48 protein-coding genes (2 of these 48 cut by a window edge) are annotated in these 57671 nt (G+C 68.3%); 17 read left to right on the top strand and 31 right to left on the bottom strand.

Annotation, left to right across the window (positions count from 1 at the left end):
* From FZ029_RS17030 to FZ029_RS17020, 3 genes are all read left to right on the top strand, one after another.
* On the top strand, positions 1-56 hold the final stretch of the coding sequence (locus FZ029_RS17030; protein WP_247892340.1) for a hypothetical protein. 286 nt of this gene lie to the left of the window's left edge; only the last 56 of its 342 coding nucleotides appear in the window; its start codon lies beyond the left edge, outside the window; its stop codon occupies positions 54-56.
* Positions 57-89: 33 nt separating this feature from the next.
* Positions 90-350, top strand: coding sequence for a hypothetical protein (locus FZ029_RS17025; protein ID WP_109156138.1), 261 nt, complete (start codon positions 90-92; stop codon positions 348-350).
* Positions 351-485: 135 nt separating this feature from the next.
* Positions 486-1121, top strand: a complete 636-nt coding sequence (locus FZ029_RS17020) for a LysE family transporter (RefSeq protein WP_149270338.1) — start codon at positions 486-488, stop codon at positions 1119-1121.
* A 3-nt stretch (positions 1122-1124) separates the two neighbouring features.
* On the opposite strand, the gene FZ029_RS17015 is transcribed toward FZ029_RS17020, so the two are convergent.
* The 5 genes from FZ029_RS17015 to FZ029_RS16995 form a co-directional block, all read right to left on the bottom strand.
* A complete protein-coding gene (locus tag FZ029_RS17015) occupies positions 1125-3467 on the bottom strand; it encodes a Tex family protein (RefSeq protein ID WP_149270336.1) in 2343 nt (780 codons plus the stop codon).
* 373 nt (positions 3468-3840) lie between these two features.
* On the bottom strand, positions 3841-4287 hold the full coding sequence (locus FZ029_RS17010) for a periplasmic heavy metal sensor (protein WP_149201322.1): 447 nt from the start codon (positions 4285-4287) through the stop codon (positions 3841-3843).
* The gene (locus FZ029_RS17005) at positions 4284-4712 is read right to left on the bottom strand and encodes a hypothetical protein (protein WP_149270334.1); all 429 of its coding nucleotides are present in this window, start codon (positions 4710-4712) and stop codon (positions 4284-4286) included. Before FZ029_RS17005 ends, FZ029_RS17010 begins: the two co-directional genes overlap by 4 nt.
* Positions 4709-5284 (bottom strand): sigma-70 family RNA polymerase sigma factor, encoded by a 576-nt coding sequence (locus FZ029_RS17000; protein ID WP_109156133.1) that lies wholly within the window; start codon positions 5282-5284, stop codon positions 4709-4711. The genes FZ029_RS17005 and FZ029_RS17000 overlap by 4 nt, the downstream gene beginning before the upstream one ends.
* Positions 5285-5729: 445 nt before the next feature.
* Entirely contained in the window at positions 5730-6704 is a 975-nt protein-coding gene (locus FZ029_RS16995; protein WP_149270332.1) for a nitronate monooxygenase family protein, read from the bottom strand.
* A 411-nt stretch (positions 6705-7115) separates the two neighbouring features.
* Here FZ029_RS16995 and FZ029_RS16990 point away from each other — a divergent pair, with 411 nt between their 5' ends.
* From FZ029_RS16990 to kdgT, 5 genes are all read left to right on the top strand, one after another.
* Positions 7116-9335 (top strand): ATP-binding protein, encoded by a 2220-nt coding sequence (locus tag FZ029_RS16990; protein ID WP_149270330.1) that lies wholly within the window; start codon positions 7116-7118, stop codon positions 9333-9335.
* Between the two features lie 4 nt (positions 9336-9339).
* Positions 9340-9813 (top strand): response regulator, encoded by a 474-nt coding sequence (locus tag FZ029_RS16985; protein ID WP_109156130.1) that lies wholly within the window; start codon positions 9340-9342, stop codon positions 9811-9813.
* Entirely contained in the window at positions 9813-11345 is a 1533-nt protein-coding gene (locus tag FZ029_RS16980) for an HWE histidine kinase domain-containing protein (RefSeq protein ID WP_149270328.1), read from the top strand. The genes FZ029_RS16985 and FZ029_RS16980 overlap by 1 nt, the downstream gene beginning before the upstream one ends.
* On the top strand, positions 11342-11710 hold the full coding sequence (locus FZ029_RS16975) for a response regulator (protein ID WP_149270326.1): 369 nt from the start codon (positions 11342-11344) through the stop codon (positions 11708-11710). The genes FZ029_RS16980 and FZ029_RS16975 overlap by 4 nt, the downstream gene beginning before the upstream one ends.
* Before the next feature lie 304 nt (positions 11711-12014).
* Positions 12015-13031 carry a 2-keto-3-deoxygluconate transporter gene (kdgT, locus tag FZ029_RS16970; protein WP_149270324.1) on the top strand — a complete coding sequence of 339 codons (1017 nt, stop codon included), beginning with the start codon at positions 12015-12017 and terminating at the stop codon, positions 13029-13031.
* A gap of 63 nt (positions 13032-13094) precedes the next feature.
* On the opposite strand, the gene FZ029_RS16965 is transcribed toward kdgT, so the two are convergent.
* From FZ029_RS16965 to FZ029_RS16930, 8 genes are all read right to left on the bottom strand, one after another.
* Positions 13095-13622 (bottom strand): copper chaperone PCu(A)C, encoded by a 528-nt coding sequence (locus FZ029_RS16965; protein ID WP_149270322.1) that lies wholly within the window; start codon positions 13620-13622, stop codon positions 13095-13097.
* Between the two features lie 183 nt (positions 13623-13805).
* Complete coding sequence (locus FZ029_RS16960) at positions 13806-14204, bottom strand: DUF2946 family protein (protein WP_247892339.1); 399 nt, start codon at positions 14202-14204, stop codon at positions 13806-13808.
* Between the two features lie 155 nt (positions 14205-14359).
* The gene (locus tag FZ029_RS16955) at positions 14360-15037 is read right to left on the bottom strand and encodes an ABC transporter ATP-binding protein (RefSeq protein WP_247892338.1); all 678 of its coding nucleotides are present in this window, start codon (positions 15035-15037) and stop codon (positions 14360-14362) included.
* 34 nt (positions 15038-15071) lie between these two features.
* Complete coding sequence (locus FZ029_RS16950) at positions 15072-15836, bottom strand: ABC transporter permease (protein WP_247892337.1); 765 nt, start codon at positions 15834-15836, stop codon at positions 15072-15074.
* An 18-nt stretch (positions 15837-15854) separates the two neighbouring features.
* On the bottom strand, positions 15855-16850 hold the full coding sequence (locus FZ029_RS16945; protein ID WP_149270319.1) for an ABC transporter substrate-binding protein: 996 nt from the start codon (positions 16848-16850) through the stop codon (positions 15855-15857).
* A gap of 123 nt (positions 16851-16973) precedes the next feature.
* Entirely contained in the window at positions 16974-17678 is a 705-nt protein-coding gene (locus FZ029_RS16940) for an ABC transporter ATP-binding protein (RefSeq protein ID WP_149270316.1), read from the bottom strand.
* A gap of 42 nt (positions 17679-17720) precedes the next feature.
* Positions 17721-18458, bottom strand: coding sequence for a sulfite exporter TauE/SafE family protein (locus FZ029_RS16935; RefSeq protein ID WP_149270314.1), 738 nt, complete (start codon positions 18456-18458; stop codon positions 17721-17723).
* Between the two features lie 4 nt (positions 18459-18462).
* Complete coding sequence (locus FZ029_RS16930; RefSeq protein ID WP_149270312.1) at positions 18463-20088, bottom strand: acyl-CoA synthetase; 1626 nt, start codon at positions 20086-20088, stop codon at positions 18463-18465.
* A gap of 180 nt (positions 20089-20268) precedes the next feature.
* Between FZ029_RS16930 and FZ029_RS16925 the strand changes: the two genes are divergently transcribed.
* The gene (locus FZ029_RS16925; RefSeq protein ID WP_109154987.1) at positions 20269-20778 is read left to right on the top strand and encodes an RT0821/Lpp0805 family surface protein; all 510 of its coding nucleotides are present in this window, start codon (positions 20269-20271) and stop codon (positions 20776-20778) included.
* Positions 20779-20790: 12 nt separating this feature from the next.
* On the opposite strand, the gene pseG is transcribed toward FZ029_RS16925, so the two are convergent.
* The 6 genes from pseG to FZ029_RS16895 form a co-directional block, all read right to left on the bottom strand.
* Positions 20791-21885, bottom strand: coding sequence for a UDP-2,4-diacetamido-2,4,6-trideoxy-beta-L-altropyranose hydrolase (gene pseG / locus FZ029_RS16920; protein ID WP_149270311.1), 1095 nt, complete (start codon positions 21883-21885; stop codon positions 20791-20793).
* 172 nt (positions 21886-22057) lie between these two features.
* On the bottom strand, positions 22058-22783 hold the full coding sequence (locus FZ029_RS16915; RefSeq protein ID WP_149270309.1) for a nucleotidyltransferase family protein: 726 nt from the start codon (positions 22781-22783) through the stop codon (positions 22058-22060).
* Positions 22784-22982: 199 nt separating this feature from the next.
* Positions 22983-27035, bottom strand: a complete 4053-nt coding sequence (locus FZ029_RS16910; protein WP_149270307.1) for a tetratricopeptide repeat protein — start codon at positions 27033-27035, stop codon at positions 22983-22985.
* Positions 27032-29050, bottom strand: coding sequence for a tetratricopeptide repeat protein (locus FZ029_RS16905; RefSeq protein WP_149270305.1), 2019 nt, complete (start codon positions 29048-29050; stop codon positions 27032-27034). Before FZ029_RS16905 ends, FZ029_RS16910 begins: the two co-directional genes overlap by 4 nt.
* 147 nt (positions 29051-29197) lie before the next feature.
* Positions 29198-31507 (bottom strand): NADP-dependent malic enzyme, encoded by a 2310-nt coding sequence (locus tag FZ029_RS16900; protein ID WP_149270303.1) that lies wholly within the window; start codon positions 31505-31507, stop codon positions 29198-29200.
* A gap of 240 nt (positions 31508-31747) precedes the next feature.
* A complete protein-coding gene (locus tag FZ029_RS16895; RefSeq protein ID WP_149270301.1) occupies positions 31748-33064 on the bottom strand; it encodes a dicarboxylate/amino acid:cation symporter in 1317 nt (438 codons plus the stop codon).
* Between the two features lie 271 nt (positions 33065-33335).
* Between FZ029_RS16895 and FZ029_RS16890 the strand changes: the two genes are divergently transcribed.
* Both FZ029_RS16890 and FZ029_RS16885 read left to right on the top strand, forming a co-directional pair.
* The gene (locus FZ029_RS16890; RefSeq protein WP_247892336.1) at positions 33336-35171 is read left to right on the top strand and encodes an ATP-binding protein; all 1836 of its coding nucleotides are present in this window, start codon (positions 33336-33338) and stop codon (positions 35169-35171) included.
* Positions 35168-36523, top strand: a complete 1356-nt coding sequence (locus FZ029_RS16885) for a sigma-54 dependent transcriptional regulator (protein WP_149270299.1) — start codon at positions 35168-35170, stop codon at positions 36521-36523. Before FZ029_RS16890 ends, FZ029_RS16885 begins: the two co-directional genes overlap by 4 nt.
* On the opposite strand, the gene FZ029_RS16880 is transcribed toward FZ029_RS16885, so the two are convergent.
* Positions 36524-36766: a hypothetical protein gene (locus FZ029_RS16880; RefSeq protein ID WP_149270297.1), complete on the bottom strand. Its 243-nt coding sequence runs from the start codon at positions 36764-36766 to the stop codon at positions 36524-36526.
* 465 nt (positions 36767-37231) lie between these two features.
* Here FZ029_RS16880 and FZ029_RS16875 point away from each other — a divergent pair, with 465 nt between their 5' ends.
* From FZ029_RS16875 to treY, 3 genes are all read left to right on the top strand, one after another.
* Positions 37232-37540 carry a hypothetical protein gene (locus FZ029_RS16875; protein WP_085083633.1) on the top strand — a complete coding sequence of 103 codons (309 nt, stop codon included), beginning with the start codon at positions 37232-37234 and terminating at the stop codon, positions 37538-37540.
* Between the two features lie 120 nt (positions 37541-37660).
* Complete coding sequence (gene treZ / locus FZ029_RS16870; protein WP_149270295.1) at positions 37661-43267, top strand: malto-oligosyltrehalose trehalohydrolase; 5607 nt, start codon at positions 37661-37663, stop codon at positions 43265-43267.
* Positions 43268-43306: 39 nt separating this feature from the next.
* A complete protein-coding gene (treY, locus tag FZ029_RS16865) occupies positions 43307-46087 on the top strand; it encodes a malto-oligosyltrehalose synthase (RefSeq protein WP_149270293.1) in 2781 nt (926 codons plus the stop codon).
* Between the two features lie 68 nt (positions 46088-46155).
* Here treY and FZ029_RS16860 read toward each other — a convergent pair whose 3' ends face one another.
* Together FZ029_RS16860 and FZ029_RS16855 are read right to left on the bottom strand one after the other, a co-directional pair.
* On the bottom strand, positions 46156-46602 hold the full coding sequence (locus FZ029_RS16860) for a hypothetical protein (RefSeq protein ID WP_149270291.1): 447 nt from the start codon (positions 46600-46602) through the stop codon (positions 46156-46158).
* 277 nt (positions 46603-46879) lie between these two features.
* Complete coding sequence (locus FZ029_RS16855) at positions 46880-47341, bottom strand: response regulator (protein ID WP_149201298.1); 462 nt, start codon at positions 47339-47341, stop codon at positions 46880-46882.
* Between the two features lie 228 nt (positions 47342-47569).
* Here FZ029_RS16855 and FZ029_RS16850 point away from each other — a divergent pair, with 228 nt between their 5' ends.
* Positions 47570-47788, top strand: a complete 219-nt coding sequence (locus FZ029_RS16850) for a hypothetical protein (RefSeq protein WP_149270289.1) — start codon at positions 47570-47572, stop codon at positions 47786-47788.
* An 8-nt stretch (positions 47789-47796) separates the two neighbouring features.
* Here FZ029_RS16850 and FZ029_RS16845 read toward each other — a convergent pair whose 3' ends face one another.
* The 9 genes from FZ029_RS16845 to FZ029_RS16805 form a co-directional block, all read right to left on the bottom strand.
* Positions 47797-48579, bottom strand: coding sequence for an enoyl-CoA hydratase family protein (locus FZ029_RS16845; RefSeq protein WP_149270288.1), 783 nt, complete (start codon positions 48577-48579; stop codon positions 47797-47799).
* A complete protein-coding gene (locus FZ029_RS16840; protein ID WP_149270286.1) occupies positions 48576-49019 on the bottom strand; it encodes a PaaI family thioesterase in 444 nt (147 codons plus the stop codon). The genes FZ029_RS16845 and FZ029_RS16840 overlap by 4 nt, the downstream gene beginning before the upstream one ends.
* Positions 49019-49741, bottom strand: a complete 723-nt coding sequence (locus FZ029_RS16835) for an ABC transporter ATP-binding protein (protein ID WP_149270284.1) — start codon at positions 49739-49741, stop codon at positions 49019-49021. Before FZ029_RS16835 ends, FZ029_RS16840 begins: the two co-directional genes overlap by 1 nt.
* Complete coding sequence (locus tag FZ029_RS16830; RefSeq protein ID WP_149270282.1) at positions 49738-50463, bottom strand: ABC transporter ATP-binding protein; 726 nt, start codon at positions 50461-50463, stop codon at positions 49738-49740. The genes FZ029_RS16835 and FZ029_RS16830 overlap by 4 nt, the downstream gene beginning before the upstream one ends.
* Complete coding sequence (locus tag FZ029_RS16825) at positions 50450-51421, bottom strand: branched-chain amino acid ABC transporter permease (protein ID WP_149270280.1); 972 nt, start codon at positions 51419-51421, stop codon at positions 50450-50452. Before FZ029_RS16825 ends, FZ029_RS16830 begins: the two co-directional genes overlap by 14 nt.
* Entirely contained in the window at positions 51418-52296 is an 879-nt protein-coding gene (locus FZ029_RS16820) for a branched-chain amino acid ABC transporter permease (protein WP_109156104.1), read from the bottom strand. The genes FZ029_RS16825 and FZ029_RS16820 overlap by 4 nt, the downstream gene beginning before the upstream one ends.
* Positions 52297-52484: 188 nt before the next feature.
* Positions 52485-53663 carry an ABC transporter substrate-binding protein gene (locus FZ029_RS16815; RefSeq protein ID WP_149270278.1) on the bottom strand — a complete coding sequence of 393 codons (1179 nt, stop codon included), beginning with the start codon at positions 53661-53663 and terminating at the stop codon, positions 52485-52487.
* Positions 53664-53728: 65 nt separating this feature from the next.
* Complete coding sequence (locus FZ029_RS16810) at positions 53729-55297, bottom strand: AMP-binding protein (protein ID WP_149270276.1); 1569 nt, start codon at positions 55295-55297, stop codon at positions 53729-53731.
* Positions 55294-56445, bottom strand: coding sequence for an acyl-CoA dehydrogenase family protein (locus FZ029_RS16805; RefSeq protein WP_149270274.1), 1152 nt, complete (start codon positions 56443-56445; stop codon positions 55294-55296). Before FZ029_RS16805 ends, FZ029_RS16810 begins: the two co-directional genes overlap by 4 nt.
* 261 nt (positions 56446-56706) lie before the next feature.
* On the opposite strand from FZ029_RS16805, the gene FZ029_RS16800 reads away from it, so the two are divergent.
* Both FZ029_RS16800 and FZ029_RS16795 read left to right on the top strand, forming a co-directional pair.
* Complete coding sequence (locus tag FZ029_RS16800; RefSeq protein ID WP_149270272.1) at positions 56707-57414, top strand: glutathione binding-like protein; 708 nt, start codon at positions 56707-56709, stop codon at positions 57412-57414.
* 179 nt (positions 57415-57593) lie between these two features.
* Positions 57594-57671: the start of a GNAT family N-acetyltransferase gene (locus tag FZ029_RS16795; protein WP_149270270.1), read on the top strand. 1164 nt of this gene lie beyond the right edge of the window; 78 of the gene's 1242 nt are visible here — the first part of the coding sequence; it begins with the start codon at positions 57594-57596; the stop codon falls past the right edge of the window.

Genomic DNA, 57671 nt, shown 5'->3' with positions numbered 1-57671 from the left:
CCCGGCGGTTGGAAGACTCGGATTTGGAAGACGGCAAGTTCGCCCACGCCGCCTGACCGCAGGCGGCATCAAGGGAAGGATATCATCCCATGACGATAGAAGAGGTCCAGGCGCGTCTGCGCGCCGCTCAAGCCCGTCTCGGGCGTGAGGGCCGCTTCGCCCTCACCCTCAGCCTGGACGGGCGCGAGGAATGCTACATCACCCATTGGTTCCGCCCCGAGCCGCACGCCTTCGAGGACTGCCGCGCGGTCGGTTCCGGAACCCTCAGCGAATGCCTCGACGCGCTGGACCGCTATGTGGCGGTGAACCGGGTGCGCGACGAGGCTCCGGTGCTGATGGCCGCCGAATGACATCCCCGTAACGGCCAAGCCATCGGCCATTGTCCCCTCGTTCCCCCCGCGGGCGAGGGGACTTTTTTTGCCCGCCCCTCGCGCGCCGTCGTGGTTGTGTTATCGTCTTTGCCTTCAAGTGGAAGGGGAGCGATCATGGATCCCGTACTTGCCTTCGCCAGCATCGTCGGCGCGATAGCGGTCGGCGCCGCCAGTCCGGGACCGAGCTTCGTGCTGGTCGCCCGCACCTCCATCGCCGTATCCCGCCGGGCCGGTCTGGCCACCGCGCTCGGCATGGGGATCGGCGGCGTGTTCTTCGCCTCTCTGGCGCTGTTGGGGCTGCATGCGCTGCTGTCGCAGGTCGGCTGGCTCTATGCGGTGCTGAAACTGGTGGGTGGCGCCTATCTGCTCTACCTCGCGATCCGCATCTGGCGCGGAGCCGCGGAGCCTCTCGTGATGGCGGAGGAAGGACAGACGGCACCCGCCGGGCTGATGCGGCCGCTGCTGTTCGGGTTGCTGACGCAACTGAGCAATCCGAAGACGGCGCTGGTCTATGGCAGCATCTTCGCCGCTCTGATGCCGGCCGAACCGCCGCTCTGGCTGTTCGTCTTCCTGCCGCCCGCCATCTTCCTGATCGAAGCCGGCTGGTACGCCATCGTCGCCGCGGCGTTTTCCGCCGGCCGGCCGCGCGCCGCCTACCTGCGGTCCAAGCGCTGGGTCGACCGGGTTGCCGCCGCCGCGATCGGCGGGCTCGGCGTCCGCCTGATGTCGGACGCTCTGCCCCCTCCCTGACCCTTACTTCTTCTTGCCCGACTGCGCCCTGGCGAATGCCTCGGCGAAGGCACTGTTGATCGGCTCCGGCGCCTTGACAGGCTTCGGCGCCACCTTGGCCGCAGGTGCCGCCGGGCGGCGATCCTGCTGCTGCGGCGGACGCGCGGGCCCCCGCTGCTCCTCACGGCGCGCCGGGCGCGGGGCTTCCTCGCCCATGCGCATGGTCAGGGCGATGCGCTTGCGGGGGATGTCCACCTCCAGCACCTTCACCTTCACCACGTCGCCGGCCTTCACCACCGTGTGAGGATCCTTCACGAAGCTGTTGGCAAGCTGGGAAATATGCACCAGACCGTCCTGATGGACGCCGATGTCGACGAAGGCGCCGAAGGCGGTGACGTTGGTAACGACGCCCTCCAGCATCATGCCGGGCTGAAGGTGCTTCAGTTCCTCAACGCCCTCCTTGAAGGTGGCGGTCTTGAACTCCGGACGGGGGTCGCGGCCGGGCTTCTCCAGCTCCTTGATGATGTCCTCGATGGTGGGCAGGCCGAAGCGCTCGTCGGTGAACTCCTCCGCATTCAGCCCGCGCAGGAAACGGGCGTCGCCGATGACGCTGCCGAGGTCGCGGCCGGTGGTCTTCACGATGCGCTGGACCACCGGATAGGCTTCCGGATGGACGGCGGAGCCGTCGAGCGGATTTTCGCCGTCGCGGATGCGCAGGAAGCCGGCGGCCTGCTCGAAGGTCTTCGGACCCAGCCGCGCCACGTCGAGCAACTGCTTGCGCGAGCGGAAGGCGCCGTTGCGGTCGCGATGCTCGACGATGTTGCGGGCGATGGTCTCGTTCAGGCCCGACACGCGGGTCAGCAGCGGGATCGACGCCGTGTTGAGATCGACGCCGACCGCATTCACGCAATCCTCGACCACCGCATCCAGCGAGCGCGCCAGCTTGCCGCCGGCGACATCATGCTGGTACTGGCCGACGCCGATCGACTTCGGCTCGATCTTCACCAGCTCGGCCAGCGGGTCCTGCAGGCGGCGGGCGATGGAGACGGCGCCGCGCAGGCTGACGTCCAGGCCGGGGAACTCGTGCGCCGCGGTTTCCGACGCCGAATAAACCGACGCGCCGGCCTCGCTGACCACCAGCTTGGTCAGGGACAGCTCCGGGTGGCGCTTCATCAGGTCGGCAGCCAGCTTGTCGGTCTCGCGCGAGGCGGTGCCGTTGCCGATGGAGATCAGCTCCACCTTGTGCCGCGCCGCCAGCGCCGCCAGCACTGCGATGGAGCCGTCCCAGTCGTTGCGCGGCGGGTGCGGATAGATGGTCGTCGTCTCCACCAGTTTGCCGGTGGAATCGACGACGGCAACCTTCACGCCGGTGCGGATGCCGGGATCGAGCCCGATGGTGGCGCGCTGGCCGGCCGGAGCAGCCAGCAGCAAATCGTGCAGGTTGCGGGCGAAGACTCGGATCGCCTCGTCCTCTGCCCGTTCACGCAAGGCGCCCATCAGGTCGGTCTCGATATGCGGGCCGATCTTCAGCTTCCAGGTCCAGCGCACCACGTCGGACAGCCACTTGTCGGCCGGGCGGCCCTGGTCGCGGATGCCGGTGTGGACGGCGATGGTCCCCTCCGCCGGATGCGGCTGGCCTTCTTCGATCGGCAGATCCAGGCGGATGTCGAGCACGCCCTGCGCCCGGCCACGGAACAGCGCCAGCGCCCGGTGCGACGGCAGCTTCGACCAGTTCTCCGAGAAGTCGAAATAGTCGGAGAATTTGGCGCCCTCCGCCTTCTTCTCCTCGATCACCTTGGAGGTGACGACGCCCTTGTCCGCCATGGCGGTGCGCAGGCGGCCGACCAGCTCGGCATCCTCGCCGAAGCGTTCCACCAGGATATGGCGGGCGCCATCCAGCGCCGCCTTGACGTCGGCAACCCCCTTGTCGGCGCTGACGAAGGCGGCGGCCTCGGCCTCCGGCTGCTTCTTCGGGTCGGCCAGCAGCGCGTCGGCCAACGGCTTCAGCCCCGCCTCGCGGGCGATCTGGGCCTTGGTGCGGCGCTTCTGCTTGTAGGGGAGGTACAGGTCCTCCAGCCGGGTCTTGGTATCCGCCTGTTTGATCTGCCGTTCCAGCTCGGGCGTCAGCTTGCCCTGCTCCTGGATGGTCGACAGGATGCTGGCGCGACGGTCCTCCAGCTCCCGCAGGTAGCCCAGCCGCTCCTCCAGGGTGCGGAGCTGGGTGTCGTCCAGGCCGCCGGTCGCCTCCTTGCGGTAGCGGGCGATGAAGGGGACGGTCGACCCCTCGTCGAGCATGGCGATGGCGGAAGCGACCTGGGACTCGCGGACCGACAGTTCGTCGGCGATGCGCTGGCTGATGGACAGCATGAGGCAGGGATCCTGCGGACTTGTGACGAACAAAAGGGTGTCTGTCATAGCGCGTCGGGGCGGGGGGACGCCACCCCGGCCTTTCGGCAGAGGGATGGGCAGCCCAAGCGGAAGCGCAACCATTTGCGGTGGTTTTTCGCAAAAAAGTGGTAAGGAGCGTTTTCTTTCCGCCATTCACCGGCCGTTAACCATATCGGCCTTATACCTCTGCGTGCAACTTGGTTGCGTTTCCTCCCGAACCGACTAGGGGGCGGCCCGGCGGTGATACCGTCAGGCCGCCCTTTCTTTTTTCGGCTAAGAAAAAGGGCCGGGACGGACATGCCATCCCGGCCGCACCCCAAAAAGTGTCTGCCACCGGTCGAAACCGAAAGGATCAGGGAAGGCGGCTTTCGGCCAGACGCAGGCGGCCTTCGGGGGAAAGGCGGGACAGGGTGTCGACGACGCGCGCCTCGATCTCGCTGCGCAACGCCGCGTCGTTGGCATGGACGCTGTCGAACAGGGCCTTGAGGCCCGCTGAATCGAAGGGTTGGGCCATCAGGGCCATGCGTAGGCGCGGCGCGAATTCTTCGCGGCTGACATGCATACGGACGAACAGCGGACGGGCATCGTCAATCGCCTTGCGCAGGATCGCGGCGTCGGCCGGCGACAGCCGTTGCGACACGTCGTCGACGAAGCGCTCCAGCAGATGCTCCGGCCCGCCGGGCGGCGGAGGCGGCGGGCGGAAGGCGTGGGCGACGACGAAGCCGCCGGCCAGCATGTTGAGCGCAAGGGACCCGACCAGAAGGAACCAAGGCCAGCGGCGCCGAATGGCCGGCGTCATCTCACGTCTCCCAGATAGCTGACGATCATCACGCCGGACAGGGCGGGCGTGCTCGTCCTTTCGAAGGAAATCAGGCCCTGGCTGTAGCTGAGGAAGCCGACCAGCGCCATGCTGGCCAGGAATCCCGCGAGCGGGGCAGGGCGGAAGGGCGGTCGCGACAGGAACCATGGAATGAATTCCGGCACGATCCGCTGTGCCAGACAGTCGGCGATGCGGTCATAGACCTGCGCCTCGCGCCGGGCGGAGACCAACGGGGTCGAGGCGGCGTCCAGCAGCGCGTCGGTGATGGCGGCGTCGGCCAGCAGGTCGCGGGCTTCGGCGCTGCCGTCCAGCAGGGCCAGCGCATCCACCCTGGCGGAGCGCGGCCAACGGTCCAGATCGGCGCCGTAGGCGGCGGCATTGCGTTTGAACTCTTTGAGCGTCATGACCGTGCACCGTCCTTCTGACGGATCAGGGGTTGAAGCCGGGCCCGCACGACGCGGCGCGCCCGGACCAGCAGACTTTCCATTGCCGAAACAGACACCTGCAATATTTCCGAAGCCTCAGCGCACGTCATCTCCTCATGGTAGCAGAGACTGAGCGCCGCCCTTTGCCGTTCGGGCAAGGCGGCGATCGCGGCATCCACCGCGGCACCGATCCGCATGCCGTCGATCACCGTCTCGGCGCTCCAGGCCGGATCGGCGATCTCGCCGGCATCGTCCAGGGGGGCGAAGCTGCGCCGCCGCTTATAGTCGATGGCGCGGTTCACCACGATCCTGTACAGCCAGGTGGTGAAACGGGTTCCATCGCCACGCCAGCGGTCGGCATTGGCCCAGATCTGCAGGAAGGCGTCCTGCGCAACCTCTTCGGCGTCGGCGGCGTTCCCGACAACACGTTGGGCCAAGGCGATGCTGCGGCGCAGATGACGGCGCGTGAGTGTTCCAAACGCTTTCCGGTCACCGGCTGCGGCGTCCGCCATCAACGCCTCGTCGGTCACCGTTTCCTCGGTAGGCTCCACGCCGTATTCCGCCCGCTCCCGGTTTCTGTCAGCGATTTATACGCGGCAGGAGGTGGAAGTCCTGCGCAGCGAGCGGCAATTTTCCGATCAGGGATTTCCCCAATGCCCGGCCTCTTCGGCCAATTTCTTTCCATAAGAATGCTTATGTGTTTTTTGGTGCCGCTCAGGGGAGGGCTCCATCGGCACGGTGCCCGCTGAACATCTTTGCCCGTCCTGCGGGAACCGCATCGCCGTGGATCGGTTGATCCAAGCATGACCGTGGCGTCACCGGGTTGCCGGCGGCGTCATGAACGAAGCGATTGAAGGACCGACACCATGCTCAAGATTCTCGGCTGGGCCATCCTGATCATCTTCATCATCGGCCTGCTGGTGGTCACCGGAATCCTGAAGCTGATCTTCTGACCGGCTAACCGCATTCCCTGCAAGCATCTCCTGCCCTGCCCGATCATTCCTCCGCCATCGCCAGGGCGCGGCGCAGGTGGGCGCGGCAGTCGGCGACCATGCGACGGATCAGCTCGTCGCAGGTCGGGATGTCGTCGATCAGGCCGATCGCCATGCCGGCCGACACCACCCCATCCTGAACATTGCCGGATTGGAGCGCGGTTCGGCCGCGCTGGCCGGCCACGAGTGGCCGAACCTCTTCGAACTGTGCGCCGCCGGGACGCTTTTCCAGGGCGACGACCTCGTCCGACACGGCGTTCTTGAAGACGCGGGCGGTGTTGCGCATGCTGCGCAGGATCAGGTTGGTGTCGCGTTCGCCTGCGGCGACCAGCGCCTGCTTGATGCTGTCATGCACCGGCGCCTCGCGCGTGCAGAGAAAGCGCGTGCCCATGTTGACGCCCTGGGCGCCGAGGGCCAGCGCGGCGGCCATGCCGCGCCCGTCGGCGATTCCGCCCGAGGCGATCACCGGAATGCGCAAGGCCCGCACCGCGGCCGGGATCAGGATCAGGCCGGGAATGTCGTCCTCTCCCGGATGCCCGGCGCATTCGAACCCGTCGATGCTGATGATGTCCACCCCTGCCCGCTCGGCGCTCAGCGCGTGGCGGACGCTGGTGCATTTGTGCAGGATGCGGATGCCGTGCGCCTTCATCCGCTCGACGAAGGCACGCGGGCTGTTGCCGGCGGTCTCCACGATGGTGATGCCGCTGTCGATGATGACGTCGAGATAGCGCTCGTAGGGCGGTGGTGTCACCGCCGGCAGCATGGTCAGGTTGACGCCGAAGGGACGGTCGGTCATCGCGCGGCAGCGCTCGATCTCGCGCGCCAGATCCTCCGGCGTCGGCTGGGTCAGCGCGGTCAGGATGCCGAGACCGCCGGCATTCGACACGGATGCTGCCAGATCGGCCAGTCCGACCCATTGCATCCCACCCTGTACGATCGGGTAATCGATGCCGAGCAGGCGCGTCACCTCGGTTTTCATGGCGTCCCCTTCCCCACCCGTCTTGTTGGCCGCTGACAGTCCCGGATCTCCTGCGGCATACTCTCTTATAAGCGAATCCAAGCTTGATTTCGGAATATGATCTTCGTCGTATGATAAAAGAGCTGGGTATTGGGAAATCTGAGGACAAGCAGAAAACTTAACCTATGATAATGAAAGTATAGGGTCTAAAGGGACATGCTGTGGCTTCGTTCACCTCAAGGCGGTGCGCGCGGCGGATGCGGGGTTTCTATGCTGCTGATTATGCTGAATACCGCTGAAAGCCATCGGCATATGTCAGTGGAACCCGATTGAAGCAGGTCCGTTTCGGAAAGAGCCCGTCGGACTTGTGACCGAGATGAGCAAAGGACGACCGTGACGCCTGCAACCGGACCTGAACCGTGGCCCCCGACCATGGCGGGCACGCTTGATCTCGACGCCTGCGCGCGCGAACCGATTCACATCCCCGGCAGCATCCAGCCGCACGGCCATCTCCTGGCGGTCGAGGCGGACAGCCTTCGTCTCGTCTGCGCCAGCGCGGAAGCAGGAACGGTGTTGAGCCGTCCGCCCGCCGAATCCTTCGGCCTGCCGGTCGACCAGCTGATCGACGCTGGCTCCCTGGTTTCGCTCGTCCGCGGGCTGCGTGCCGCTCCCGCCGAACCGGTGCAGTTGGACATCCTGCACCTGCGCGGCGGCGGCGATTTCCAGGCGATTGCCCACCGCACCGGCGATCTGGTGATCCTGGAACTGGAGGAACTCGCCCCCACCGGCGTCGGCACGCTGGAGGCCCTGTATCCGCAGATGCGCGAAGGCATCCGCCGCATGCAGGCGGCCCACGACTTCGACGCCCTGCTGGCCATCACCGCGGAGGAGGTGAGGTCGCTGACCGGCTTCGACCGCGTGCTGATCTACCGTTTCGATGAACAATGGAACGGCACCGTCATCGCGGAGGACGGCAACGGCAACCTGCCCTCCTACCGCGGCCTGCGCTTTCCGGCATCCGACATTCCGCAGCAGGCCCGGCGGCTCTATGCGCTGAACCGCCTGCGGCTGATCGCCGACGCCCGTTACCAGCCGGTTCCCATTCTGTCCGACAGACGGGATGCGCCGCCGCTGGACCTCAGTTTTTCCGTGCTGCGCAGCGTGTCGCCGGTTCATCTGGAATATATGCGCAACATGGGCACGCCGGCCTCCATGTCGATCTCGGTCATGGACGGCGACCGGCTGTGGGGCTTGATCTCCTGCCACAATGCCGAGCCGCGACAGGTTTCCTTCGCGGTGCGCACCGCCTGCGATCTGCTGGGGCAGGTGCTTTCCAGCCAGATGATCGCGCTGGAACGGGCGCTGGACGCCGACCACCGCATCCGTTCCAAAAGCACCCAGGCACGGCTGCTCGCCCACATGGCGGCGGCGGAGCACTTCATCGACGGTCTGGGCGAGGACCGCGAGGATCTGCTGGGGTTGGTCAATGCCGATGGCGCCGCGATCCTGTTCGACGGCCATTGCCGGCTGATCGGCCGCACCCCGCCACAGGAGGTGGTCGAGGCCATTGGTGCGGAACTGGCCGGCCAGGGCATCAAGGACCTGTTCGCCAGCCATCAGCTTCCGCTGGAGATTCCGGCCGCCGCCGGGATGGAGCGGACCGCCAGCGGCCTGCTGGCGATCTCCATCTCGCAACTGCACCCCAGCTATCTGCTATGGTTCCGGCCGGAGATCGTGCAGACCATCGACTGGGCCGGCGATCCCAGCAAGCCGCTAGACTCCAGCGGCCGGCTTTCCCCGCGCAACTCCTTCGAAGCGTGGAAGGAGACGGTGCGCGGCCAGTCCCTGCCCTGGCGCCATGGCGAGATCGAGGCGGCCGGCGATTTCCGCAACGCCATCGTCAGCATCGTGTTGCGAAAGGCCGAGGAGATGGCCGCCCTGAACGAGGAGCTTCGCCGCAGCAACGGCGAACTGGCCGCCTTCTCCTATTCGGTCTCGCACGACCTGAGGGCACCCTTCCGCCACGTCACCAGCTATGCGGAGCTTCTGCGCTCCCGCGCCGCCGTGAAGCTGAACGAGCGGGAACGCCATTACCTGGACAGCATCATCGAGGCGGCGAGTTCGGCCGGCCGGCTGGTAGACGGGCTTCTGCATTTCTCGCAGCTGGGCCGCACCGCGCTGGCGCGGGTTGAGGTCGATGTCGGCCGGCTGGTGGAGGAAGTGCGCCACCTGCTGGAGCCGGACCTGCAGGGCCGCGACGTGCGCTGGACCGTGCATCCGCTGCCGGGTGTCAACGGCGACCCGACCATGCTGCGGCTGGTGGTGCAGAACCTGCTGTCCAATGCCATCAAATACACGCGCGACCGCGCCACGCCGGAGATCGAGGTGGGCTGCCGCACAACCGCCGACGCGCACGAATTCTACGTGCGCGATAATGGCCGTGGATTCGATATGGCCTATGCCGGTAAGCTGTTCGGCGTTTTCCAGCGCCTGCATCGCGAGGAGGAGTTCGAGGGCATTGGCATCGGCCTCGCCAATGTCCGCCGCATCGTGGAGCGCCACGGCGGGCGGGTCTGGGCGGAAGGCAGGCTGGACCACGGTGCGACCTTCCATTTCTCCCTGCCGCGGTCATCAGCCGCCGAATCGAGGTAGCCCCATGGCCACGCTGAAACCGATCCTGCTGGTCGAGGACAACCCGAAGGACCTGGAACTGACGCTGGAGGCCTTCGCCGAGGCGCAGCTCGCCAACGACATCGTCGTCGCCCGCGACGGGGCGGAGGCTTTGTCCTACCTGTTCCATGAGGATGGGCAGGCGGTGTCGAAGCCGACCGACCCGAAATACCCGGCCGTCATCATCCTGGACATCAAGCTGCCGAAGGTGGACGGGATCGAGGTGCTGCAGCGTATCAAGGCCAACGACAGCACCCGCGCCATTCCCGTCGTCATGCTGACCTCGTCCAAGGAGGAGCAGGACCTCGTCCGCAGCTACCGCCTGGGGGTCAACGCCTTCGTGGTCAAGCCGGTCGGCTTCAAGGAGTTTTTCGACGCGATCCGCGACATAGGAAGTTTCTGGGCGATCCTGAACGAACCGCCGCCCGGCTGTCATCCCCGGAGGCCGCGCGGCAGCTGATGACGCAGGTGATGGAACCTTCCGCCGGCCATTACGCCGGTTCTCCCTTCGCGGATGGCGGACCGGCCGATCCGGGCCGGCCGATCCCGTGCCGTGTCCTGCTGCTGGAGGACAGCGGCATGGACGCCGATCTGGTGTGCGAACATCTGAAGATGATCGACGACCACGCGTTCGACATCCACCGGGTCGAGACGCGGCAGGCCTTCATCGACGCCATCGCCGACGGGGGTCCCTACGACCTGATCCTGTCGGACTTCGACCTGCCGGATTTCGACGGCATGTCGGCGCTGGCGATCGCGCGCGACCGGCTGCCCCGCGTCCCCTTCATCTTCGTGTCCGGCATGCTGGGCGAGGAGAACGCCATCGAGGCGCTGAAGAAGGGCGCCACCGACTATGTGGTGAAGCTGCGCATGGAGCGCCTGCAGGTCGTGGTCCGCCGCGCCCTGGTGGAGGCGCGCGACCGCAACGAGCTGGCCGACAAGCGGGCAGCCCTGGCCGAGAGCGAGGCGCGTCTGCGCTTCGCGCTGGAGGCCGGGCGGCTGGGCTCCTGGGAGCTGACTTTGGCGACCAACCGGCTGCGTGTCTCGTCGATCTGCGCCGCCAATCTGGGGATTTCCGATCCGGCGGATATCGCCACCTATGACCGGCTGCTGGAGCGCGTCCATCCCGACGACCGCGAAACCCAGCAGGCGATGGTCCGGCAGGCGGTGACCAGCGGTTTGCCGCTGGACATGGAATACCGGACGATCTGGCCCGACGGCAGTGTCCATTGGGTCCAGGTGCGCGGGCGCGCCGTCTATGACAAGGACGGCACGCCGACCGGCCTGGCCGGCGTTTCGCTCAACATCACCGACCGCAAGAGGGCCGAGGAACGGCAGCTCCTGCTGCTGGAGGAACTGAACCACCGGGTCAAGAACACGTTGGCGATGGTGCAGTCGATCGCCAAGCAGACCCTGCGCGCGGCCCCGTCGGTGGAGGCCTTCCCCGATGCCTTCCAGTCGCGGCTGCGCGCCCTGGCCCAGGCGCACGACCTGCTGACCCGCCGCCATTGGCAGGGCGCTTCGCTGAGCGAGATCGCCGCCCTCACCCTGGAGCCGCATGTCGATGCCGGCCGCGTCAGGGTCGGCGGCCCGCCGGTCAACCTGACCACCGGCGTGGCGGTGTCGCTGCATCTCGCCTTCCACGAACTCGCCACCAACGCCGCGAAATACGGCGCCCTGTCGGCGGAGAGCGGCCGCATCGATCTGGATTGGGAGATCACGCCGCCGGCCGTGCCGGCTGCACGGGATGGGGTGGCGAGCCATGCCGGCTCCGGGCATTCCTCCCGCACCGCCGCGGGCGCGCTGGTTCTGCGCTGGCGCGAGAGCGGCGGCCCGCCGGTGGTGCCGCCGACCCGTCGCGGTTTCGGCTCGCGCCTGATCGAGCGCGGTCTGGCGCATGAGTTGGAAGGCGATGTTGCCCTTGCCTTCGACCCCTCCGGCGTGCGATGCCGGCTGGTAATCCCATTGTCGTCGCGAGTGAACCCGCAGTGACCGACGCGAACCTGTCGAACCTGACCGTCCTGATCGTCGAGGACGAACCGTTGATCGCCATGAGCCTGGAGGATGCCCTTCTCGACCAGGGTGTCACCTGTATCGGTCCGGCCGGTTCGGTTTCAGCGGCCCTGGAAATGATCGAGGCGGGCGGCTTCGACATCGCGCTGTTGGACGTCAACCTGCGTGGCGAGCGGGTCGACGCAGTGGCCGACCGACTGGCCGCCGCCGGCATCCCCTTCATCTTCACCACCGGCCATGGGGCCGAGGGGCTTCCTGATGCCCACCGTGAGCGCCCGGTGATCGGAAAGCCGTTCCGCGACCTCGACATCACCGACGCCCTGGCCCGCCACCGCCCGCGCTGACGGGCCGGCAGGTCCAATCCGAACACCCAAGCGCCTCTTCAATCGGCTCCTGCGAAGGAGCCGATCGAGTTTGTGCGTCTTATCGCGGTCCGGAAAGCCGCTCTCTCCCACTCCCTCCCTACTCAAACGCGACAACGTGTCGCGGCTGACAATCAGTCGCTTTGACAGTGGTCGCGTAACTTGTATACTAGTATGCACTTGACGGCGCCTGGCGTGCCGTCCTGACAAAAAGACGGCCGCTGAAGCATGCCCGACGCCAGTGGGGTGCGGCGGCGACGGGATGAATTTCTAAGGAGTGTCGGCCATGAACATCAAATCCCGGATCGACCGCATCCCCGGCGGGATGATGATCCTTCCCCTGTTCCTCGGCGCCTGCCTGAACACGCTCGCTCCCAACACGGGCAAATTCTTCGGCTCCTTCACCAACGGCCTGATCACCGGCACGCTGCCGATCCTGTCGGTGTGGTTCTTCTGCATCGGCGCCAGCATCAGCCTGAAGGCAACGCCGCTGGTCCTGCGCAAGAGCGGCGTGCTGGTGTCGGTCAAGATCCTCACCGCCGCCATGGCGGGCGTCATCGCCTCCTGGTTCATCCCGGCGGAGGGCATCACGTCCGGCTTCTTCTCCGGCCTGTCGGTGCTGGCGATCATCGCGGTGATGAACGACACCAACGGCGGCATGTACATGGCGCTGATGCAGCAGTACGGCACCAAGGAGGAGGCGGGCGCCTTCTGCCTGATGTGCCTGGAATCCGGGCCCTTCATGACCATGGTGACGCTGGGCATCGCCGGGCTGGCGGCCTTCCCCTGGCAGACGATGGTCGGCGCCCTGCTGCCCTTCCTGATCGGCTTCGCGCTGGGCAATCTGGACAAGGACCTGCGTGCGTTCTTCACCCAGGGCGTCTCGGTGATGGTGCCGTTCTTCGCCTTCGCGCTGGGCAACAACCTGAACTTCTCGACGATCCTCAACACCGGGCTGCTTGGCATCGTGCTGGGCTTGGGCGTGATCGTCGTCACCGGCTTCATGCTGGTGATGGCCGACATCCTGCTGGCGAAGGGCAACGGCACGGCCGGCATCGGTGCCGCCTCCACCGCCGGTGCGGCTGTGACGGTGCCGCCGATCATCGCGTCGATCGAGCCGACGTTCGCGCCGGTCGCCCCGTCCGCCACGGCGCTGATCGCCACCAGCGTGGTGGTCACGGCCCTGCTGACGCCGCCGCTGACGGCATGGTGGGCGCGCCGTTTCGGCGTGCTGTCGCCCCGCTATCAGGCAGCCGAAGCCGCCAAGCTCTCCCAGCCGGTGGGGGTCGCTCCCGCCGAGTGACCGGGGCCAATACAACACGGCTAAGAAAGGCCGCCGGCGGTTCCCCGCCGGCGGCCTTTCGCGTCACTCCTTCTTGGCCGGTTCGGCGTTGTGGCCGTGGCCGGCGCCGCCCATGGCGCCCATATGCCCTTCGGTCTGAGGCGCGCCCTGTCCGGCCGCCTCGACGGCGATCTCGACATCGACGGTGCCGGCCTTCTCGAAATGCAGGGTCATGGGGATGCGGGCGCCCTTCTCCAGCGGCTTCTTGAGGCCCAGCAGCATGATGTGCAGCCCGCCGGGCGCCAGCTTCACCTGCTCGCCCGGCGCGACGGGAATGGCCGGAACCTCCCGCATCTTCATCACGCCATTCTCGTTCAGATGGGTGTGCAACTCCGCCTTCTCCGCGGCCGGGGTGGAGGCGGAGACCAGACGGTCTTCCGTGCTGCCGGTGTTGGTCAGCGACAGATAGGCACCGCCGTTCGGAGCCGACGGTGCGGTGGCGCGCGCCCAGGGATGGCCGATCTCGATCGGGCCGGCCTTGTAGCTGTGGGCCAGGGCGGGGACGGCACCGAACAGGGCCAGGGCAGCGGCGATGCCGAGAATGCGCTTCATGGACTCTTCTCCTGGAATGCGGATGTGAACAGCAAGGGGGAGCCGCCGCGGCCGGGTATGCCGCGGGGCGTGAATTGGAAGGTTGCGCGTTGGAATGCGTCGATAGACCGCCAAGCGCACCGATCCGGACGGAGAGCGGGCGTGGCGATGCGCGCGGCTGCTATGGCTGAGCAGCCGCGAAAATCAGGCGAGCGACGGGGGAGCGCGGGCCTGGAGGGTCGACAGGAACCAGCCGGCGGCGATCCGTTCCCCCGGCAGCAAGCGGGAATCGCTGGCCATGGCAAGAGCCGGGCCGACGGTCAGTGGCGGCGGCGGCAAGGCCAGCCCGGCCACCAGCGGGCAGAGCGGGCAGTGGCCGGTGCCGGACGGCGCGTGATCCGGTGATTTGTCAGTGTCGCCGTCATCGGACGCGAGCCCGAACTCGCCGATTCCATAAACGGCGGCATCGACCTGGATGGTGGTCAGGCCGCCGGAGGAACAGATCGGCAGCGAGGCGGTCTCTCCGGCACGGGCGGTTCCCGGAATCATCGGCATCCAGCCCCAGGCGATGACCTGCAGCAACAGCGCGGCCATCCCGGCCATCAGGCCAAGTCGCCGCACCCGCCGCACTGTTGATCGTCCGAAAGCCATCCGGCTCCGCCACCCGCTGCAATCGCCGGACGTACCCGGCAGCGAGGCAAGATACCGCAGCATTTGTAAACGGACGAGCGGCAAATGAACCCACAAGCCGCGAAGGGTCAGGCCAGCAGCCGGAAGGCCGGCTCCGGCCGGGACAGCAGGTCGCGGCGCAACGCCTCGATGGTGGCGTCGTCGCGGGCGGCGCGGGGGACGGTCACCGGCACCTCCGCCACCACCCGGCCGGGCGACGGTGCCAGCAGAAGCAGCCGGTCGGCCAGCGCAAGAGCCTCGCGCAGATTGTGGGTGACCAGCAGGACGGTGGCCGGCCGCCGATCCAGCAACTGTGACAGCAGCGTGCGCAAGCGAAGTGCCGTCGGCTCGTCCAGCGAAACGAAGGGTTCGTCCATCAGCAGCAGGTCCGGCTCCACCAGGAAGGCGCGGGCCAGCGCCACACGCCGCGCCATGCCCAGCGACAGCTGAGTCGGAAATCGGTCGGCGAAGGGCGTCAGCTCCAGCGCGTCGAGCATGGCGTCGACCGCCGGGCCGCGGCGCTGCGCACGCGGCAGGACCAGCGCCAGATTCTGCCGCACGGTTCGCCAGGGCAGCAGGCGCGGCTCCTGAAAGACATAGCCGAGCCGGGCCGGCCCGCCGTCCGGCCGCGCCCCGACCTCCACCACGCCGTCGAAGGCACGGTCCAGCCCGGCGACGATGCCGAGCGCGGTCGTCTTGCCGCAGCCGCTGGGGCCGACCAGCGCCACGACCTCCCCCGCCGCGGCGGACAGGGTCAGGCCGCGCACCGCCTCCACCGCGCCGAAGCGCTTGGAGCGGATCTCAAGCTTCAGCGGGCATCCGCCGCCAGCGCTGGCATCTGCGCTCGACCGGCTGCAGGACGCCGTATTCCAGAAGCTGGACCACGGCCACGAACGCGATGGTGTAAGCCAGGATTCCTGCGACATCGAAGGTCTGAAATAGGAGGTTGATCTGGAATCCGACACCGTCGCTGCGGCCCAGCAGTTCGACCACCAGCACGATCTTCCAGATCAGTGCCAGGCCGGACCGCGCAGCCGCGGCGATGGTGGGGGTGAGTTGCGGCAGCAGCACATGGCGAAGCCGGTCCGCGGGCGACAGGCGGTAGACGCGGGCCATGTCGATCAGCCCCTCGTCGATGGCGCGGGCACCGGCCCGCACCAGAACCACCGTGTTGGGAATCTTGTTGACCGCGACGGCACCGATGGCCGCCGCCTCGGTCAATCCGAACCAGACATAGGCCAGCACGATGACCACCAGCGCCGGCAGGTTCAGGAAGAAGACCAGCCAGGGGCCGAACAGCCGATCGATGAAGGGCGACCGCCCCATCGGCAGGCCGAGCCCGACCCCGATCGACATGGCGAGCGCGAAGGCCGCCAGCACACGCAGCAGCGTGACGCCCATGTGATGGAACAGCGCCCCGCTCTCCGCCTCGCGCAGCAGGGCGTCGGCCACCACCACCGGTCCCGGCAGCAGGCGCCCGCCGACCGTCAGCGCCGCCGCCTGCCAGACGGCCAGCAGCAGCAGGATCGACGCCAACGGCATCAGGGCGGGCATCAGGAGGGGCATCAGGGCACGCCGCACCGCTCAGGCCCCGCCGGTCCAGAAAGTGCCGGGGGCGATGGCGGGCGCGTCGCCGACCAGTTCCCGCCCGCCCAGCCGCGCTAGCAGCGCGTAGAGCTTTGCGGCACCCGCCCGCTCCTCCTCCGTCCAGCGGCGCGGAATGCCGTCGCGGTAGCGGTCGCGCAGGGTGCGGAAAGTGGCGTCGTCCTCCGCCTGCATCAGCGGGGCAAGCCGCTCCCAGGCGGCGTCGGACTCCGCCAGCAGGGTCTTCGCCTTGCTGGTCGCCGCCTGGAAGCCGGCGAGGGCCGCCGGGTTGGCGCGCGCCCAATCCTCGCGGAAGACATAGCCGATGGACGGCACCGTCGCCGGCTGACCCAGCGCCTCCAGCATGTCGGTAACGGTCATGGTCACGCGCATGCCCTTCGCCTCCAGCCGGGCGGCGAAGGGCCAGAAGGTCAGCACGGCATCCAGGTCGCCGTCGGCGATCTTGCTGTTCAGCAGGGGCGCTGCGGCGAAGAAGGGCTGCGCGTCGCGGTCGAGCAACAGCCCATACCGGTCGGCGGCCAAGGCCCTCAGCAACAGCCAGCTCTTGTCGAGCGGGCTGCCGGCGACCCCGATGCGCTTGCCCCGCAGGTCGCCGATCCCGCCGATGGCGGAGCCGGCCGGAACCACCAGTGCGCCGAGGGCGGTCGAATAGGGGATGAAGGACAGCGCCTCGCCCTTGCTGCGCATCCGCGACACCCACAGCCAGTCGGAGACGATGATATCGACCCCGCCGGCCTGGAGCGCCACCTGGGTGGCGGGGTTGCCGGCCAGTTCCACCAGTTGCAGCTCGATGCCGGCCTGCCTGTCGAACCCGTTGGCGCGGACGGTGTCGAGTTCCCAGCTGACCGTGCCGAACTTCAGAATCCCGGCACGGACGACCGGCCGGTCGGCGGCTGCGGCGTGCCGGAGCGTCGCCGACGCCAGCAGTGCGCCGGCCGCCAGCAATGTCGTCCGTCTGGTGCAGCCTGCCGCCATGGTCCCCGCCCAATTATTTCTGGCCGATCATTCTTGGACTGCCAGCTTATGGGGACTGTAGATGGTTCGTATATTCAACGATAGGAGGATAAGGGGGGTATCGCCGGTGGAGCCGTGTCGGATTCACAGCCCCAGATAGGCCTGCTTCACCGCCGGGTCGGCCAGCAGCGCCTCCCCCGTACCCGACAGGACCACGCGGCCATTCTCCAGCACGTAGGCCGTCTGGGCGATGCGCAGAGAGGCGGCGACATTCTGTTCGACCAGGATGATCGTCATGCCGTCGGCCGCCAGGGCCCGGATGATGCGGAACAGTTCCTGCACCAGGGCGGGCGACAGGCCGAGCGACGGCTCGTCGAACATGATGAGGTCCGGCTTGCCCATCAGGCAGCGGCCGATCGCCAGCATCTGCTGCTCGCCGCCGGACAGGGTGCCGGCCGCCTGATCCAGCCGTTCGCGCAGGCGCGGGAACAGGTCCAGCACCCGGTCGTAGGTCTGGCGCGCACCGGCGCGGGCGCGCGGGATGACGGCGCCCATCTCCAGATTCTCCCGCACGCTCAGCGTCGGGAAAATCTGGCGCCCCTCCGCCACCTGCCCGATGCCGAGATCGCAGACGACATGGCTGGGCAGGCCGGCGATCTCGCGGTCCTTGAAGCGGATGCTGCCGCGCGCCGGCTTCAGGATGCCGGAGATGGCGCGGATCAGCGATGTCTTGCCGGCCCCGTTGGCGCCGACGATGGCGGTGGTCTGCCCCGCCGCCACCTGCAGCGTGACGCCGTCGAGCGCCTGGGCGTCGCCATAGTACAGGTCGAGATCGGATACGGTCAGCATGGCGGCAGGTCCAAAAGGCGGGGAGCGCCCTCTATAGCGCGATCATTTCAGGAAGAACACCGCACTCATCACCAGACCGACGGCGATGATTCCGGCCCGCAGGATCGATTTGGGGATCTTCCGCCCCAGACGGGCGCCGACATAGCCGCCGGCGACCGCGGCCACCACCATCAGCAGCGCCTTCGGCCATTCCACCGCCCCGCCCGCTGCGTAGGCCACCACGGCGATGGCGGTCAGCACGGCGGAGAACAGGTTCTTCAGCCCGTTCATCGCGTTGAGGTCGGTCATGCCGAACAGGCTCAGCTGCGCCAGCAGGAGAATGCCGAGCCCGCCGTTGAAATAGCCGCCATAGACCGAGACGACGAACAACGTACCCAGCATCGCCCCGTTGCCGTGCAGTCCCAGGCTGCGCAGCCGCTGCGCCAGCATATTGCCGAAAGCGAACAGCCCCGTGGCCAGCAGCAGGAGCCAGGGCACGATGCCGCGGAACACCGAATCCGGAGTGACCAACAGCAGCCCGGCCCCGGCCAACCCGCCGACCAGACTGACCGCCGACAGCAGCGGCAGGCTGAGCGTGCCGACCGGCGTCAGGTCCTGGCGATAGCCATAGACACCGCTGGCATAACCGGGCAGCAGCGCGACCGTGCCGGTGGCGTTGGCGGCGACCGGCGGCACACCGGCGTAGATCAGGGCCGGCAGGGTCAGGAAACTTCCCCCGCCGGCAACGGCATTCATTGCCCCGGCCAGAAAGGCCGCGGCCAATAAAATCAATTCTGTCATGATACTACGAGCGATTCCTCAACTCCCGGCGAATGATCTTGCCGGTGGTGGTCATGGGCAGGCTTTCAAGAAATTCGATCGATCGCGGATATTCATGGGCAGCCAGCCGCGTCTTGACATGCTCCTGGATCGAGGCGACCAGGGCATCGTCCGGCGTCACCCCCTCCTGCAACACGACGAAGGCCTTGACGATCTCCGTGCGCAACGGGTCGGGCACGCCGACCACCGCCGCCATGCGGACGGCGGGATGGCCGATCAGGCAGTCCTCGATCTCGCCGGGGCCGATGCGGTAACCGGCCGAGGTGATGACGTCGTCGTCCCGCCCGACGAAGCGGATATAGCCGTCCTCGTCCAACTCCCCCTGGTCGCCGGTGACCAGCCAGTCGCCCCCAGGCCCAACGAACTTGGCAGCGGTGGCGTCGGGGTTGTTCCAATAGCCGAGGAACATCACCGGGTCCGGCCGATGGACCGCGATCAGGCCGAGTTGCCCCGGCGGTAGCCGGTTGCCCTGCCCGTCGATCACCGCCACGTCATGGCCGGGGACCGGACGTCCCATGATGCCGGGCTTCGGCGTCATCAGCGTCGCGGCCGAGGAGACGATCATGTTGCATTCGGTCTGGCCGTAGAACTCGTTGATCGTCACGCCGAAGGTCTCGCGCCCCCAGTCGAGCAGCCCGGCGCCCAGCGTCTCGCCACCGCTGGCGACGGATCGCATGTCGATGCGATGGCGCGCCCGCGGGTTCTTCACCGCCCGCATCATCTTCAGCGCCGTCGGCGGCAGGAAGGCGTTCCGCACTTGGAATTCGGCCAGCAAAGCGAAGGCGGCCTCGGCGTCGAACTTCTCGAAGCGGTGGGAAACCACCGTGACCCCGTGGTGCCAGGCCGGCAGCAGCACGTCGAGCAAGCCGCCGATCCACGCCCAGTCGGCCGGCGTCCAGATGCGGTCGCCCGGCTGCGGGAACAGGTCGTGCGACATCTCCACGCCCGGCAGATGGCCCAGCAGCACCCGGTGCGCATGCAGCGCCCCCTTCGGCTGGCCGGTTGTGCCAGAGGTGTAGATGATCAGCGCCGGATCGTCCGGCCCGGTGTCGGCCGGGGTGAAGCTGTCGGACGCCGCGTCGCACAGCCCATGCCAGTCCAGGCAGCCGGGGCCGGACCCGTCGACGCGGAAGACGGCGCGCAGTTCCGGCAGCCGGTCGCGGATCTGGGCGATCTTGGCGGCCCCGGCGGCGTCGGTGACCACGGCACGGGCGCCGCAGTTGGCCAGCCGGTATTCCAGCGCCTCCACCCCGAACAGCGAGAACAGAGGCACCGCGATGCCGCCCAGCTTGTAGACCGCGACATGGCTGATCGCGGTTTCCGGTGCCTGGGGCAACAGGATGCCGACCCGGTCGCCGCGGGCCACGCCTTGCGCCGCCAGCGCATTGGCGAAGCGGTTGGACAAGGCGCGGATGTCGGCGAAGCGGTACTCCTCGATCCCGCCGTCGCGCCGCTTGTGGATCAGGGCGATGCGGCCGGGATCCGCTTCCGCCCAGCGGTCGCAGACGTCGGCACCGATGTTGTAGCGGTCGGGCACGCGCCAGGCAAAGGCGCGGGACACCCCTTCATAGCTGTCCGCGTTGGGCAGCATGTTCGTTCCCTCCCAAGGGTTTGTCGTCGATTCCTTTGTGGAACCTTTGGCCCGATCATAGGGGCAAGCGAGGCACCGCGTCACGCACCGGGAATAAGATGCGGGTCAGCCATGTTGATGGCGTCAGGAACGAACTGTTTCGTGCCGCCCCCAACAGGACCCAACAGGACGAGAGCCACCATGAAAGCCAGCCCCTTCCTCGCCGCCGCGCTGTCCGCCAGCCTGCTTGCGGCCCCGCTTGCCGGCTGCGCCCAGCCCGGCTACGGCGATTCCTATGGCGGCGTCAGCGCCAACAAGCAGACGGCCGGCACCGTGCTGGGCGGCGTGGTCGGTGGTTTGGCCGGTTCGCGCTTCGGCGGCGGCAGCGGCAAGCTGGTAGCGGTTGGCGTCGGCACGCTGCTGGGTGCGGCACTGGGCAATGCGGCCGGCGCCTCGCTCGACCGTGCCGACCAGAATTATGCCCAGCAGGCGGCGGTCAATGCCTACAGCGCGCCGACCGGCAGCACCGTGCGCTGGAACAATCCGGACACCGGCAATTACGGCAGCTACACGCCCGTGCGCGAGGGCACCGGGCCGCAGGGCCAGCTGTGCCGCGAATACCAGACCACCATCGTGGTCCAGGGCCGCACCCAGCAGGGCTTCGGCACCGCCTGCCAGCAGCCGGACGGCACGTGGCGCGTGGTCAGCTGACGGGAGAGGACTTCAGGCCAGCGCCGCCCGCCGCCGGGCGGCGCTGCCGGACTTGGGTGCCGGGCCGGTGAGGGCGCTGGCGATGCGTACCGCCCCGTCGCCGTCCAGCGGCAACGCCGTGGCGGCATCCTGCATCCGCTGCCGTTGCCCGGCGTCGGCCCATAGGGCGAGCGCCCGCCCGGCGATGACCGCCGCCGCCTTGGCGGGATCGCAGCCGCGGGCGTCCACGGCCGCGCACCAGCCGAGTTCGGCGGCGTCGCCGCTGGCCATCGCCTGATTGTCGGCGGTGACCACCAGCAGGGTCGGCACCGCCAGCGCGGCAAGTTCCCCCATGGTGCCGCCGCCGGCCGACACTGCCAGACCGCAGTCGGCCATCAGCGCGCCCATGCGCGGGCAATCGATCTCCACGGAAACGCCATCGGCGGCGAGCGCCGCCACCGCGGCCGCAACCTCGTTTGCTCGCGGGTTGCTGCCGCCGACAACGGCGACGATCCGGCAGCCGTCCGGCCGCTCCTTCGCCAGCGCCTGCAGAACCGGTCCGGTGAGGCCGAGCGGGTCGGAGCCGCCGAAGGTCACCAGCAGCACCGGCCGGTCGGCGATGGTCCGCCGCGGTTCCTGAGCCGCCAGCCGCACCTCCCGCCGCAAGGGGGCGTAGCCGGGGCCGAGCAGCAGGACGGCGCCGGGCGCCATCGCGTCATAGGGAAGGGACGCCGCCTGCGGTGCGGCGTTGACGACGAGGTCGGCGTGCAGCGGCGTGCCGTCGCCAAGGTCGTCCCAGGCCAGCACCCGCGCGCCGGCCGCCTGCAGCCCGACGCGGTAGGCTTCGCCGAAGCGGTAGCCGTCGAGCATCACCGCCATGCCGTGTTCCCGCCGCAAGAGCGAGCGGGTGGCGGCCAGATCCGCCGCCTGCCCCACCGGTCCGGCGATGGAGACATGACGGAAGCCGTCCGCCGACAGCCGGCGGTCGATGGCGGGGGTGGATTCGACGGCGGCGAACAGCGCCTCGTGCCCCTGGTCGCGCAAGGCTTCCGCGACGGCGAGGCAGCGCATGACATGGCCGGTGCCGATGGTCGGCGACGCGTCGGCGCGGATGAGGATGACGGCCATGGCACTGGTCCGGAGAAATCGGCGTGGCGACCCGGCCCCGGCGCAAGCACCCATTGCGCACGATGTCGAGTCGGTGCGCATCTTGGCCCGGCACTTTGCGCGAGTCCAGTGGCAGACGGTCGCGTGGGCGGAGGTAAATTGCGGCCGCCGGGGCTCCCGACCAGCCTCCCCGTCAGGACTCGCGGCCGGCGATGACGCTGGCGGCGGTGGCGAGGCTTTCCGGCGTGCCGATATCGAGGAAGCGGGCCTTGGCGACATGGGCGTTCAGTGTGCCAGACGGCAGCTTTTCCAGCACGTCGCGTTCCAGCGATACCGCACCCGCCGCAATGAAACGGTCGAGGAAGGCGGCCGAGAACAGGTAGACGCCGGCGTTGATGGTGCCGGCCCCCGGCGCCTTGTCCAGGAAGCGGCGGACGCGGCTGTCCGGTCCGATCTCCACCCGCACGAACCGGGAGGCGTCCTCCACCGTCACGCACAGGACCGACGCTTCCGCCCCCGATAACCGGTGCGAGGCGATGAAGGCGCGCAGGTCGGCGTCGAGGAAGGTGTCGCCGTTCACCACCAAAATTGTGCTGCTGCGCAGTTCCTTGCGGACATAGCCGAGCGCGCCCGCGGTGCCGAGCGGGCGCGGTTCGATCTGGCAGACCACGTCGATGGTGCCCGCGGAATCGCCGCGGGCGAGCCATGCGGTCACCCGGTCGGCCAGATGGCCCAGGCACAAAACCACCCGGCGCGATCCGTAGGTCGACAGGTAATCCAGGAGGTGGCCGAGGAAGGCGCGGCCCGCGATCGGGGCCAGGACCTTCGGCGTGTCACCCAGAACGCCCCGGATGCGTGTGCCCAGCCCGCCGGCAAGCACCGCGACGTCTATGTTGGCAAGAGCGTCCTCAGACCGCACCGACCGTCCTTTCCCTTGAACTCCGCCTCGAAACCCCGTCCTGAACCCATCTGTCGCCGTCCGGCAGGAAGCAGCTTACGACGGCGCGGGCGCCGGGTCATCCACCCTGCGCGGCGCGCGGCGCCCAGCGGCCATAGTCGATAAAGGGGGCGCTCGGGAATCGCAATGCGGAATTGCGCGAGCCTCCCCCCTCCGATGGTCATGGGGGCCCGTCGGCGAGACGCTGCAGGCGTTGCGCGACCGCCGCCAGGGTCACGCCGTGGTCACCGGCATGGCCGGTCAGCGCCATGGATGGGAACCAGGGCCGCACCGCCGTCCCCAGGGCCGACCAGTCGCCGGCCCCCGCGATCCGCCAGACCGGGATCCCGAGGGCGGCGGCCAGTTCTCCCACCGCGGTCGGGGCGGAGATCACGAGATCGAGTCCGGATATGAGCGCCGCCACCCCCTCCAGATCCCGGCGCTGGTCCAGATCGGGCCAGTGGTGCAGCACCGTGCCGAAGCAATGCAGGGCGTCCTCGCGCTCCGCCTCGTGCCCGTCATATTGCAGGCTGACGAAGGTCACGCCCGGCACGGCCAGGACCGGTCCCCACTGGTCGATCCGGCTGTATGCGCCGGCCCGGTCGGCCGTCATGCGGCTGCTCCGCCAGCAGATGCCGACCCGCAAGCCGGGGGCGAGGGCCGCCAGCCGGTCGCGCCATTCCGCCGTCAGCCGTGGATCGGCGGTGAAGAGCGGAGCGGTCGAGGGAAAATGCCGCAGGGCAGGCCGCAGCCGCGCGGCGAAGTTGCCCATGGGCGCATGGCAGTCGGCGTCGCGCGGGTCCGCCGTGGGCGCCCGCACCTCCGCCCCCGGCAAGGCGCGGGCGAACAGGCCGGTCAGGCGCGGATCGCATTCGACGATCAGCCGGCCGGATCGGCGGAGCAGGTCGGGCAGCGCCGTGCCGAACATGATCTCGTCGCCCAGCCCCTGTTCCCCCCAAACCAGGATGCGGCGGCCGGCCAGCGGCTCGCCCTGCCATTCCGGGATGGTGAAGCGGCGGGGCACGGCATCGCCGGTGGCGAAGCGGTGGGCGTAGTCGTCCCAGCCGCCGGTCAGGTCGCCCGCGGCCAAGCGCAGCAGGGCGCGGTTCATCCGGGCGTCGGCCCTGCCCGGCATCAGCCGCAGACTACGTTCGGTCCAGTCGCGGGCGTGCCGACGCTCTCCCCGCATCAGCAGCCCGTGGCCATGGTTGACCAGCACCTCCGGCAGGTCGGGAGCGAGCGCTGTCGCGCGCCTGTGGGCGTGCAGGGCGTCGTTCCAGAGACCCAGCCCGGCCAGGGCCATGCCCAGGTTCGACCAACCCTTGGCCGAAGCCGGGGCGATGCGCAATGCACGGCGGCACTGGCGAACAGCCTCGGCGAAACGCCCCAGCCCCTTCGACGCCGCGCCGGCCGTGATCAGCATGCCGCCGAGTGCCGGCGCCAGGACTGCCGCATGGATGCAGGCGGTCTCGGCCTCGGCAAAGCGCCGGGCGGCAAGCAGGGCGGCCGCGAGGTTGCCCCAGCCCTCGGCCAGCAACGGACGCAGCCGGACGACCCGGCGATGCAGTGTCGCGGCCTCTGCCGGGGACCCGCCGGCCTGGAGCGCCACGCCGAGGTTGCCCAGCGCTTCGGGGAATGTCGGGTTTAGCGACACCGCGCGTCGATGCCAGAGGATTGCGGCCTCGACGCGGCCGGTCCGGAGCAGGGTGAGGCCGCCGTTGGTCCAGGCGGCCGGGTGCGTGGGAGAGGCTGCCACGGCCTTGCGGTGGAGGGCTTCGGCGTCCGGCAGGCGGCCTTGCCGATGCAGAGCGACGGCCTGTGCCGCCAACCTCTCCCCCTCCGCGGATACCCTCTCCCCCCCGGGGAGAGGGCTGGGTGAGGGGGTGGCATAGCGTGACGCCGTCGATAATCGGGAGGTGGTGGGATTCTCGGCAGCCGGCCGGAGTGACTTCAGCGCACTTGCCATATCGGCCATCGTCGCCGACAGCGGTTCGCCGGGTCGGGGCTGGAAGAGGCGCATCGACGGGTACCAGGGGCGGACCCCGGCCCCCAGCTGGGTCCAGTCGCGGGTGCCGAAGCGCCAGACCGGGGTACCGAGCGCGCCGGCCAGTTCGCCGACCGACATGGCCGGCGAAATGACGAGGTCCAGCCCGGCGATCAGGGCGGCGACGCCATCGAAATCGTCCTTGCGGTCGAGGTCGTCCCAGCGATGCAGTCGGATGCCGAAGCGCTGCTCGGCCTGCCGGACCTCCTCCTCCACGTCGCCATATTGCAGCACCACCCATTGGACGCCGGGCAGTCCGAACAGCGGTGCCCAGGCGTCCAGCGGCAGATAGGCGACGCTTCGCTCCGCCGTCATCATCTGGCTGCGCCAGCCGATGCCGATGCGCAAGTCCCGGCCGAGCGCAGCCAGACGTTCGCGCCAGCATTCCACCAAACCGGCGTCGGGCACCAGCCAGGAGGAGCGCGGCGGAAAATCGGCCAGCCGGCGGCGCAGGACGCGGGGCAAGGAGCCCATCGGCACATGGCGGTCATAGTCGGGGATCGCCATCGCCTCCCGCCCCTGTGCGTCCAGCGCCTCCGCCCGCACCCGCAGGGTCGGGAAGGAGCGGGCGAACAGCGGCACCAGCCGACGGTCGACCTCCAGGATGGTGGAAACGGCGCGTCCAGCCAGTTCCGGGCAGAGAGCGGAGAACAGGATGGTGTCGCCCACGCCCTGTTCGCCCCAGATCATCAGGCGGCGGCCGGTCAGGTCCTCCCCGCGCCACGCCTGGGTACGCGGCTGACGCCCCTGCCCGACCTGCCCCGATCCGAAGCGCCAGGCGTAACCGGGCCAGCCATGATCGAGATCGCCGGCCTCCAGCCGCAGCAGACCCTTGTTGAAGTGCGACAGCGACAGGTCGGGCCGCAGCGTCAGCGCCCTGTCATAGCAGCGCTCCGCCCCCGTGCCGTCGCCCAACCGCTGGCGGGCCAGCCCCAGGTTGCTCCAGGCCTCGCCATAGGCGGGGTCCAGCGCCAGTGCGCTGCGGTAGCTGTCGGCGGCGCCGCCATGATCGTGCCGGCCCTGGCGCAAATGGCCCAGATTGTTGCGGGCGGGGGCCTCCAGCGGTGCAAGCCGGATGGCGCGACGCTGCGACCGCTCGGCCTCGGCGAAACGCTCGGCGCCGCGCAGGGCGTTGCCCAGGTTGGTGTGGGCCTCCGGCAAGGTGGGATCGAGAGTCATCGCCACATGCCAAGCCCTCCAGGCGTCGGACGTGCGGCCGGCGGCATGACGGGCATTGCCGAGATTGTTCCAGGCGCCGGCGAAGTCGGGCCGGTGGCGGATCGCTTCCCGGTGCAGGGTCTCGGCCTCGGCATGGCGGCCCTGGGCGTTGCGGATGCTGCCGAGATTGTCCAGCGCATCGGCATGGTCGGGCTGGATGGCGGTGGCCGCATCGAAGCAGGCGGCGGCATCATCCAGTTGACCAAGAGCCTTAAGACAGAGACCCAACCCATTGAGGGAAAACGAATCGCGTGGATTGAGGCGCAAGGCGTCAGCGTAGCGCTCCGCCGCGTCCTCCATACGCCCGGCGGATTGGAGCGCAGCGGCGAGTGCGGACAGCGCCGTGGGGTCGGCGATGCCGCCGCCCAGCGTCGCCGCCCTATGCAAGGCATCGGCGGCCTCGCTCTTGCGGCCGAGTTGCTGAAGGCTGACGGCCCGGTTGGTCCAGGGCCGCGGGTCGCCGGGCAGCAGGTCCGCCGCGCGGGCGTGGGCTGCCAATGCCTCTTCCGCCCGGCCGATCCCCTGCAAGGCGGCTCCGAGGTTCAGATGGGCATCGGCCAAATCGGGAGACAGCCGGGCAGCCTCGGCATAATGGGCGGCGGCTTCCGCCAAGCGGTCGAGCGCGGCAAGCACCAGCCCCAGATTGAAATGGGCGCCGACATGGGTGGGATCGCACTCCAGCGCGTGGCGCTGCGCCGCTTCGGCGTCCTTCAGGCGGCCTAGCCGCTGCAGAACGATGCCCTGGTTGGCGCGGTAGTCCGCCACATCTGGTGCAAGCTCGACTGCTCTGTCAATCAGATCAATGGCCTGGGAGTTGTTGTTCCGTTGGTGGTTCAGCACGCCCAGCAGATGCAGAGCGTCGGCGTGACGCGGTTCGGCATCCAAGACACGTCGGTACAGGGGTTCGGCGGCGTCCAGAGCGCCGGCCTGATGATGGCGAAGTGCCTCGGCGAACCAGTCGGAAACGCTCACAGATCACCTGCGGAAAGTTGGATAAGCATCTGTGTTGCCTTTGGAATGGCGCCACCGACGCCCGCCGCTACATCGGGATGGATGCAGCGCATGGTGGGGAACCAGGGACGTACCGCTGTGCCGAGTTGAGTCCAGTCGCGCCGGCCGAGACGCCAGACCGGCACGCCCAGCGCGGCGGCCATTTCTCCGGGGGAAGACGCGACGGTGATCGCCAGATCCAGGTTCGCCATCAGGGCCGCGGTGCCCTCCAGATCAGCGATCTGGTCGAGGTCGGGCCAGCGGTGGATACGCAGGCCCAAGCGTTCCTCGACGGCGGCGATCTCTTCCTCGCGTCCGTCATATTGCAGACTGACGGCCTGAATGCCGGGCAGGCGCAGCAGGGAGGTCCACTCCTCCAGCTCCGTATAGGAATGGCGCCGTTCAGTGGTGATGCGCCGGCTGGTCCAGGCAATGCCGACCGTCAGGCCGGGGCCGAGCGCATCCAGCCGCGACCGCCATGCCGCCACCTGTTCCGGATGCGGTTTCAGCCAGCCGGCGGGTGGGGGTGGAACCGGTGCGGTCTGCCACAGCAGGCGCGGTAGCGAGCCGAAGGGGAGATGGCAGTCGGCATCGGTCGGCCGCCGCGTCGGCGCGCGCACCGTGGTGCCGGGAAAGGAACGCTGGAACAGCGAGACCAGCCTCGGTTCGCATTCGACGATGGCGTCGGGGAAACGCGACAGGGCTTCCGGCAGAAGCGCGCCGAACATGAACTCGTCGCCCAACCCCTGTTCGGCCCACAGCAGCAGGCGTCGTCCGGCAAGCTCGTCCCCCTCCCATTCCGGGATGTTGAAGGGACGTCTCGGTCGCAGGCGGCCGGACTCGAAGCGGACGGTGTAATCCTCCCACCCCTCGGCCAACCGGCCCTGGCGCAGACGCAGGATGGCACGGTTGAAGCGGGCGAGGGCCTGCGCCGGATCGGCGTCCAGAGCGTTGGTGAACTCCCGCTCCGCGCCGGCATCGTCGCCCAGATCCTGAAGGGCGAGCGCCAGATTGGTATGGGCGGCGGCATAGCCGGGGCGCAGGTCGAGTGCGCGGCGTTGCAGCTCGGCGGAGACCGCGGCCTGTCCCTGCAATCGGCGTATGGTGCCGAGATTGGTCATCGCCTCCGCCAGTTGCGGGTCGAGCCGTACGGCGCGGGCGAAGGCATCGGCGGCCGGTCCGATGCGGTCGGCCGCTTGCAGGGCAAGGCCGTAGGCGTTCCAGCCCTCGGCATCCGCCGGCTCCAACATCAGGTAGCGGCGGTAGGCCGGCTCCGCGTCCCCGCAGCGGCGTTGCCGCGATCCGGCCAATGCCAGGGCCGCCGCCGCATGGTCCGGCCGGCGTGCCAGCACGGCACGCAGCGTCGTCTCCCCTTCGTCGTCTTGCCCAAGGTCGAGCAGGGCGAGGCCCAGGGCGGCGCGCGCTTCCGTCAGGGACGGATTGGCGGCGAGCGCGTGGCGCAGCAGTGGTTCGGCCTCCGCCGAGCGGCCGAGGCTCCGGAGCACGGCACCCAGATTGCCTTCCGCCTCCGCATAGTCGGGACGGGCGCGCAGGGCGGCACGATAGGCCTCGGCGGCCTCGGCGGCCTTGCCTTGCGCATTGAGGGCGTTGCCCAGCGTGTTGGCGGCCTCCGGGAACGGACGGCGAAGGCGCAGGGCATTTCGCGCCGCGCGCTCGGCCTCGGCGGAGCGGCCGAGCGCCTGGAAGGCGTAGGCAAGGTTGGCATGGTAGTCGGGTACGTCGCGCTTGGCCGCCACCGCCTGCCCGATCAGGTCGGCGGCCTCTTTGAAACGGCCGGTCTGGCAAGCGATCATGCCAAGCAGGTGAAGGGCGTCCGGCTGGCGCGGCTGAACGGCGATTGCTTGGCGATAGAGAGATTCGGCCTCAAGCAGGCGCCCGGCTTGGTGCAGAGGCACGGCCTGCCCCACCAGCGCCGCGGCGGTGGCGGCTGCGGAGTTGCCGGAATTGCGCTGGCCGGAATTGCGCTGGTTGCTCATGCCCCGTGCCGAATTGGTTGGCTACGGGTAAGGGATAGCACGAATTGGGGGCGGTGGAAGGGGCGGAGACCCGTGCCCCCACCCCGGCCCTCCCCCGCTACGCAGGGGAGGGAGTAAGTGCCTGTGCGGTTGAGGGAATACCCAACCTTACGCCACGCCCGCCGGCGGGGTCGGGGCGGCGTTGACCGGCTCGGCCAGCTGGGCGTCGACGACGGCGACGGCGGTCATGTTGACCAGACCGCGGGTGGTGACCGACGGGGTGACGATGTGGACCGGCCGCTGGACGCCCAGCAGGATCGGGCCGACATTCTGCGCCTCGCCCAGGATCTTCATCATGTTGAAGGCGATGTTGGCGGCGTCCAGCGTCGGCATCACCAGCAGGTTCGCCTCGCCCTTCAGGCGGCTGTCGGGCAGCACCTCCTTTCGGATGGCGGGGGCGAGGGCAGCGTCGGCATGCATCTCGCCGTCGATCTCGACATTCGGCATCTGCTCCGACGCCAGCTCCACCGCCGCGCGCATCTTGCGGGCGGACGGGGTGTCGGCGCTGCCGAAGTTGGAATGGGACAGCAGGGCCACCTTCGGCTCGATGCCGAAGCGCATCACCTCGTCCGCCGCCAGCCGGGCGATCTCGGCCACCTGCTCGGCGGTCGGGTCGGGGTTGACGTAGGTGTCGGTGATGAAGTGGACACCCTTCTGCGAGATCAGCGCGTTCATCGTCGCGGCGACCTTGACGCCGTCACGCAGGCCGATCAGGCCGCAGATGTGCGCCCAATGCTCGTTGAAGCGGCCGGTGGTGCCGCAGACCAGCGCGTCGGCCTCGCCGCGGCGGACCATCAGGGCGCCGAAGACGGTGGGTTGGGTCCGCACCACGTTGGCGGCATGGCTGGGCGACACGCCGCGGCGGCCCATCAGCTTGCGGTAATGTTCGGTGAAGTTGTGATAGCGCGGGTCGCGGATGATCTCGATGACCTCCACGTCCTGGCCGATCTTCAAGCGCAGGCCCATCTCGCCGATCACCCGCTCGATCACCTCGCGGCGGCCGATCAGCACCGGATGCGCGATGCCGTCGTCCACCACCACCTGGGCGCAGCGGATCACGCGCGGGTCCTCGCCCTCGGCATAGACGACGCGCTTGGGCGCGGTCTTGGCCTTGGTGATGACCGGCTTCATGAACAGGCCGGAGCGGATGACGTACTGGTTCAACTGGTCCTGATAGGCGCGGAAATCGGCGATCGGCCGGGTGGCGACTCCGCTGTCCATGGCCGCCTTGGCGACGGCCGACGACACCTCCACGATCAGGCGGGGGTCGAAGGGCTTGGGCAGGATGTAGTCCGGGCCGAAGCGCAGCGATTCACCGACATAGGCCGCCGCCACCACGTCCGACGGTTCGGCACGGGCGAGGTTGGCCATGGCGTGGGTCGCCGCGATCTTCATCTCCTCGTTCACCGTGGTGGCGCCGACGTCCAGCGCGCCGCGGAAGATGAAGGGGAAGCACAGGACGTTGTTGACCTGATTGGGGAAATCGGAGCGGCCGGTGGCGATGATGGCGTCCGGACGGGCTTCGCGGGCCAGATCCGGCATGATCTCCGGCTCCGGGTTGGCGAGCGCCAGGATCAGCGGCTTGTCGGCCATGCGGGCCAGCAGCTCCGGCTTCAGAACCTTGGCGCCGGACAGGCCGAGGAAGATGTCGGCGCCGTCGATGACGTCGGACAGCGTGCGCGCCTCGGTATCGTGCGCGTAGGCCTCCTTGTACTCGTTCATCTCCTCGTTGCGGCCCTTGTGGACCACGCCGATGCGGTCGACCAGCCAGACATTCTCGCGGCGGACACCCAGCGACAGCATCAGGTCGAGGCAGGCGATGCCGGCGGCGCCACCACCGGTGGAGACGACCTTGACCTTGGAGATGTCCTTGCCGACCAGCGCCAGACCGTTCAGCACGGCGGCGCCCACCACGATGGCGGTTCCGTGCTGGTCATCGTGGAACACCGGGATCTTCATGCGCTCGCGGCAGCGGCGCTCGATCTCGAAACAGGCGGGGGCGGCGATGTCTTCCAGGTTGATGGCGCCGAAGGTCGGCTCCAGCCGGACGATGGTATCGACCAGACCATCGACATCCAGCTCGTTCAGCTCGATGTCGAAGCAGTCGATGCCGGCGAACTTCTTGAAGAGGACGGCCTTGCCCTCCATCACCGGCTTGGCGGCCATCGGCCCGATGTTGCCCAACCCCAGCACGGCGGTGCCGTTGGTGACCACGGCCACCAGATTGGCCCGCGCCGTCAGTTCCGCCGCCTTCGACGGATCCTCGGCGATGGCGGTGCAGGCATGGGCAACGCCCGGCGAATATGCCAGCGCCAGATCGCGCTGATTGGCCATGGGCTTGGTCGCGACTACTGCCAGCTTACCGGGCCGCGGGTTGCGGTGATACTCAAGCGCCATCGCCTCAAAATCGCCGGACATCGGGTCTCTTCCTCCGGTTAACGAGATTTCAGTTAATTCTTTGCGTTCACTTCACCTGATTGGCGGTTATAGCCCATTCGGACTGTTGCGCCAACCGCCCCGCGAAACGGAAGGGGGACGATTCGAACCAAATCGAAGCGTCCCCCTTACCTTACAGGATCCTCATGGGGGCCGGATGGATCATCTTTGGAATTTCCAAATCCGGCGCCCGCATGTGTGCCGCGCGTTTGCGGCAGATGGTCAGATCCGGGCCAGCGCCGGCTCCTTGAAGTGCTGCTGGTATTCGGCGACCGCCTTGCTCTCGTCGAACTCGCCTTCCATCTTGGCGACGACGACGGTGGCGACACCGTTGCCGATCAGGTTGGTCAGCGCGCGGGCCTCCGACATGAAGCGGTCGACGCCCAGCAGCAGGGCCAGACCTTCGATCGGCAGGACGCCGGTGGCCGACAGGGTGGCGGCCAGCGTGACGAAGCCGCCGCCGGTGACCGCCGCCGCACCCTTGGAGGTCAGCATCAGAATGACGAGGATGTAGAGCTGCTGCCAGATCGTCAGGTCGACGTTGAAGGCCTGGGCGATGAAGATCGCGGCCATCGACAGGTAGATCGAGGTGCCGTCCAGGTTGAAGGAATAGCCGGTCGGGATCACCAGCCCGACGACATGCTTGGAGCAGCCGAATTTCTGCATCTTCTCCATCATGCGCGGCAGCACGGACTCCGAGGAGGAGGTGCCGAGCACGATCAGCAGTTCCTGGCGGATGTAGCGGATGAAGTTCCAGATGCTGAAGCCATAGGCCTTGGCGATGCCGCCCAGCACGACGAAGATGAAGATCGCCATGGTGATGTAGACCGACGCCATCAGCTGGCCCAGCGCGGTCAGCGACGAGATGCCGTACTTGCCGATGGTGAAGGACATGGCGCCGAACGCACCGACCGGGGCGACGCGCATCAGGATGCCGATCACGCCGAACAGGGCATGGCCGATCTTGTCGAAGATGTCCTCGACCAGCTTGCCCTTCTGGCCCATGGCGGACAGGGCGACGCCGAACACCACGGCGAAGAACAGGATCTGCAGCATGTCGCCCTGGACGAAGGCGCCGACCACGTTGTCGGGCACGATGCCGACGACGAAGTCGATGAAGCCGTGCTCGTGGGCGGTGGTGGCGTATTTCTGCACCGCGTCGGCCTTCAGCTGACCCGGCTGGATGTTCATGCCGGCGCCGGGGCGGACGAGGTTGACGATCAGCAGCCCGATGCCGAGCGCGAAGGTCGTCACCACCTCGAAATACAGCAGGGCCTTGCCGCCGACCTTGCCGACCTTCTTCAGGTTGCCGATCGAGGAGATGCCGGTCACCACCGTCAGGAAGACGATCGGGCCGATCACCATCTTGACCATCTTGATGAACAGGTCACCCAGCGGCTTCATCTGCACGGCGATGGCCGGGTAGAAGTGCCCCAGCAGGATGCCGATGCTGATGGCGGTCAGAACCTGGAAGGTCAGGTTGGTATAGAAGGGCTTCTTCACCGCACCCGGGCGGCCGGCGGTCGCGTCTGCGCTCATGTTGCTCTCCTCGTGGCGTTCCTCAGAACGGCGTTCCTGGCGGGGTGCCCGTTCTTTCGTCCGGCATTTGCACCGGCTGGGCGGGCGGCCCCCAACTGATTGCCTATGAAAGCAAGCGCTGGGCCAATTGCTGAATCCAGCAACATCAAGCATTTGCCCAATGGCCGAGGGCGAGAATCCGCACGACATGGGGTCCGGTGATGTGCGAAAATCCGCACACTTCACAGCGCTGCGGCATCAATGTTGCGGCGCAGCATGATCGGGAAAGACGTTGCTTAGCAATCCGACCGACCCGGCGACAGATTCGACCGCCCTTCCCTCCCCCGCCGTGACCTTCTCGCCGGCGGCGCAGCTGGTTGCCCGGGCGCTGGAACGGCCGCGCCGGCTGTTGATGGTGGCGTTGCTGCTGGGCGTCCCGGCGGCGGCGGCATTGGCGGCGGGCTGGGCCTCGTCCGTAGCGCTGGATGATCTGAAGGACAGCGCACGGGCGCAATTGGCGCTCTACAACGCCAACCTGCGGGCGGAGTTGGAGCGCCATGCCGCCGTTCCCCTGGCGCTGGCGCAGGATGAGGAGGTGCGCGCCCTGCTGGTCAACCCGACTCCGGCGGCGGTCGACCGGCTGAACCGCAAGCTGCAGGGCATTGCCCAGGCGCTGGATGCGCTGGCGCTTTACGTGATGGACGCCAAGGGAACGACGCTGGCGGCCAGCAACTGGCACGGCGCCGCCAGCTTCGTGGGCGAGAATTTCTCCTACCGCCCCTATTTCCGCATGGCGATGGACCAGGGGGAGGGGCACCATTTCGCGCTGGGCACCACCTCGCTGATACCGGGCTATTACACGGCGAACCGGGTGGTGGCGGAAAACCGCACAGTGGGGGCGGTGGTGCTGAAGCTGGGGTTCGACCGGCTGGAGCGGGGCTGGACGCCGGGGCAGGAAAAGCTGCTGGTGACCGACCGCGACGGGGTGGTGTTCATCACCAACATGCCGTCCTGGCGCTATCACGCCTTGCCCCGCCGCCTGCCGATCAGCCTGCCCATCGTGCCGGAGGGCACCAGCGAGGGGCTGGACGTGCTGCCCTGGGCCTTCGGCGGGGCCTCCGACCGCATCGCGCTGGAGGAGAAGGACGGGCAGCGCCGCTATCTGCTGACCTCCGTCGCCATGCCCGGCGGCGATTGGACCCTGCACAGCCTGACCAGCCTGGATCCGGTGACCGCCCGCGCCTGGGTCGCCGGGCTGCTGGCGGCGGCGGCGGTGGCGATGGCGGCACTCACCGCCTATGCCGTGGCGCTGCGCCGGGTGGCTCTGGTCGAGCGGATCGCGCTGCAGGAGGAATCGCGGGCGGAGCTGGAACGCCGGGTCGCCGCCGCCACCGCCGATCTGCGGGCGGCGGAGAACGAACTGACGCAGGCGGCCAAGCTGGCGGCGCTGGGCCAGATGTCGGCGGGCATCGCGCATGAGATCAACCAGCCGCTGGCCGCCATGCGCAGCTTCGCCGACAACGCCGTGGTGCTGCTGGAGCGTGGGCGGATGGACGCGGTGCGCGGCAATCTGGCGGAAATCGCCGAACTGACCGACCGCATGGCCGCGATTACCCGCCAACTGAAGGGCTTCGCCCGCCGGGCTTCCGGCACGCTGGGGCCGGTGTCGGTCCAGGGCGCGGTGACCCAGGCATTGGCCCTGCTGGAATCCAAGCTGCGGCGCGAGGACATCACGGTGGAGGTCGATCTGCCCGACCAGCCGGTCCGGGTGGTGGCGGAGGACGTGCGGCTGCAGCAGGTGCTGGTCAACCTGATCGGCAATGCGGCGGACGCCATGCGCGGCTGTCCGGTGCGCCGCCTGCGCATCGGGTTGGTCACGGCGGAGGGCGAGGCGCTGCTGAGCGTCGCCGACACCGGCGGCGGCATCGCCGAGGCCGATCTGCCCCGGCTGTTCGTCCCCTTCTTCACCACCAAGGAAGCCGGCGAGGGGCTGGGGCTGGGGCTGTCGATCAGCCACGGCATCGTCGAGGATTTCGGCGGCAGCCTGACCGCCGCCAACCGCAATGGGAAACCGGGCCAAGGCGCCGTCTTCACCCTGCGGCTCACCACCACGGAGCAGGGCACATGAGTCAATCCATTCCCGAGGCCGCCGGCGCCGTGCTGTTCGTCGATGACGAGCGCGCGGTACGGCTGGCCGGGCAGCAGGCGCTGGAACTGGCGGGGTTCGAGGTGACGGCCTGCGACGGGGCGGAGCGGGCCTTGCGCCATCTCGGCCGCGATTGGCCGGGCTGCCTCGTCACCGACGTGCGCATGCCGCAGATGGACGGGCTGGCCCTTCTGGCACGGGTGCGGGAGATCGATCCCGACCTGCCCGTCATCCTGATCACCGGCCACGGCGACGTGCCGATGGCGGTGGAAGCGATGCGCAACGGCGCCTACGACTTCCTGGAGAAGCCCTTTCCGTCCGACCGGCTGACCGAGATCGCCCGGCGCGCGGTGGAGAAGCGGCGGCTGGTGCTGGAGAACCGCAGGCTGCGGGCGCAGATCGCCGGCGGAACCGATCCGGCGGGGACCATCGTCGGCCGTACGCCGGGCATCGAGCGGCTGCGCGCCACCATCGCCGCTGTCGCCGACACCGACGCCGACGTTCTGGTGTTCGGCGAGACCGGCACCGGCAAGGAGATGGTCGCCCGTGCGCTGCACGCCGCCAGTCGCCGGCGCAAGAATCCCTTCGTCGCGCTGAACTGCGGCGCCATGCCGGAGACGATCTTCGAGAGCGAACTGTTCGGGCATGAAGCCGGCGCCTTCACCGGTGCCGCCAAGCGCCGCATCGGCCGGATCGAGCATGCCGGCGGCGGCACCCTGTTCCTGGACGAGATCGAAAGCATGCCGCTGGCCTTGCAGGTCAAGCTGCTGCGGGTGATCCAGGAACGGGTGGTCGAACCGCTGGGATCGAACGAGCAGGTGCCGGTCGATCTGCGGGTGGTCGCCGCCACCAAGGCGGATCTTCGGCAGGCGGCGGACGAGGGGAAATTCCGTGCCGACCTCTATTACCGGCTGAATGTGGTGGTGCTGACCATCCCGCCGCTGCGCGAACGCCGGGACGACATCCCGCTGCTGTTCCAGCATTTCGTCGCCCAGGCCGCCGCCCGCTACAACCGCGAGCCGCGCGTCCCGAGCCGTGAGCAAATGCAGCGGCTGATGAGCCAGGATTGGCCCGGCAACGTCCGCGAACTGCGCAACGCCGCCGACCGCTTCGTGCTTGGGTTGGAGGATGTGGCCCCGGCGCCGGTGTCGGCACCGTCGGCGCTGTCGCTGGCCGAGCAGGTGGACCTGTTCGAAAAGGGGCTGATCCAGTCCGAACTCGCCCGCCAACGCGGCAGCGTGAAGGCCGCAATCGAGGCGCTGAACATCCCGCGCAAGACCTTCTACGACAAGCTGAAACGCTATGGGCTGAGCCGGGAGGATTTCATCGAATGACTATCTGAGACTGATCCCAGCCGCGACGGAGGCGAGGATCGCGCCAACGAGCACCGCAAGGACTGTCCACAGGTAACCTTTGCCCGGCTTTTCGGCCAGCTTCTCCAGCAACTCACCCTTTGTCGTGGACAGGTCGGCCTTGGTCGCGAGATGGTTCAGCCGCTCGTCGAGACGCGCCAGCAGCGGCTTCATCTCGTCGAGAAGCCCCTCCATCCGGTCAACACGTCGGGTCAGGTCGTCCATACCAGGAGGATGGCCCCCGCTGCCGTTTCCGTCAATGGGCGCGGGTCCGCTGTCCCGTGTGATCGACTGGCGATCGTCCACGCCGGATGCTCTGTTCGGAAGGGCCATCGGCTTCTTCGTCCTGGACCGTCCGCGGACGCTGTTCGCGCAATCCGCCGCATGTTTGGAATGCGATGGTATTTTTACGAATTTTCTAAACATGTTCCACAACTTTCCGGGAAATGCGCTGGATCGCCACCCCAAACTTCCCCCATTCGTCCAGTTGACGTCCGGTTCCGCTTGCCTGCCGCACGCGCGGATCCCATGTGGCTTCTGGTGTCCGGCAGCGCATTCCAAGTTTCGGGAAACCGGCTTTCGGGCAGCTCGGCCGGGCGGACCTTTCCTTCGTTTCGGCTGTTGTACTGGAGACCACGCAGCACCGACGTCGAAGGGGACGGCCTTAGAATGTCACCGAGGATTAGCACCATGACCCCCCGTCTCCTTGCGGAGCTTCTGGAACCGATCCTGACCGCAGCGGAAGACGACGAAGAGGCCCTGTCCGAGGCCGTGAACCTGACCGCGGAGGCCATGGCGGCGCTGGGCGCCACCGTGCTCGATCCCGACGGGAAACCGGCCCGCGGGGTGTCCGATGAACGGGCCGTCGTCGCCGCGCTGAACACGCACGCGCACAATCTGATGCGCGACGGCCGGCTGGACGATGTGGTCGAGGCTCTGCAAGTGGCGGAGCGGATCGGCCGCCTCGCCCATCTGCCGCACCACCCGCGGACCGTCTGACCACTCTTTCGGGAGAAGGGCGCGGTCGTTCGTGGAAGCGGCTTCGCGGGTGCGGGAATTTCTCCCCGCCGTGCTGTTTGAGCGACGTGCCACCCAGCGCTCAACAGGGGAGGAGCCCTCGTGCCCACCGCGCCGCAGCCACATGCCCAGCCGAATGTTTTGGCCAACCCGCTGGAAAGCGGAATCCTGTCCCGCCTCCAGGACGACCTGCTGCCGGACCATCTGCTGACCCGCCGCTGGTACGCGGCGAAGGACGCCGGACGGCCGGTCGTGCGCATCGTCGACGCCCTGCCGCTACCGCTCGCCGGCGGATCGCAGGCGCAGCTCTGCCTGCTGCGGGTGGAGCCGCCGGGGCGGGAACCGCAACTCTACCAACTTCCCCTGATCCTCGACCGCGGCACCGGCGAGGATGCGTCGGTGATCGCAGGCTCAAAGGACCTGCCGGTTCCGGGGCGCCTGCGCGATGGCTATGCCGATGACGGCGTGGTCCGTGCGCTGCTGGGCGCCATTCTGAAGCGTAATCCCGAACCCGGCGAAACGGTGCTGTCCGCCGGCCTGACCGCCGGCCACACCCGTGCCTGCGAGGCGCTGGCGGAACGGTTGCACACCGACGCCCCGCTGCATCGGATGACCGCGGAACAGTCGAATACCTCCATCCGCATCGGCGACGCCGCCATCCTGAAGGGGCTGCGCAAGCTGGAACCCGGCATGCACCCCGAACTGGAGGTCAGCCGCTTCCTGACCGAGGTGGCGCAGTTCCCAAACACGCCGGCCCTGCTGGGCTGGGTCGAGCGGTCCAACAGCTCCGGTTCCACCACGCTGTGCGTGATGCAGGAGTTGGTGCCGGAGGCGAAGGACGCCTGGGGCCATGTCACCGGATATCTGAACCACCGCGTCGCCCGCTTCGAAGACAGCGAGGCGGCGCAGGAAGCCGATTCCGACAGCGTCGGCTTCCTGCGCCTTCTGGGGCAGCGGACGGCGGAGCTTCACCGGGCGCTTGCCACCCCCGGCGGCGGCGACGCCTTCACACCGGAGCCGGCGACGGCGGAGCGGCTGAAGGAGTGGGCGGGCGGCGTGCGCACCCTGGCCAAGCGCGTGCTGGAGCGTCTGCGCGCCGCCGGGCCGACCCTGGACCCGGCGATTGCCGCACAGGCCGCCGCCCTGGCGGCGAGCGAGCCGGCTATGATGGCGCAGATCGACGCGCTGATCCCTGCAAATGCCGACCTCAGCGCCATGCGGCTGCACGGCGACTATCACCTGGGGCAGGTTCTGGTGTCGCGCGGTGACGTTCAGATCGTCGATTTCGAAGGCGAGCCGATGCGCCCGCTTGCCGAACGGCGGGCCAAGCACTGCATCCTGCGCGACGTCGCCGGCATGCTGCGCTCCATCGCCTATGCCGCCGCCATGGCACGCGACGCGATCCCGGCCGATCTCGACGGGCCGTCGCGCGATGCCCGCTCCGCCTGGCTGTCTTGGTGGGAGGGGGCGTCGTCGGCCGCCTTCCTCGACGGCTACCGCACGGCCATCGGCGACTGTCCCGGCTTCCCGCGCGATCCGCAGGCGGCCTCCCAGCTGCTGAAGCTGTTCCTGCTGGAAAAGGCGCTGTACGAGGTCGGATACGAGCTTGCCAACCGGCCGGGGTGGGTGGGGATCCCGTTGGTCGGCGTCACCGCGATCATCCGTGCCGATGCCGGGCCGGAGATCGCCAGCCGCGACCGCGACCGCATCCCCCCGGTGGACGAGCGCCGCCGCAGCCATTCCATGCCCTTCGGGGCGGAGGTGCAGGCCGACGGGTCCGTCCGCTTCTCCCTGTGGGCGCCGACGACGGCGTCGGTCCTGCTGTCGCTGGAAGATGGCGGGCCGCCGCTGGCGATGGAGGGTCAGCATGACGGCTGGTTCGGCCTGACCACCGCGCGGGCGCAGGCGGGCAGCCGCTACCGCTTCGTCCTGCCGGACGGGCTGGCAATTCCGGACCCGGCCTCCCGCTTCCAGCCGGACGACGTGCATGGCTCCTCCGAGGTGATCGACCCCGGCGTGCATGTCTGGACCGATGCCGCCTGGACCGGCCGCCCCTGGCACGAGACGGTGCTGTACGAGCTGCATGTCGGCACCTTCACGGATGAAGGCACCTTCCTGTCCGCCATCGATCGGCTGGACGATCTGGTCGAGCTGGGCGTCACCGCGATCGAGCTGATGCCGGTGGCCGACTTTCCCGGCTCGCGCAACTGGGGCTATGACGGCGTGCTGCCCTTCGCGCCGGACAGCGCCTATGGCCGGCCGGAGGATCTGAAGACGCTGGTGCAGGAGGCGCATGCCCGCGGGCTGATGGTCTTCCTCGACGTCGTCTACAACCATTTCGGACCGGAGGGGAATTACCTCCACGCCTTCGCCGACAGCTTCTTCACCGACCGCCACAAGACCCCCTGGGGCGCGGCGATCAACGTCGACGGCGAGCGCAGTGGGCCGGTGCGCGACTTCTTCGTGCACAATGCGCTGTACTGGCTGGAGGAATACCACCTCGACGGCCTGCGGCTGGACGCGGTCCACGCCATCATGGACGACGGTGACCGCCATGTTCTGGAGGAACTGGCGGAGCGGGTGCGCAGCCATTTCCAGAACCAGCGCCATGTCCATCTGGTGCTGGAGAACGACGCCAACCAGGCGCGTTTCCTGGCCCGCCACCGCGAGGGCGATCCGCGCTGGTACACCGCCCAGTGGAACGACGATCTGCACCACTGCCTGCACAGCGCCGCGACCGGTGAGGATGGCGGCTATTACGCCGACTACGCCCACGATCCGGCCAAATGGGGCCGCGCGCTGGCGGAGGGCTTCGCCTTCCAAGGCGACCCGTCGGCCTATCGCGACGGCGAGCTGCGCGGGGAACCTTCGGCCCATCTGCCGCCGACCGCCTTCGTCACCTTCATCCAGAACCACGACCAGATCGGCAACCGGGCCTTCGGCGAGCGCATCACCCACATCGCCAAGGCCGAGGCGGTGCGCGCCGCCACCATCCTCCATCTGCTGAGTCCGGGCATCCCCATGCTGTTCATGGGCGAGGAATGGGCGTCGGCCAAGCCCTTCCCCTTCTTCTGCGACTTCGGCGAGGAACTTGCGGAGGCCGTGCGCAAGGGCCGGGCGGAGGAGTTCGCCAAGTTCCCCGAATTCCAGAATCCCGACGCCCGTGCCCGCATCCCCGACCCCACCGCGCCGGAGACCGCGGAGTCGGCGAAGCTGGACTGGGATGCCCGCGAACGGGCGGAGCATGCCGGTTGGCTCGACTGGTATCGGCGGGCTCTCGCCACGCGCCGGGTGGAGATCGTGCCGCGGCTGGATGGGATTCCCGGCGGCGCGTCGAACCACAGGACGGTCGGGCGCACCGGGCTGGCGGTCTGCTGGACGCTGGGTGACGGCAGCCGCCTCCATGCCTTCGCCAACCTCGCCGACACGCCGGTTGCCGGCTTCCCGGAGGCATCGGGCCGCATGCTGTGGACCGAAGGCGACGGGCTGACGGGCGACACCCTCGGCCCGTGGTCGGTGGTGCTGTGGCTGGAGGAGGCCTCGGCGCTCGACCGGCTGGCCGACCGCATGGGGGTGGAACGCTCCTTCGACAACGCCGCCGGGGAGACGGTGACGGCCGGCGAGGAGACCATCCGCGCCCTGCTGTCGGCAATGGGGGTGGAGGCGGGCGACGAGGCCGCCGCGCTCGCCCATCTCGACCGGCTGGACGAGGAGGAGTATGGCCGCGCCCTGCCCCCGGCGGTGGTCCGCCGCGCCGGGGCGGCGGTAACCGTGCCGGTCACCCTGCCCCACGGCACCCGGACACTGCGCTATACCCTGACGCTGGAAAGCGGGAAGACGCAGAGCGGCGTCGTCGGCTTCGGCAGCCTGCCGCGCTGCCGCTGCATCACGGCAGGCGACGTGACCTATGCGGAGCGGCGACTGCCGCTGGGCAAACTGGACAAGGCCGGCTACCACACGCTGCGGGTGGAAACGGAGCATGGCGTGGCGGAAACCCGCCTGATCCTGGCGCCCGCCCGCTGCCATCTGCCGACGCCGATGCTGATGGGCGAGAAGCTGTGGGGCCTGTCGGCGCAGCTCTACACCCTGCGCAGCGACCATGACTGGGGCATCGGCGATTTCGGCGATTTGCGGACGCTGACCGACATCGCGGCGGCGCGCGGTGCGGCGGTGATCGGGCTGAACCCGCTGCACGCCCTGTTCCTCGACAATCCCGAACATGCCAGCCCCTACTCGCCGGCCAGCCGGCTGTTCCTGAACCCGCTCTACATCGACGTCACCGCGGTGCCGGAGTTCCTGGACAATGCCGACATGCGCCGCCAAGTGGCTTCGCCGGAGTTCCGGCAGGCGCTGGAGGCGGCGCGGTCCGCCTCCCACGTCGATTACACCGCGGTCTCCAAGCTAAAGCTGCCGATCCTGGAAAAGCTCTTCACCGAGTTCCAGACTTCGGCCAAGCCGGAGCGGCGCGCCGCCTTCGACGCCTTCCGGACCGATAGCGGCGTCGGGCTGGAGCGGTTCGCCACCTTCCAGGCGTTGCGGGAACGCTTCGCGGCGGACGGCAAGGCCGACTGGCACCAATGGCCGGCGGACTACCACGACGCCACGGCGCCGGCGGTGGAACGGTTCGCCAAGGAGCATTCCGACCGCGTCGCCTACTATGCCTGGCTGCAGTGGCTGGCCGACGACCAGCTGCGCGCGGCGGCGGAGCGGGCGACCGAACTCGGCATGGCCATCGGCTTCTACCGCGACCTTGCCGTCGGGGCCGATGCCAGCGGGGCGGAGACCTGGATGACACCGCAGGCGGTGGTGGACGCCGCCCATGTCGGCGCCCCGCCCGACCTGTTCAACCCGGCCGGCCAGGATTGGGGGCTGCCGCCCTTCCATCCGCAGGCGTTGCGCGCGGCCGGCTATCAGCCCTTCATCGATCTGGTGCGCGCCAACATGCGGCATGCCGGTGCGCTGCGCATCGACCATGCCATGGCGTTGCAGCATGTCTACTGGATCCCGGACGGCCACCCGCCGGGCGAAGGCGCCTATGTCGCCTATCCGATGGAGGATCTGCTGGGCATCCTGGCGCTGGAAAGCCAGCGGCACCGCTGCCTCGTCGTCGGCGAGGATCTGGGCACCGTGCCGGATGGCTTCCGCGAGCGGATGACCGAAGCCGGGGTGCTGAGCTACCGCGTCGTCTTCTTCGAATGGACGGAGGACGGCGCCTTCAAGGGGCCGGACGAGTATCCGGAACTGGCGCTCGCCACCGTCGGCAGCCACGACCTCGCCACGCTGCGCGGCTGGTGGGAGGGCGACGACATCGTGTTGAAGGCCGAGAAGGGCCTTTATCCGGCGGAGGACGAGGCGGAAAAGCAGCAGGCCCGCCGCTCCGCCGACCGCAACGCCCTGGTCGATGCCCTGCGCGCCGCCGACATCGCCCTGCCCGCCGGGTTCGGGCCGGACAGCCCCTATGACGAGGCGCTCGACCATGCGGTGCATGCCTTCCTCGCCCGCACCAACGCGGCGCTGGCGGTGGCGCAGTTGGACGACCTGACCCGTGAACGCGATCAGGTCAATTTGCCCGGCACCACCGACCAATACCCGAACTGGCGCCGCAAGCTGTCGATGACGTTGGAGGAACTGGCCGATGCGCCGGAGCCGGCTGCGGTCGCCGACATTCTGGCCGCGGCCCGACCGTCCTCTCCCCCCGCCCGCCGCTGATTAAAAAACGCCCTTCCCTATTCCGAGGAGCACACATCCATGGCCCCCGCCGCCGGCAAGCCAACCCCTCGTGCGACGTACCGGGTCCAACTGAATGGCGAGTTCGGCTTCGACCGCACCGCCGCCATCACCGATTACATCGCCCGGCTGGGCGTCAGCCATCTCTATGCCTCCCCCTACATGAAGGCGCGGCCGGGCAGCACCCATGGCTATGATATCGTCAATCACAACGAGCTGAACTCGGAGGTCGGCAACCAGAACGACTTCCGCGATCTGGTGGAGGCGCTGAAGCGCAACAATCTGGGCCAGATTCTGGACTTCGTCCCCAACCACATGGGTGTCGGCGGCAGCGACAACGAATGGTGGTTGAACGTCCTGGAGTGGGGACCGGATAGCCCGTATGCCGGGTATTTCGACATCGAATGGGAATCCGACTACCGTTATCTCCAGGGCAAGGTCCTGGTGCCGTTCCTGGGCGACCAGTATGGCGCGGTGCTGATGTCGGGCGGGCTGGAGCTTCGCTTCGATCCGGAGACCGGCAGTTTCGCCGTCTGGGCCTATGACAGCCACAAACTGCCGATACGGCCGCAGGATTACGGCATTATCCTGGGCAGCGACCACCCCGATCTGGAGCGGATCGCCGACGCCTTCACCCATCTGATGGATGCCCGGCCCCACCAGCTTCGCCGCGCCTCCGACCTGAAGGCGGAACTGGCGGGACTGGTGGCGACCCGGCCCGACATGGCCGACGCGATCAACCAGCGGCTTGCGGTCTTCCGTGGATATCAGGGGGAGATCGATACCTGGGGCCATCTGCATGAGCTGATCGCCGGCCAGAACTGGCGTGTCGCCTATTTCAAGGTGGCGGCCGACGACATCAACTATCGCCGCTTCTTCAACATCAACGAACTGGCCGGCCTGCGCATGGACGAGCCGGAGCTGTTCGACGTCGCCCACCGCATGGTGCTGGGGATGGTGGCGGACGGCACGCTCGACGGCATCCGCATCGACCATATCGACGGGCTGATCGACCCCAAGGGCTATTGCGAGCGGCTGGTCGCGGCCTCCGCGAAGCCATTCTATCTGGTGGTGGAGAAGATCCTGGCCCGGCACGAGCGGCTGCGTGAGGATTGGCCGATCGACGGCACCACCGGTTACGAATATGCCAACCTGATGGGCGGCCTGTTCGTCGACCCCAAGGCGGAGGAGGCCTTCACCCGCCTCTACGCCGACTTCATCGGCCGGCGCGACGATTTCGATGAGGTGGTGCGCCAGAGCAAGATCCGCATCATGGAAAGCGAGATGGCGAGCGAGCTGAACGTGCTGTCGCGCAAGGCGTCGCGCATCGCCCGCTCCAACCCCGCCACCGCCGACTTCACCGCCAACATCCTGCATCAGGCGCTGAAGGAGACCATCGCCCGCTTCCCCGTCTATCGCACCTATGTCGACGGCGGCGTGCCGAGCGACCTCGACCGCCGCGACATCGACTGGGCGATCTCCCAGGCGCGGCGGGTGGAGCAGGGTCCGGACGGCTCGGTCTATGATTTCCTGCAGCGGCTGCTGACCTCCGATCTGGTGGCGGCTCCCAAGAGCGGCTACAGCCATCAGCAGGTCACCCGCTTCGCCATGCGGTTCCAGCAATACAGCGGGCCGGTGATGGCGAAGGGTCTGGAGGACACCGCCTTCTACCGCTACAACCGGCTGGTGGCGCTCAACGAGGTCGGCGGCCATCCCGACAATTTCGGCGTCAGCGTTTCCGCCTTCCACCGCGCCAATCAGGACCGCGCCCGCAACTGGCCGAACAACATGCTGGCCAGCACCACCCACGACACCAAGCGCGGCGAGGACACCCGCGCCCGCCTCTACGCCCTGTCGGAGATGCCGGACGAGTGGGAGCGGCAGGTGCAGACCTGGAGCCGCCTGCTGCGCGCCCGCCGCGGCGACGTGGAGGGCACCGCCCCGCCCGACCGCAACGACGAGTACCTGTTCTATCAGCTTCTGCTGGGCGCTTGGCCGGCGGAGCTGACCGGCGCGTCTGTCGAGCAGATCGACCAGGCGGCGATGACCGCCTTTGCCGAGCGCATCGTCGGCGCCATGACCAAGTCGATGCGCGAGGCCAAGGTCCATTCGACCTGGGCGGCGCCGAACGAGGCCTATGAGGGGGCGGTCGTCAGCTTCATCCACGATGCGCTGGACGTGACCCGCCGCAATGCCTTCCTTGAGGCCTTCCTGCCCTTCCAGGCGGCGCTGGCGCGCATCGGCATGGTCAATGGATTGTCCCAGGCCCTGCTGAAGCTGACCAGCCCCGGCGTGCCCGACATCTATCAGGGCTGCGAGCTGTGGAACCTCAGCCTCGTCGATCCCGACAACCGGCTGCCGGTGGATTACGATGCCCGCCGCAAGCTGCTGGACGAGGTCGAGGAGTCGGTGGAGCGCGGCGCCGTGCCCGGTTTGCTGGAGCGCTGGACGGACGGCGCTGTGAAGCTGGCGGTGACCCGGCAGGCCCTGGCGGTGCGGGCCGAGATGCCGGAGGTCTTCAGTGCCGGCGAGTATCTGCCGCTGGAGGCGACCGGCGACCGCGCCGACCATGTGGTGGCCTATGCCCGCCGCAATGGCGACGCTACGGTGCTGGTGGCGGTGCCGCGGCTGGTCGGGCAGTTGGGCGAAAGCCCGGACTGGGGACACACCGCGATCCCGCTGCCGCGCGGCACCCGCTGGCGCAACCGGCTGACCGGGACGGAGGTGGAAGGCGGCGACGCGGTGATGGCGGCGACGCTGTTCGCCGATCTGCCGGTGGCCCTGCTGTCGCAGGAGGGCTGACGCCGGCACCGAGCGGAAAGGGCGCGCGATCACCCGCGCGCCCCTTCACTTTGCCGGGATGGGAAGGATCATCGGGTCGTGCTGCCTGCGCCCGAAGGGGAACCGCCCACTGAGCCGCCCGTCGAGCCGCCCATGGAGCCTGACGGCTGCTGCGTGCCGACCGGGCCGTCCGAGCCCGTGCCCATCGAGCCGCTGTTGCCCGTGCTGTTGCCGCCCATGCCGTTGGTCGAACTGGAGGAGCCCGAACCGGTCATCGAACCGCTGCCCATGGAAGACCCGTTGGAGGACGAGCCGCTGGAGCCGCTGGTCGCACCGCTGTTGCTGTCGACGCCGCCCATGCTGCCACAACCCAGCTGGTTGTTGGAGGTGCAGGGCGGGTTGGTCTGGTTGGCGTTGGTGCTTGGACCGGCACTGGTCGCGGCGGGGCTGCCGGAGATGGAACCGCTGCCGTCGGCGAAAGCCGGGGCGGCCATCAGGGCGAGCGCGGCGGCGGTGCCGATCATCAGGCTCTTCATGACGTTTCCTTTCGCTGTGCATGCCCGTCGACACCGGTCTGCCGGCGGCCGGGCTGCCGTGGTCCGGGGAGCATCGAAATCCTGCACGGGGTCGGGTCCGTCCCCCGCGTTCCAGCCCACCAACAGCGGCGATCCGCAATGGTTGCGCCGCCATCCGTCGCGGCTTGCGATGCCCCGACGATGACACACCGGACGGCGGGCATCGCGCGCGTTGCAAAAAAGAAAACGCCCGCCGAAGAGCGGGCGTTCTCAGGGGACGACGCGCCAGGGGGGCCGGTCAGGCCGTGCGGGCCTTGGGCAAGGCGGCGGCGCTCAGGCTGGCGGTGGTGGCGACGGAGCCGTGGAAGATTTCCAGCGCGGCCGGCGTTGAAGACGGCCGCAGGCCACCCAGGATTTCACCCGCCGCGCCGACGGCCTGCACCAGCGCGTCCGGCATCACCGGCTTGCGCAGCAGGCCCATGGCGAACTCGCGGGCTTCGGCCGCATGGTGGTCGAAACCGGTCATCAGCAACGACGGAATGCCGTTTTCCTCCCACAGCCGGCGGGCAAGCACCAAGCCGTTCTCCCCACCGGCGAGATTGACGTCGACCAGCGCCAGGTCGGGACATTCGCGGGCACCGACCCGCGCGGCCTTCGTGGCATCGCGCAGCGGTCCGACCACGGTATAGCCCGCATTCTCCAGAACGGCCTTCACGGCCGGACCGATCAGCGGATCGTCCTCGACGACAAGCAACTTCAAGACGGCATGCTCCCTTGATTGACGGTGCGGGCTTATAGCCCGTCCCGTCCGGTTTTCGAAGCGCGTTCGGCTTCGATCAACTGAACCGCCCATGTTTGTCGCGGTTCCGTTCCGTTCAAGAGGTCTAAGGGGTACTCCCTTGCGGGTATGCCGCCTCACTGAACGTCCGGGTTCGAAACATACACCATTGCAACGTGTTTTACCCGGACGCGAGAGAGGAAAGATGCAATGTCATTCGTTGAACTGACCGATACGACCGGGGAAACCGTTCTGGTGAACCCAATCGCGGTCGCCTACCTGCGTGCTACGGCCAATGGAGGCACCGAACTGCATTTCGCCGGCCGGGCGGAGCCGCTGCGGCTGCCGGGCGCGCCGTCCGACGTTGCCCGCACCCTGGAAAACGCCGCACCCACCCCGCCCGATCCCACCCTGTCGTTGCTGGCCTGACGATAAGCTCAGCCTCGGGGGTAGCTTGGCGCGCGCTTCTCGAAGAAGGCGGTGATGCCCTCCGCCGCCTCGGCCCCATGCAAGGCTTCGACGAAAAAGGCGGCCTCGCGATCGAGCTGATCGTCAGGCGCGCCGAAGCCGCTCTCGATCAGCCGCTTGGCCCGGCCGATGGCGAGCGTCGGCCCCTCCGCCAGCCGTTCGGCCCAGGCCAGGGCTTCGGCAAGCGCGGTGCCGGGCGCCACCACCCGGTTGACGATGGCGAGCTGGGCCAGCCGTGCCGCGCCGATCTTGCCGCCCTCGAACATGATCTCGGCCGCCAGCTGGGGCGTCGCCGCACGGGCGAGGAAGGCCGACGCGCCGCCGTCCGGGTTCAGCCCGACCTTCACATAGGCCAGCGTGAACACCGCATCCTCCGCGGCGACGATCAGGTCGCAGCCGAGCGCCACGGAGAAGCCCGCGCCGGCGGCGGCGCCCTCGACCGCGGCGATCACCGGCTTCGGACAGGCACGCATGGCGCGGGTCCAGCCGTGGAAGCGTTCCAAGCTGGCGCGGGTCACTTCCGGGTCGGCCTTGGCGTTGCCGAGCAGCCGGCCCAGGTTACCGCCGGAGCAGAAGGTCCCGTTGGCCCCGGTCAGGACGATGGCGCCCACTCCCGGATCCTCGGCCGCCCGGGTCAGCGCGTCGCGGGCGGCGGCCATCATCTCCGGCCCAAGCGCGTTCTTGGTGGCGGCGTCGTCCATCGTCAGCACCATCACGCGACCCTGGCGCGCGACGGTCAATTGTCCACTCATAGCTCTGTCCCCTCCCGGTTCTCGCTGCCCGGCCGGTATTTGAACATGCCTTCCGACGTGGCGATCAGGGCGCCGGTGTCGGCATGGCGGAGTTCCGCGGCCACCCCGACGATCTTGCGCCCGCCGCCACGCAGCCGGCCGGTGGCCACCAGCGTACCGGTGCGCGCCTGCCCCAGGAAGCTGGTCGACAGCGACAGCGTGACTACCCGCCGCACCCGATTGGGAAAGGGACAGTATGTTGCCGAGAATCCGGAAACCGTGTCCAAAAGCGTCGTCATGACCCCACCATGCACGACGCCGGCGCGGTTCAGGTGGCGCTCGTCGATGGCCATGGTGAGTTCCGCCGCCCCCTCCTCCCAGCGACTCAAGACGTAGCCCAGCAGGCGCTGGAAACCGGATTCCGGCTCCCCGTTCAGCAGATCGTCCATACCCTGTCCCATCACGCGGCTGTTTCGTGTGCGAAGTAAAGCGCGTGCAGGCGCTCCAGGTCCACCCGGTCGCCGCGTTCGGACAGAACGACCTTGCCCGACTGCATCAGATAGACATGGTCGGCGATCTTCAGCGCGCGGCTGGTGTTCTGCTCCACCAGCAGGATGGTCAGCCCCTCCGCCCGCAGCCGGGCCAGGATGCGGAAGATCTCGTCCACCACCACCGGGGCGAGGCCCAGCGACGGCTCGTCGATCAGGCAGACGCGCGGTTGCTCCATCAGGCCGCGGCCGATGGCGAGCATCTGGGCCTCGCCGCCCGACAGGGTGCCGGCGATCTGGCCGCGCCGTTCCGCCAGCCGGGGGAACATGTCCATGACCATCGCCTTGTTGCGCTTCCAGTCCTTGCGGCAGCCGCGCGGGAAGGCGCCCATCATCAGGTTGTCCTCCACCGTCATGTCGGGGAAGATCATCCGGCCTTCCGGGATCATCACCACCCCGTCGGCCACCCGGTCCCAGGTCTTCATCGCCTTGCGGCTCTGCCCGTCGACGCGGATGTCGCCTGCGGTCACGGGCACCAACCCCATGATGGCGCGCAGCAGCGTGGTCTTGCCGGCGCCGTTCGGGCCGACGATCACCGTGGTCTTGCCGGTCTCCACCGACAGCGAGACGTCCCACAGCACGTTGATCGCGCCATAGCCGGCCCGCAGCGTCAGGATGTCGAGCGCGTTGGTCATGACGCCTCCGCAAGCGTGGTTTCGCCGGTGTAGCTGCGGATCACCTCCGGGTCGCGGAACACCGCGTCGGGGGAGCCGTCGGCGATGATCTGGCCGAAATTCAGCACCAGCACCCGCGGGCAGAGCGCCGCGATGGTGGCGATGTCATGTTCGATGATGACCATGGCGAGGCGGTAGCGGTCGCGCACCGCCGCCAGCCGCTCCATGAAGGCGCGCTTGCTGCTGGTCTCCAGCCCGGCCAGCACCTCGTCGAGCAGGAGCAGGCTGGGCTCGGTCGCCAGCGCCTTGCCGACCTCCAGCGCTTTGTGCTCGGTCAGCGCCAGTTCGGTGGTGGCGTCGCGGTCGGCCTTGTCGCGCAGGTTCAGGATGTCGAGGATCTCGTCGATCCGCTTGGGGTCCTTCTTCCCGGCACCGAAGCGCTGGGCGACCTGCAGGTTCTCCCGCACCGTGCAGTGGCCGAAGGGGCGCGGTATCTGGAAGCTGCGGCCGATGCCGAGCCGCGCCCGCTTCCATTCCGGCAGCTTCAGCAGCGAGGTGCCGCGGAAGTCGAGCCGGCCGGCGGTCGGCCGCACCACGCCGGAGATGACGTTGAACAGCGTCGTCTTGCCGGCACCGTTCGGGCCGACCAGACCGATGCTCTCCCCCTCCGCGACGGAGAAGCTGGCGCTTTTCAACGCCTGCACGCCGCCGAAATTGACCTGGACGCCTTCAAGCGTGAGCATGGCGGCTCTCCTTCACCGTGCGGCGGCGCAAGGCCGGCATCAGGCCGCCGGGGCTGAACAGGATCATGGCGCAGAGGAGCACGCCCAGGATCATCTGGTGACCGTGCGGCAGGATCGGCTTGAACAGAAGCTGGTCGACCAGATAGATCGCCAACGCTCCGACCACCGGTCCCCACACCGTGCGGTAGCCGCCGAAGATGGCCGCTGCGATGGGCAGGACGGTCCACCCGCTGGAAAAGGCGTAGTCTGGGTCGAGGAAGCTGATGAAATGGGCGTTGAAGGCGCCGACCACCCCGGTGATGAAGGCCGACAGCACCAGCATCGCCGCTTTCAGGTGGGTACTGGGCACGCCGACGACGCGGGTCGCCACCTCGGTGTCGTGCATCGCCTTCAGCGCGAGGCCCCAGGTGCTGCGCCGGATGGCGTCATAGGCGAGCGCCGCCAGCACCACGATGGTCAGGACGATCAGGTAGCCGCCCAGCTTCTCGCCGAATTCGAAACCCAGCACGGTGGGGAAACGCGGGATCGACAGCAGCCCGCCGGCCCCGCCTGTGACCGGCGTCATCTCGGTCGCCAGGATCTGGAAGATGTGGGCATAGGCCAGGATGGCGAGAGCGAAATAGGGACCGCGCAGCCGCAGCGCCGGCAGCATGGCGATGGACGACACCGCCGCCCCCAGCCCGCCCAGCAGCATGGCGGCAAAGACGGGCACCCCCAGCTTCATCGCCAGCACGGCGGAGGTGTAGGAGCCGACCCCGAAGAAGGCGGCGTGCCCGAAGCTGACCATGCCGCCGAGGTTGCCCAGCAGCGCCCAGGCCACCGCCACCCCGGCGATGGTCAGCGCCGCGACGATCAGCCCCAGCACATAGGCGTTGCCGCCGAACAGCAGCGGCACGCCGACATAGGCGATGGCGAGGGCCGCGATCAGAACGATGCGGTTCATGAGCGTCGTGGTCATCGCGCCAGTGCCCTCCCGCCGCCGAACAGGCCCGAGGGCGAGACGAACAGCACGACCAGGAACAGGATCATTCCCGCCAACTCCTGCAACGAGGCCGACAGATAGGTGACCGTCAGCGATTCGATGACGCCGATCATGATGGCGCCGATCAGCACGCCGGGGATCGATCCCATCCCGGCCAGCACGGTGATGATGAAGGCCTTGACCGTCAGCACATGGCCCAGGGCCGGGAAGACGGTCTTGCCGGTGTAGATGGCGAAGCCGGCGAAGGTGGCGAGCAGAGCGGCGATCAGGAAGGACAGGATCTCGATCTTGCGCGGGTTGACGCCCATCAGGGTCGCCGCCGCCCGGTTCGACGACAGCGCCCGCACCGCCCGGCCCTGCCAGGAATGGTTCAGCCACCACCAGACACCGGCCATCAGCACCAGCCCGCCGACGAAGGCTGCAACCTCCGCGTTCATGGCGAACAGCGTATCGGCGATCACCATCGAATCCTGGAACCAGGGATCGGAGGTCGAATGGATGTCGGCCGCCCAGATCGACAGGATGGCATTGGTCAGGATGATCCCCAGCCCGAAGGTGAGGATCAGCGAGTTGATCTCGCGGTCCTGATGGATGCGGCTGAGCAGCGCATAGACGATGGCCGACGCCGTCCCGACGATCACCAGCGCCACCGGGATCGCCATCACCGGGTTGACGCCATAGTTGGTTTCCGCCGCATAGGCGACATAGGCGGCCAGCAGTACCAACTCGCCATGGGCGAGGTTGATGACCCGCATGGTGCCGAACACCAGAGCCAGACCGACCGCCACGGTCGCGTAATAGCCGCCGGCGAGCAGGCCCGAGAACAGTGCCTGGAGCGTCAGTTCAAGCATGGATTGCGCCCTGTTGGGGGTGGCGGGATGGGTTGGTGCTCTGCCCCCTCCCCATCCCTCCCCCGCTTCGCGGGAGAGGGGGTAGAATGCTTGCGGGAGTATTTCAAACGGGCGGCGGCGTTCCCTCTCCCGCGAAGCGGGGGAGGGTTAGGGAGGGGGCAATCGGAGCCAACACCTCCCCCACCCACTCACCACGGCACCGCCGGGAAGTTCATCTTTCCGTTGGCGGCGTCCTGCGGCCAGACCAGGACCACCTTGCCGCTCTGGTGCTGGCCCATGCGATGGGTGAAGTTCAGGTTGTCGCCGTTCTTGTCGAATGTGACGCGGCCGATCAGGGTGTTGGCATCGGTCTTGCGCAACTCGTCCGGCAGGCCGCCCTTGCCCAGCGTCCCGGCCTCGTCGGCGCGGACGACGGCGTCGATCAGCAGGCGGGTCTGGACATAGCCGAACTGGCCCAGATAGTCGGGGTCCTTATTGAACAGCTTCTTGTAGGTGGCGGCGAATTCCACCGCCTCAGGCTGGGTGAACTCCACCGGGTAGGGCAGCATGGAGGTGCCGTAGACATTCTCCATCAGATCGGGGAATTCCTTGGCCATCTGCGCGGTGGCGAGCGACCAGACGCCGACCATCGCCTTGACCTGCGGCTTCAGCACCTTGGATGCCCGCAGGATTCCGACATAGTCGTTCTCGTAGCCGACCATGGCGATGACGTCCGGGCGGTCCTGCAGCTTCACCTTGTTCATCAGCGGCTTGAAGTCGCTGGTGGAGCCGTCGAACTCGTGCATGCCCACCGTGACGCCCTTGGCGGTCAGCGCGGTGTTGACCTGCTTGGCGAGGCTGCTGGTCGCGTCCTTGTTCAGATAGACGATGGAGACCTTCTTGGCGCCCATGTCCTGCAGCAGGCCGATCATCGCCAGCGCATAGCCGTCGGTGTTGTTGATGCGGAAGAAGGTGGGATAGCCGCGCTGGGTCAGTTCCGGCGACACGCCGCCCGAGGTGATGTAGACCAACCCGGCCTTCTGCGCCGCTTCCGACGCCGGACCGATGATGTTGGAGCCGTAGCCGCCGGTGATCGCCACCACCCCGTCGCCCGCCAGCTTCTCCACCGCCGCCACGCCCTTGGCCGGGGAGGTCTCGTCGTCGATGGTCTCGACCTTGAAGCTGTGCTTGCCGGCATAGCTCTTGTTGGCCATCTCGACGGCCACGGAGATACCTTCATGCATGCCCTGGCCGACGCGGGCGAGGCTGCCGGTCAGCGGCAGTTCGGAGCCCAGCAGGAACTCCTTGGCCTGCGCCGCCCCGGCGCCCAGCGCCACCGACAGGGCCAGTGCGGATACGGTTACGAGATTGGCGATCGTCCGGGTCATGTTTTCGTTCCCTCCCATGGGCATTGTCGTTTGCGGCTTTGTTGTTTTGGGCTTTGTCGGCTGTGTCAGGCAGCCATCACCTCGGCGGCCAGTGCCCGGAGGCCGCTTTTCAGCAGCTTTCCGGTCGGGCTGGCCGGCAGGGCGTCCATGGCGACGATGCGCGACGGGCGCTTGTAGGGGGCGAGCCGTTCGGCGGCCCAGGCCTTCAACTCGTCCTCGCTGGCGCTGCGGCCGGGGATGAACTGGACGAAGGCGACCACTTCCTCGTTGCCGGCGACGGCGTGGCCCACCACCGCGGCCAGCGTCACCGCCGGGTGGCTGGTCAGCACGCCCTCCACCTCCTCCGGATAGACGTTGAAGCCGGAGCGGATGACGATCTCGCGGATGCGGCCGACCACGGCGACGCAGCCGTCCGGCTCCAGCCGGGCGACGTCGCCGGTCTTCAGCCAGCCGTCGTCGGTGATGGCCTGGGACGTCAGCGCCGGTTCGCGGTAGTAGCCGAGCATGACGTTGGGGGCGCGGACCCACAGTTCGCCCGGCTCGCCGTCCGGCACGTCGCGGCCGGTGGCATGGTCGACGAAGCGCATCTCCACCAGCGGCAGCGCCGGCCCGATGGAGGTGTCGCTGCGCGGCGCGTCCAGCCGGGTCTGCGTCACCGTCGGCGAGCATTCGGTCAGGCCGTAGCCGTTGTGCAGCGGCAGGCCGAAGACCCGCTCCACCGCCAGCTTGAGGTCGAGGTCCAGCACCGAGCCGCCCGAGGACAGGTAGCGCAAGGCGGGCGCCGACAGAGTACGGCCGGTGACGGTCGCGTGCTCCACCAGCTTGGCGTACATGGCTGGAACACCCTGGAACACCGTCACGCCATCCTGTTCCAACGCCTGCCATACGGCGGCAGGAGCGAAGCGGGGCACCGTGTGCAGGCAGCCGCCGGCATAGAGCGTGCCGAGGCAGGTGGAGGCGAGGCCGAAGACATGGCTGACCGGCAGCACGCCGTAGGTGCGGTCATTGGGACCGAGCCCGCGCATCCAGCCCGACACCGAGGCGACGAACAGCAGGCCGCGGTGGGACAGCATCACGCCCTTGGGCTTGCCGGTGGTGCCGGAGGTGTAGATCAGGGCGCCGACCTGCCGCTGGTTGCCGGCATGGACCGGCTCCGGATCGGCATCCAGCAGCGGGCCGACCGCCATCGGCGGCAGGTGGGGGTCGCCAAGCGGCTCCGCGCCATGGCGGACGGCATGGGCAGCTGCGTCGGGGGATACCGTATCGGTATAGAAGATCCGGCGCGGCTGGCAATGGTCGCGAATGGTGTCGATCTCACGGTCCGACAGGCGGGCATTGACGATGACCGGCCAGGCGTCGCACTCGCTCGCCGCCAGGATCAGGGTGACCGCCGCGAGGCCGTTCTCGCAGACGATCATCACCCGGTCGCCGCCGACCACCCCCAGCCGCCGGAAATGCACGGCGGCGCTGCCCACCGCCTGGGCAAGGCGGCGGTAGCTCCATTCCTGCGTCCCGTCGAACAGGGCGGGGGCGTCCGGCGTCCGTTCCGCCCAGGCGAGCGCGGCGTGGCTGATGCGCGGCGGCAGCGCCGCCACCATCTCGGCGAAGTCGGGAACCGGCCGCCCCACAGTCATGCCGCCTCCCGGATCATGTTGCGGGCGATGACGAGCTGCTGGATCTGGGTGGTGCCCTCATAGATGCGGAACAGCCGGACGTCGCGGTAGAAGCGCTCGATCCCGTAATCGGCGATGTAGCCGGCGCCGCCATGGATCTGCACCGCCCGGTCGGCGACGCGGCCGACCATCTCGGTCGAGAACATCTTGCAGCAGGCAGCGTCGGTGTTGACGTTCTGCCCGTCGTCGCGGCGGCGTGCGGTCTCCACCACCATGCAGCGGGCGGCGTAGGCTTCCGCCCGGCTGTCTGCCAGCATCGCCTGGATCAGCTGGAATTCGGCGAGCGGCTGGCCGAACTGCTTGCGTTCCATGGCGTAGGACAGGCTGTCGCGGATCAGCCGCTCGGCAAGACCGACACAGACGGCGCCGATGTGCAGGCGGCCGCGGTCCAGCACCTTCATCGCCGTCTTGAAGCCCTGCCCTTCCTTGCCGCCCAGGATGGCGCTGGCCGGAACGCGGCAGTCCTCGAAGATCACGTCGCAGGTGTGGGCACCCTTCTGGCCCATCTTCTTGTCGATGGGGCCGAGCGACAGGCCGGGCGTCCCCGCCTCCACCAGGAAGGCCGACACGCCGCGGGCGTCGCGGCTTTCCTGGTCCGTGCGGGCGAAGACGGTGAAGAGGCCGGCCTGCGGCGCGTTGGTGATGTAGCGCTTGGTGCCGTTCAGGATGAAGTGGTCGCCATCACGCCGCGCGGTGGTGCGCAAGGACCCGGCATCCGACCCCGATTCCGGTTCGGTCAGGGCGAAAGCGCCGACGATCTCGCCGGCGGCCAGGCGCGGCAGATAGGTCTGCTTCTGCTCCTCCGTCCCGTCGATGACGATGCCCTGCGAACCGATGCCGTTGTTGGTGCCGATCAGCGAGCGGAAGGCCGGCGAGGTCTGGCCCAGCTGGAAGGCGACCTGCACCTCGTCCGACATCGACAGGCCGAGCCCGCCATATTCCTCCGGGATCGACAGGCCGAACAGGCCCATCTCGCGCATCGCGGCGATCACCTCGGGCGGAATGGCGTCGTCCTCCGCCACCTTATGCTCAAGCGGGACCAGCTTTTCGCGGACGAAGCGCCCCAGCGTGTCCAGCAGTTGATCCAAAACGTCCTTGTCCAAGGCCATGCGTGCTCTCCGTCCGGGGAGAATGATTTCAGGGAAAATCGTGGATTGAGGGGCGCCGCCTCATCTGTTCGTTGGCCACGCTGACAGATGAGGCGGGGGCTGTCAACAAAATGAAATTGCATTCCGTTATACGAAATTAACGCGGTGGATCGAAGGTCTGCCGCGCGTGCGTGCGGGCTTGCCAGCCGGAGCGAAGCGGTTAACCTTTTCGGAAATCACCGGCCTGGAGCCTCGGGCCGATAAATGACTGGAGGGTTTGGGATGATCGACCTTTATTTCTGGCCGACGCCGAACGGCCACAAGATCACGATCTTTCTGGAGGAAGCCGGGCTGGACTACACGTTCAAGCCGGTGAACATCTCCACCGGCGACCAGTTCAAGCCGGAATTCCTTGCCTTCTCGCCAAACAACCGCATGCCGGCGATCATCGACAACGCCCCGGCCGACGGCGGCGAGCCGATCAGCGTCTTCGAATCCGGTGCCATCCTGGTCTATCTGGCCGAGAAGACCGGGAAATTCCTGCCCAACGACGTGCGTGGCCGCAAGACGGTTCTCGAATGGCTGTTCTGGCAGGTCGGCGGCCTCGGCCCGATGGCCGGCCAGAACCACCATTTCGTGCAATACGCGCCGGAGCGCATCCCCTACGCCATGGAACGCTACGTCAAGGAGACCGGGCGCCTCTATGGCGTGATGGACAAGCGCCTTGCCGACAACGAGTTCCTGGGCGGGGCGGACCTGTCCATCGCCGATATGGCGAGCTATCCCTGGATCGTCCCGCATGAACGCCAGCAGCAGGATCTGGACAACTTCCCCAACCTGAAGCGCTGGTTCAACGCGATCAAGGATCGGCCGGCGGTGGTGCGCGCCTATGAAAAGGGGCAGGCCGTCAACCCCAACCGCACGCCCACGGTGAATGAGGACAGCAAGAAGATCCTGTTCGGCCAGTCCGCCGACACGGTCAAGCGCTGAGGTCCCTGACAGCCGGCCCGGCATCGATCGCCGGGCCGGCGTATCGGTATAGAATCCGCTTCTTTCGCGGCATCCTTTTGCGCCGCGCAGATTTTCGGGGCTCCCCGGCGTAGACGGGACCGTTCCCGGATCCAGCGTGTTGTTTTCGGTAGAGAATATCTTCCGGAGACGCCGCGCCGATGAGCATCTGGCCCCGCCCCGACTCCGCCCGCCCGAACTCCGACGGTCCCGCCATCGAAACGGCGACCGGTCCCGCC

Source organism: Azospirillum sp. Sh1 (assembly GCF_008365135.1).
Lineage (GTDB): Bacteria > Pseudomonadota > Alphaproteobacteria > Azospirillales > Azospirillaceae > Azospirillum > Azospirillum oryzae.
The sequence above is the reverse complement of the archived record's forward strand: the minus strand, read 5'-3'. Positions and strand labels throughout refer to the sequence as shown.

Coding starts and splice junctions, on each gene's coding strand:
- FZ029_RS17010 (WP_149201322.1), bottom strand. CDS start 4,287: ATGACGCCGGCCATTCGGCGCCGCTGGCCTTGGTTCCTTCTGGTCGGG.
- FZ029_RS16905 (WP_149270305.1), bottom strand. CDS start 29,050: ATGAGCAACCAGCGCAATTCCGGCCAGCGCAATTCCGGCAACTCCGCA.
- FZ029_RS16885 (WP_149270299.1), top strand. CDS start 35,168: ATGAGTCAATCCATTCCCGAGGCCGCCGGCGCCGTGCTGTTCGTCGAT.
- FZ029_RS16980 (WP_149270328.1), top strand. CDS start 9,813: ATGACGCAGGTGATGGAACCTTCCGCCGGCCATTACGCCGGTTCTCCC.
- FZ029_RS16945 (WP_149270319.1), bottom strand. CDS start 16,850: ATGGCGGCAGGCTGCACCAGACGGACGACATTGCTGGCGGCCGGCGCA.
- FZ029_RS16830 (WP_149270282.1), bottom strand. CDS start 50,463: ATGCTCACGCTTGAAGGCGTCCAGGTCAATTTCGGCGGCGTGCAGGCG.
- FZ029_RS16895 (WP_149270301.1), bottom strand. CDS start 33,064: ATGAGCGCAGACGCGACCGCCGGCCGCCCGGGTGCGGTGAAGAAGCCC.
- pseG (WP_149270311.1), bottom strand. CDS start 21,885: ATGGCCGTCATCCTCATCCGCGCCGACGCGTCGCCGACCATCGGCACC.
- FZ029_RS16815 (WP_149270278.1), bottom strand. CDS start 53,663: ATGACCCGGACGATCGCCAATCTCGTAACCGTATCCGCACTGGCCCTG.
- FZ029_RS17025 (WP_109156138.1), top strand. CDS start 90: ATGACGATAGAAGAGGTCCAGGCGCGTCTGCGCGCCGCTCAAGCCCGT.
- FZ029_RS16850 (WP_149270289.1), top strand. CDS start 47,570: ATGTCATTCGTTGAACTGACCGATACGACCGGGGAAACCGTTCTGGTG.
- treY (WP_149270293.1), top strand. CDS start 43,307: ATGGCCCCCGCCGCCGGCAAGCCAACCCCTCGTGCGACGTACCGGGTC.
- FZ029_RS16820 (WP_109156104.1), bottom strand. CDS start 52,296: ATGCTTGAACTGACGCTCCAGGCACTGTTCTCGGGCCTGCTCGCCGGC.
- FZ029_RS16940 (WP_149270316.1), bottom strand. CDS start 17,678: ATGCTGACCGTATCCGATCTCGACCTGTACTATGGCGACGCCCAGGCG.
- FZ029_RS17015 (WP_149270336.1), bottom strand. CDS start 3,467: ATGCTGTCCATCAGCCAGCGCATCGCCGACGAACTGTCGGTCCGCGAG.
- FZ029_RS16960 (WP_247892339.1), bottom strand. CDS start 14,204: ATGGCCGGGATGGCCGCGCTGTTGCTGCAGGTCATCGCCTGGGGCTGG.
- FZ029_RS16990 (WP_149270330.1), top strand. CDS start 7,116: ATGGCGGGCACGCTTGATCTCGACGCCTGCGCGCGCGAACCGATTCAC.
- FZ029_RS16995 (WP_149270332.1), bottom strand. CDS start 6,704: ATGAAAACCGAGGTGACGCGCCTGCTCGGCATCGATTACCCGATCGTA.
- FZ029_RS16840 (WP_149270286.1), bottom strand. CDS start 49,019: ATGGGACAGGGTATGGACGATCTGCTGAACGGGGAGCCGGAATCCGGT.
- FZ029_RS16985 (WP_109156130.1), top strand. CDS start 9,340: ATGGCCACGCTGAAACCGATCCTGCTGGTCGAGGACAACCCGAAGGAC.
- FZ029_RS17020 (WP_149270338.1), top strand. CDS start 486: ATGGATCCCGTACTTGCCTTCGCCAGCATCGTCGGCGCGATAGCGGTC.
- FZ029_RS16845 (WP_149270288.1), bottom strand. CDS start 48,579: ATGAGTGGACAATTGACCGTCGCGCGCCAGGGTCGCGTGATGGTGCTG.
- FZ029_RS16860 (WP_149270291.1), bottom strand. CDS start 46,602: ATGAAGAGCCTGATGATCGGCACCGCCGCCGCGCTCGCCCTGATGGCC.
- FZ029_RS16925 (WP_109154987.1), top strand. CDS start 20,269: ATGAAAGCCAGCCCCTTCCTCGCCGCCGCGCTGTCCGCCAGCCTGCTT.
- FZ029_RS16835 (WP_149270284.1), bottom strand. CDS start 49,741: ATGACCAACGCGCTCGACATCCTGACGCTGCGGGCCGGCTATGGCGCG.
- FZ029_RS16900 (WP_149270303.1), bottom strand. CDS start 31,507: ATGTCCGGCGATTTTGAGGCGATGGCGCTTGAGTATCACCGCAACCCG.
- FZ029_RS16880 (WP_149270297.1), bottom strand. CDS start 36,766: ATGGACGACCTGACCCGACGTGTTGACCGGATGGAGGGGCTTCTCGAC.
- FZ029_RS16825 (WP_149270280.1), bottom strand. CDS start 51,421: ATGACCACGACGCTCATGAACCGCATCGTTCTGATCGCGGCCCTCGCC.
- FZ029_RS17005 (WP_149270334.1), bottom strand. CDS start 4,712: ATGACGCTCAAAGAGTTCAAACGCAATGCCGCCGCCTACGGCGCCGAT.
- FZ029_RS16935 (WP_149270314.1), bottom strand. CDS start 18,458: ATGACAGAATTGATTTTATTGGCCGCGGCCTTTCTGGCCGGGGCAATG.
- FZ029_RS16800 (WP_149270272.1), top strand. CDS start 56,707: ATGATCGACCTTTATTTCTGGCCGACGCCGAACGGCCACAAGATCACG.
- FZ029_RS16930 (WP_149270312.1), bottom strand. CDS start 20,088: ATGCTGCCCAACGCGGACAGCTATGAAGGGGTGTCCCGCGCCTTTGCC.
- FZ029_RS16805 (WP_149270274.1), bottom strand. CDS start 56,445: ATGGCCTTGGACAAGGACGTTTTGGATCAACTGCTGGACACGCTGGGG.
- kdgT (WP_149270324.1), top strand. CDS start 12,015: ATGAACATCAAATCCCGGATCGACCGCATCCCCGGCGGGATGATGATC.
- FZ029_RS16950 (WP_247892337.1), bottom strand. CDS start 15,836: ATGCCCCTCCTGATGCCCGCCCTGATGCCGTTGGCGTCGATCCTGCTG.
- FZ029_RS16810 (WP_149270276.1), bottom strand. CDS start 55,297: ATGACTGTGGGGCGGCCGGTTCCCGACTTCGCCGAGATGGTGGCGGCG.
- FZ029_RS16875 (WP_085083633.1), top strand. CDS start 37,232: ATGACCCCCCGTCTCCTTGCGGAGCTTCTGGAACCGATCCTGACCGCA.
- FZ029_RS16965 (WP_149270322.1), bottom strand. CDS start 13,622: ATGAAGCGCATTCTCGGCATCGCCGCTGCCCTGGCCCTGTTCGGTGCC.